This window comes from Micromonospora sp. LOL_015, from assembly GCF_048060275.1.
In the GTDB taxonomy this organism is placed as follows: Bacteria; Actinomycetota; Actinomycetes; order Mycobacteriales; family Micromonosporaceae; genus Micromonospora_E.
The window spans coordinates 1-55,039 of the sequence record NZ_JBHMIO010000028.1 but is presented as its reverse complement, the minus strand read 5'-3'; the positions used below and the strand labels follow the sequence as shown (position 1 = coordinate 55,039).

Sequence of the window (55,039 nt, the reverse complement as noted above, 5' to 3'; positions counted from 1 at the left end):
TGCCCCGCCGACTCGGTGAACATCACCTTCGGCTTACGGCCGGCGGACACCGCCTCCCGAATCACCCCCAGCTCCTCATCCGACAACCCACCCGCAACAGCACCCGCGGCAGCCATGACACCCTTTCCGTACATCTGTTTGAGTGCTGACCTTCCTACCAGCCGCCGCCGACACCGTCGACCGCGACCCCACCACCCACGATCACCCCGACCCGACAGCACCACCCCACACCCCACGCACCCGGCCAGCCACCAACAGACCCTGCCGGTACCCGGCCCGCGCCGCCCCCGGCCGCCGTGCCGGATCCAGCAGCCGCCGCCCGATCGCCCGCCGCGCCCACCGGTCCGGCGACACCACCACCACATCCGCCGACAGCGCCGCCACCTGCCGCGACACCGGCCGCAGATGACCCAGACCCCAACTGATCGGCGCCAGCACCACCACCGACGAGAACCCGGCGGCCAGATCCGCGTTCGTCGCCGACCGCATCCCACCGTCGACGAACCGCCGACCACCGATACGCACCGGCGGCCACACCCCCGGCACCGCACAACTCGCCGACACCGCATCCACCAGATCCGCCCCGCGCCCCGGACCTCCGAACACCACGAAATCCCCCGAGTCCGCGTCCACCGCCGTCACCCACAACCGCCGCCGCGGCCACGACCACGACGGCAACGCCTCCTCGAACACCGGCCGCCGCGACCGCCCCGCCCCGACCGCCGACACCGCGTACCGGCCGATCCTCGCCCGCGCCCGCCGGGCGTCCCGGGCAGCCACCGCCGACCACAGCAGACACGCCACCGCACCCGGCCCCATCCGGTCCGGCGACGACTCACCCGGCACCAGCTGCCCCGCGTACAGTCGCGCCGGATCCGCGCCGGAACACAACTGCGCGCCCACCACCGCACCGGCCGACGTCCCGATCACCAGGTCGGCCCCGCCCAGCTCGACCCCGGCGCGCGCCAGCCCGGACAGCACCCCGAGCTGCCAGGCCACCCCGGTCACCCCGCCGCTGCCCAGCACCAACGCCCGCGAACCCACCACACCATGTCTATTGCCCGCCAGCGCCGCCGGTAACGTCACCGGCGGGCCCAGACCCGACACGGCAGCAGGGGAGAGGAGTACCGGATGGCACCGGTCACCGTGGTCACCGGCGGCAGCAAGGGGATCGGCGCCGCGACCGTACGCAGACTCGCCGCAGCCGGACACGACCTCGTCATCGGCTATCGGACCGACGTCGACGCCGCCGGGGCGGTACGCGACGACGTCGCAGCGCTCGGCCGCCGCGCCGTCACCGTCGCCGTCGACACCACCGACCCTGACTCCGCCTCGGCGCTGTTCGACACGGCCGCCGACTGTGGACCCGTCACCGGGCTGGTCAACAACGCCGGCGTCACCAGCCGGATCGGACCCTTCGTCGAGCTCACCGTCGAGGATCTGCGCCGCGTCGTCGACGTCAACCTCGTCGGCTACGTCCTCTGCGCCCAGCAGGCAGCCCGCCGGATGACCAGCGGCGGTGTCATCGTCAACGTGTCGTCGGCAGCCGCCACCCTCGGCAGCCCCGGCGAGTACGTGCACTACGCCGCCGTCAAGGCCGCCACCGACACGCTCACCGTCGGCCTGGCCAAGGAGCTCGGACCCCGGGGCATCCGGGTCAACGGTGTCGCGCCGGGCACCGTGCTGACCGGCATCCACGCCCTGTCCGGTGAACCGGGCCGTCCGGCCCGGGTGGCACCGACCGTGCCGTTGCGCCGGGCGGGGCGGCCCGAGGAGATCGCCGGCGCCGTCGGCTGGCTGCTCAGCGCCGAGGCGTCGTACACCACCGGGACAGTGCTGCGGGTCGCCGGCGGACTGTGAGTAGGCGTCCGCGCGTGGACACCGGGGTCTGCCCGGACGGCTGTTCCGGGACATTGCCGATATCAGTTCGATAATGAACATTATGTCAACTAGAGGCCTGGGTGAAGGCGACTGGCCGGCTCGGTTCGGCCCGAAGTGACCTCGCCGGGGGTCGGTGAATTCTTTCCCGCACCTCCCGTCACCGGACGTCCGACGACGCGACCGGCGCGCCGTCGGCGACACGTCCGCTTTCAGCCTCGCATCCGAGGTGTCGCCTGACCCGTACGGGGCGCTGGCGGATGCCGGGACGCTCGATCCGCTCCTTGGTCGACCTCCCCTGCCGGCCACAGCCCTCGGACAGCTCTGGCGGCAATCCGAGAAACATGCATAATATCCCTTATGCACCAATTTGTGGATCTGGTGGCGGTACGGCTCGTCGAGGACTTCCTCGCCGACCGCGCCTCCCGCAAACCCTCCCCGCACACCCTGGACGCCTACCGCCGCGACCTCGTCGCCGTCCTACGCCTGATCGGCGACTCCACCGAACCGACTCCCCTGCCCTGGACCGACGTACCGCTGGACGCGCTCGACCAACGACGGCTCCGCGCCGCGTTCGCCCGGTTCGCGGCCCCCCGCTCCCCCGCGTCGGTGCACCGGGCCTGGTCGACGTGGAACTCGTGGTTCAACTTCCTGGTCGCCGATGGCATCGCCGCCGGAAACCCGATGCCCGCCGTGGGCCGCCCCCGGGCCCCGGTGCCACTACCGAAGCCGCTGCGGGGCGAGGAGACGCCGGAGACGCTGCTGGCTGCCGCCGCCCGGACCGACCCCGGCCAGCGCGACCCGTGGCCGGAGCGTGACCTGCTGGTGGTCGCCCTCGCCCTGTGCGCCGGTCTGCGGCTCGGCGAACTGCTAGGGCTGCGGGTCGGCTCGGTCGCGGGACGTCCCGGTGAACGCCGGATCGAGGTAGCCGGCAAGGGCGGTCGGCTGCGGACCGTCCCGGTGGAGGCGGCTGTCGACGTCGTCGTCGACGGCTACCTGGCCAGCCGGCGGCGACGGTTCGGCCCCCGGTCGGTACGCCCCGGAGGTCCGCTGCTGGTCGACCGGCGCGGTGCCGCCCTACGACGCGGCGGCCTTCAGTACCTGGTGCGGTCGTGTTTCCGGCGGGCCGGGATCACCGAGCGGGTGCCGCGGGGGGCGCAGCTGCACGCGCTGCGACACACGTTCGCCACCCGGTTGGCCGAGGACGGGGCGAACGCCGCCGAGATCATGCGGCTGCTGGGCCATGCGAGCCTCACGGCCAGCCAGAACTACATCGAGGTGACGGCCGACCAGCAGCGGGCGGCGGCGCGGGCCAACCGGTCGAACCGGTCGCTGCGCCAAGTCGTCGGGCCGGCCTGAACGGCGGTGACGGCGCTGGCCCCGACCGGTTCGGGGCCAGCGCCGTCACCGGGTGCCGGTCGAGACGGTGACGGTCAGTGGGCGGTGGTCGGAGACGGCGACGTCCGGGTCCGGTGCGGCGACGGCGGTCACGGCGGTCAGCGCGGGCGGCGCGTCACGCGGATCGAGCAGGATGTGGTCGAGTTGGATCCGGGGCCGGGCGGCCGGGTAGGTGGGCAGCCGGCCCAGTGGCCGCCAGCCGGTGGCCGCGGCGGCCACCCCGGCCGGCATGTTGAGGTCGCCGAGGAGGAGCCGCGGTGGCGGCATGGCCCGCAGGGCACGGGTGACGATCCGCAGCTGACGCAGGTTCCAGCCGGGTACGAACGACAGGTGGGTGGCGGCGACGGTGACCGGGCCGTGCGGGGTGTCGAGGACGGCGGCGAGCAGCACCCGTGGTTCGTCGCGTAGGAGCAGCAGCCGGGGGCCGGGGCCGCCGACGGCGACCGGAGCGGGTACGGGGGCCGGGCCGAGCCGGAGGGTCCGCCAGTGCCGGGCCGGGTACCGGCTGATCAGGCTGACCCCGTAGCGGGGTTCGTCGTGTCCGTCGTGGTCGTGACGGGGCACCCGGTAGGTGCTGCCGGGGGTGCCGACGAGGGCGGCGGCGAACCGGTGGGTGCCGGCGGTGAGCGCGGCGGCGGCCAGCGCGGTCAGGTCGAGGTGCCCGCTGCGGGGTTGGGCGTGGTCGACTTCCTGCAGGGCGCAGATGTCGGCGTCGAGGTCGACGATGGTGGCGGTGATCCGGTCGGGGTCGACGTGCCCGTCGTGGGGTGAGCGCCCGTGCAGCAGGTTGTAGGTGGCCATGCGCACACGGGCACCTTACGGGGTGCGGGTGGTGTGGCAGGGTGGCGGGATGGTGGTGAAGGCGTTGTGCTGCAGCGCGCTGGTGTTCCTGGCGGCGGGCTGGTGCGGGGTGTGGCTGCGGCGGCGTCGGGGGCGGTGAGGCGTGCCGGCCGTGCCGGTGGTGTGCCGGTCGGCTGTGGGCGGTGCAGGCCGAGGTCCGTGGGAGGTGCGGTGTCGACGGTGGAGTGTCCGGACGTGGCGGCGACGGTGGCGGCGGTGCGGCGGCGCCGGCCGGAGCTGGTGGATGCGGTGACGGCGGCGGTGCCGGGGGCACGGGCGGCGGTGCTGGCACGGTTGTGGGGTGCGTTGGGGCGTGAACCGGTGCCGGAGGTGACGGACCGTCGGGTGGTTGACGGACGGCTGGTGCTGGGGTTGGTCGACGGGCGGCGGGTGGTGGGACCGGCGGAGGCGGCGGAGTTGTTCGCGGCGGCGGGCCCGGGGCTGGGGGTGTCGGTGGTGGGGCCGGCCGGTGACCGGGCGGTGGCGGATCCGGCGGAGTTGTTGTCGGTGCTGGGGTGGCCCGGTGGTGGGGCGGTCGCCGGCGAGCTGGCGAACAGTGTGGCGAATCTGGCGTTGGCGCGGGGTGCGCGGGCGGTGGCGGGTGGTGGCGGGGGTCTGGTCCGGTCGGCGCACGGCTGGGAGCAGGCGGTCGTGGACGGGCATCCGGTGCATCCGGGGTGCCGGACCCGGGTGGGGATGTCGACGGAGGAGGTGCTGGCGTACGCGCCGGAGCATCGGCCGGTGGTGGAGGTTGAGTTGGTGGCGGTGCCGGGTGACCGGTGGGTGAGTTCGGGTTCGGGGTTGCCGCCGCTGCTGCCGGTGCATCCGTGGCAGCGGGATCATGTGCTGGGCGGGTACGGGTGGTTGCGGCCTACCGGCCGGGTTGTGCGGGTGCGGCCGTTGTTGTCGTTGCGGACGGTGGAGCCGGTGTCATCGGGTGGGGGCTGGCAGTGGAAGACGGCGGTGGATGTGCAGATGACCAGCGCGGTCCGGACGGTGTCGGAGGCGGCGGTGCGTAACGGTCCGGTGGTGACGGCGTTGGTGGCGCGGTTGGCGCGGCATGTGCCGGGGTTGTGGGTGTTACCGGAGGTGGCTGCGGGGGCTGTGGTGGTCGATGGGAGGTTGTGTCGGTCGTTGGCGGTGGTGCGACGGCGGGTGCCGCAGGTGGGCCCGGGGGTGCAGGTGATGCCGTTGGCGGCGTTGGCGGCGCCGGTGGCGGTGCCGGGTGGTCCGTCGGTGGCGGCGGGTCTGGTGCGGGCGGGGTACGGCGGTGATCCGGTGGCGTTCGTGTCGCGGTTGGCGCGGGTGGTGCTGGGGCCGGTGGTGAAGTTGCTGGGTCGAGGGGTGGGGCTGGAGGCGCACGGGCAGAACGTTTTGCTGGTGTGGCGTGGGGGTCGGCTGGTGCGGGTGTGGTATCGGGACGTGGGTGGGGTGCGGTTGGATGTGCGGCGGCTGGCTGCGGCGGGGGTGCCGGTGCCGGCGGTGTACGGCGATGTGGTGGCCGAGGATTCGGCGGAGGTGGCGGTGACGGCGGTGGCGGCGGTGGGAACGGCGTTGGGTGAGCCGGTGGCGGTGCTGGCCCGGGAGTTCGGGGTGGAGCCGCACGTGTTGTGGCGGGCGGTGGCGGTGGTGGCGCGGGACGTGGTGGCGGGGTTGCCGGCGGCGGTGCGGGGGTCGGTGGCATCGGCGGTGCTGGGTGGGCGGTGGCCGGTGAAGGCGATGTTGTCGATGCGGTTGGCGTCGGATCCGTTGACGCCGCGGTGGGCGTGGGTGGCGAGTCCGTTGGCGGGTGCGTGGTGAGCGGGGCTGGGTCGGCGGTGGGGGTGCTGTCCGGCGGCCGGTCGTGTGGTTGCGGGTTGGGTGTGATCGGGGTGGACGCGGCGGTGACGGCGGCGGCGGCCGGGTTGGGGCGGGTGGCGCCGGACCTGGTGACGGGGTTCGGGGAGGCGGTGCCGTGGGCGGCGGGGGTGGTCGGTGGACGGCTGGTGGACGCGTTGTGCCGGGAGGATGTGGGTGGGGTGCGCCAGGCGTGGCGGGGCGCGGGCCGGTGGCACGGGTTCGACCGGTTCGTGGCCGACGCGGGGTCGGTGGCGGATCCGTTGGCGGTGTTGCCGGTGTCGGTGTTGGCGCGGCGGCGGGGGTGGGCGTTGGCGGCGGAGTTGACCGACGCGGTGGTGAATTTGGCGGTGGCGGCGACGCGGCCCGGTCCGGCGCGGGGTCCGGATGATCCGGACGGCTGGGGGGTGTGGGCCGAGCGGCTGGCGGTGACGGGGCACAACCTGCACCCGTGTGGGCGTACCCGGTTGGGGTGGTCGGTGGCGGATGTGGTGGCCCACGATGTGGAGTCGCCGGCGACGGGGGTCGGGTTCGTGGCGGTGCGCCGGGATCTGCATGTGGGTGAGGACGTGGCGGCGGAGTTGGCGCGCTGGTATCCGCAGGTGCCGGTGGCGCAGCCGGGCTGGGTGGTGCAGCCGGTGCATGTGTGGCAGCGGTCGGTGGTGTCGTCGCGGTACGCGGATCTGCTGGACCGGGGGGTGGTGCGGTTGTTGCCGGGGGTGGTGCCGGCGGTGCCGACGGCGGCGGTGCGAACGGTGCTGTTGCCGGCGGGGCGCGACGGTGCGCGCCGGTATCTGAAGTTGTCGGTGGACATTCAGGTGACGTCGACGCGGCGGACGATCTCGATGGCGAGTGTGCGTAACGGTCCGGCGTTGTCGACGGTGTTGGCGTCGTTGGTGGCGGCCGACGAGGTGGCGGCGCGGCGGCTGGTGTTGTTGCCGGAGGTGGCGGGTGCGGCGGTGCGGGTGGGGTCGGGGCGGGACATGTCGGTGATCGTGCGGGGCGGGTTGGCGGGGCGGCTGGTGCCGGGTGAGGTGGCGGTGCCGGGGGTGGCGTTGGTGACGTCGGCGCAGTTGGCGCGGCGGGTGGCGGATTTCGGTGGGGTGCGGGGGCTGGTGGGGGCGGTGGCCGGGTTGGGGTTCCTGGGGGCGTACGCGCGGGTGGTGTTGCCGCCGTTGCTGCGGTTGGCGAGCCGGTTCGGGGTGGCGTTGGAGGCGCATCTGCAGAACTGTCTGCCGACGTTCCGTGACGGGGTGCCGTATCGGTTGGTGGTGCGCGACTTCGCGGGGCTGCGGTTGTTGTTGCCGCGGTTGGCGCAGGCGGGGGTCGAGGTGGGGTTGGCGCCGGGTTCGGTGGTGGGTACCGACGACGCGGCGGTGATGCGGGCGAAGTTGGGGTACACGGCGTTGCAGGCGCATCTGGGTGAGGTGGTGTTGGGGTTGGTCACCGGGTGGGGGGTCGACGAGGCGGCGGCGTGGCGGGTGGTGCGGGAGGTGGTGGACGAGGTGTACGAGGGTCTGCGGTCGGCTGGTGGGGTCGAAGCCGGGTGGGCGGCCGACGATCATCGGGCGTGGACGGCGCCGATGGTGGCGCACAAGGCATTGGTGCGGATGCGGTTGTCCGGTGCCGGGGACGTGTACGTGCCGGTGCGGAACCCGGTCGGTGATGCCGGGTTCGACGGCGGTCCGCCGGTGGGGGCGCGGTGACGGTGCCGGCTGTGGTGGTGCCGCCGCGGGTGGCGGCGGTGGTGGCGGAGTTGGCCGCCGGTGACGAACCGGTGTGTGCCTACGTGTACGACCGGGCGGTGTTGCGGGAGGCGGCGGCGCAGGTGCGGGCGGCGTTGCCGGCGGGTTCGGTGCTGCTGTACGCGATGAAGGCGAACGGGCATCCGGCGGTGGTGGCGGAGTTGGCGGCGGCGGTGGACGGGGTCGAGGTGGCGTCGGGTGGCGAGTTGGCGGCGGCGGTGGCGGCGGGTGCCGGTCAGCTGGTGTTCGGTGGGCCGGCGAAGACGGACGGGCAGTTGGCGGCGGCGGTGGCGGCGGGTGCGGTGGTGAACGTGGAGAGTGTGTTGGAGTTGCGGCGGCTGGATCTGGTGGCGCGGGCGGCGGGAGTACCGGCGGTGGCGGCGCTGCGGGTGAACCGGCCGGGTGGCGGGTTGGCGGGTAGTCACCGGATGGTGGGTGCGGCGACGCAGTTCGGGGTTGACGAGGCCGATCTGGGTGCGGTGGTGCAGGTGGCGGCGGAGCTGCCGGGGGTGCGGCTGGTGGGGTTCAGTCTGCACGCGGTGTCGAACAATGTGGATGCGGTGGCGCATGCGGGGTTCGTGGTGGATGCGGTGGGCTGGGCGGTGGCGGCGGCGCGGCGGTGGCGGGTGGGGTTGGAGTATGTGAATGTGGGCGGCGGGTTCGGGGTGGACTACCGGGGTGGGCGGCGGTTCGATGTGGCGGCGTTGCGGGCCGGGTTGGCGGGGTTGGTGGTGCCGTCGGGGGTACGGCTGGTGTTCGAGCCGGGTCGGCTGCTGGTGGCGGACGCCGGCTGGTATGTGGCGCAGGTGGTGGATCTGAAGCGGACGCAGGGCCGGTGGTTCGCGGTGGTGCGGGGCGGTACGCACCATTTCCGGTTGCCGGCGGCGTGGGGGTACGACCATCCGTTCGGGGTGGTGCCGGTGGACCGGTGGCCGTATCCGTTCGCCCGGCCGCAGGTGGCGGCGGTGGCGGTGGATGTGTCGGGTGAGTTGTGTACGCCGCGCGACGTGCTGTGCCGGGGGCAGGTGGTGGGGCGGCTGCGGGTGGGTGACGTGGTGGTGTTCGGCCGGGCCGGCGCGTACGGGTGGGACATTTCGCATCATGATTTCCTGCGGCATCCGTACCCGCGGATGGTGGTGGTGTGACGGGGCCGGCCGCCCGGCGCCGGGGTCGGGCGGGGGGTCAGCGGCGGGCCCAGTGGGCAGCGCGGATTTCACGTAGCGCCCGGCGTCGGGCGTCGCCGCGCAGGGTGTCGACGTAGAGGCGGCCGTCGAGGTGATCGGTTTCGTGTTGCAGGGCGCGGGCGAGGAATCCGCTGCCGGTGACGGTGACGGGTTGGCCGTGCTGGTCGACGCCGTGGACAGTGGCGTGGCGGGCCCGGGTGGTCGGGAAGTACAGGCCGGGGATGGACAGGCAGCCTTCGTCGTCGGTGTCGTCGGGTGACAGCTCGCCGGCGGGTGGTTCGAGCCGGGGGTTGACGACGTGGCCGCGGTGGCCGTCGGCGTCGTAGACGAACACGCGGGCGCTGACGCCGATCTGCGGGGCGGCGACCCCGGCGCGGCCGGGGGCGCCGAGCAGGGTGTCCATCAGGTCGGTGACCAGTGCGCGCAGGGTGTCGTCGAAGTCGGTGACCGGTTCGGCGGGGGTGCGCAGCGCGGCGTCGCCGATGATCCGGATCGGGCGCATGGTCATGGCGGTCAGGCTACCTGGGCGTGGTGCGGGTTGCCGGATGGCGGGCCGGGTGTGCGGGTGGTGCGAGTCGTTCAGGGCAGGCAGTGGGCGGCGGCCGGGGCCTAGGATGTGTGGGAGCGTTTCCACGCCGACCGGTCGGACATGCCTCGGCCGAAGGGAGGATTCTTGGTTCCGCAGGCCGTCACCTGCTCGGAACGGTGTCGTTCGGCTTGGTAACGTTCATCACTGGTCATGTGAACCATGACACAGCACCCCCCACAGTTCCCGGAGATCCCGATGTGCCAGCACCAACCGATCTGTCCCTCGGCTGACGCCGTCGACCGGGAAGCGGCCCGCGTCGTCGCCTGCTTCCGCGAACAGGGCTGGAGCCTGCTCTGCAACGGTGTCATCGTGTTCGAGGACACCGGCGAGCTGCTTCCCGACGGCAGCAGCATCGCCCCGCACCGCGGCCCCGCCCGGCACGCTCTCGCCGCCTGACCGGCAGCAGCCACCGCAGGCTCACCGTCGAGCCGACCCGACCTGTCCTCAGCCGGCGGCGAACGCCTCCGGCGGAGGACACGCGCACACCAGATTCCGGTCCCCGTAGGCGCTGTCGACCCGCCGTACCGGTGGCCAGTACTTCCCGGTCCGCTGCCCCGGCCCCGCCGGGTACGCGGCCACCGACCGCGGATACGGCAGCGCCCATTCGTCGGCGGTGACCAGCGCCGCCGGGTGCGGTGCCTGCCGCAGCGGGCTGTCCGCCACCGGCCACCGGCCGGCCGCGACGTCGTCGATCTCCGACCGGATCGTGATCATAGCGTCACAGAACCGGTCCAGTTCGGCCAGGTCCTCGCTCTCGGTCGGCTCCACCATCAGCGTGCCGGACACCGGAAACGACATCGTCGGCGCGTGGAACCCGTAGTCGATCAGCCGTTTCGCCACGTCCTCGACGGTCACCCCGGTCGCCCGGGTCAACGCCCGCAGGTCCAGCACACACTCGTGCGCCACCAGGCCCTTGTTACCGGCGTACAGGACCGGAAAATGCGGCCGCAGCCGCGCCGCCACATAGTTGGCCGCCAGCACCGCCGCCCCGGTCGCCCGCACCAACCCGTCGGCACCCATCAGCCGCAGATACGCCCACGGGATCGGCAAAATCCCGGCCGAACCGTACCGGGCACCCGACACCACCGGCCGGTCAGCATCGCCGCCGACCGGATCACCCGGCAGGAACGGCGCCAGATGCGCCCGCACCGCGACCGGACCCACCCCCGGCCCGCCACCGCCGTGCGGAATGCAGAACGTCTTGTGCAGATTCAGGTGCGACACGTCCGCCCCGAACCGACCCGGCCGGGCGAACCCCAGCAACGCGTTCAGGTTCGCCCCGTCGACATACACCTGCCCGCCGGCGTCGTGCACCCGGGCACACAACTCGGCGATACCGTCCTCGTACACGCCGTGCGTCGACGGATACGTCACCATCATCGCCGCCAGGTCGGCACCGTGTACGGCGATCAGCCGCGCCGCGTCGTCGACGTCGACGTTGCCGTCGGCGTCGCAGCCGACCACCACCACCCGCATGCCCGCCATCACCGCGCTCGCCGCGTTCGTGCCGTGCGCCGACGACGGAATCAGACACACGTCCCGCCGCGTCTGCCCCCGGGACCGGTGGAAGCCGCGGATCGCCAACAAACCAGCCAACTCCCCCTGCGACCCGGCGTTGGGCTGCACACTGACCGCGTCGTAGCCGGTCACCTCTGCCAGCCAACGCTCCAACTCGCCGATCAGCTGCCGGTAGCCGGCCGTCTGCCCGGCCGGCGCCAGCGGGTGCACGTCGGCGAACCCAGGCCAACTGACCGGCTCCATCTGCACCGCCGCGTTCAGCTTCATCGTGCACGACCCCAACGGGATCATCCCCCGGTCCAGGGCGTAGTCGACGTCGGCGAGCCGCCGCAGATACCGCAGCATCGCCGTCTCGCTGCGGTACGCGTGGAACACCTCGTGGGTGAGGAACTCCCCGGTGCGCCGCCACCCGGCCGGAATCAGCACCGGCGCCTCCCCCGCGTACGCGGGCACCCCGAACGCCGCCCACACCACCGCCAGGTGCTCCTCGGTGGTGGTCTCGTCGCATGCCACCGCCACTGTGTCGGCGTCCACCAGCCGCAGGTTCACCCCCCGGTCCGCCGCCCGCGCCACCACCGCGGCGGCCCTACCCGGCACCACCGCGGTCACCGTGTCGAACAACGGCCCGTCCGCAACGGCGACCCCGCCGGCGGCCAACCCGGCCCGCAACCGGGCCGCCATCGCATGGGTACGCTGCGCGATCGCCGTCAACCCCTGCGGGCCGTGGTACACCGCGTACATGGCGGCCGTCACCGCCAACAGCACCTGCGCCGTGCAGATGTTGCTGGTTGCCCGCTCCCGGCGGATGTGCTGTTCCCGGGTCTGCAACGCCAGCCGGTACGCCCGGTCACCGGCCACGTCCCGCGACACCCCGACCAGCCGGCCCGGCAGCATCCGTTCCAGACCGGAACGCACCGCCAGGTAACCGGCGTGCGGACCGCCGAACCCCATCGGCACCCCGAACCGTTGCGTGGTGCCGACCGCCACGTCCGCACCGTACGCCCCCGGTGGCCGCAGCAGTGTCAACGCCAACAGGTCCGCCGCCACCGTCACCAGCGCCCCTGCCGCGTGCGCCACCGCCACCAGCGGGGCGTCGTCCCGCAGCCGCCCCGACACGCCCGGGAACTGCAGGTGCAGCCCGAAGAACTCGTCCGGCAGGCCGGCCCGCACGTCACACACCCGCACCTGCACACCCAGCGGCTCCGCCCGGGTCCGCAGCACCGCCACCGTCTGCGGCAACGTGTCGGCGTCCACCACGTACACGTCGCTGCGCGCCTTCGACGCCCGCCGTGCCAACGTCATCGCCTCCGCCGCAGCGGTCGCCTCGTCCAGCATCGACGCGTTCGCCGTGGCCAGCCCGGTCAGATCCGACACCATCGTCTGATACGTCAGCAGCGCCTCCAACCGGCCCTGGCTGATCTCCGGCTGGTACGGGGTGTAAGCGGTGTACCAGGCAGGATTCTCCAGCACGTTGCGGCGGATCACCGCCGGTGTGTGGGTGCCGTGGTAGCCGGTCCCGATCATCGACACCGCCGCCGTGTTCGCGTCGGCCAGCCGCCGCAACGCGGCCGTCATCTCCGGCTCGCTGACCGGCTCCGGCAAGTCCAGCCGGCCCCGCCAGCGGATCACCTCAGGAATCGCGGCATCCATCAGATCAGCGACGCTGGAGTAACCGACGACATCCAGCATCCGCTGCTGGGCGACCGGATCGACGCCGACGTGACGGTCGACAAACAGGGACGAGGCACTCACCAGGCGGCTCCCGGGACGAGGTCGGCAGGCAACCTCCCCCTCTGTCGGCGCCGCCGCCTCCAGAGTCGCCAACCCGTGTGGTCCTTCTGCCTGAGAGGTTCCGGGGAGGATTTGCCCCTTCGGCGCCGCCCACCGGGTAGCGGACGGTCTCTCCCACACGGGATGTACGGCGGTCTACACGCTACCGGCAGCACCCGCCCTGCCGGGCGGTGACGTCGATCACGAAGCCAGCTTCGCCCGTGTCGCCCCGGCCGCCGCAGCTGCGGCGCGCGAATTCAGCCGGCGCGGCGGCGCGCCCGGCGCGCCGCCAACTCGTCGCCTCCGGCCACCGGCACCACCACCTCCGGCTCGGAAGTCACCGCCGGCTCCGCCGGAAGCTGCGACAACGATCCCTGGATCTCCTTGAACGCCCCGCCGATCGCGATCCCGAACACCCCCTGGCCGCCCTGCAACAGGTCGACGACCTCCTCGGGGGACCGGCACTCGTACACCGTCGTCCCGTCCGAGATCAGGGTGATCCCCGCCAGGTCCCCGACCCCGCGGGACCGCAACGTCTCGATCGCCCGACGGATGTTCTGCAGCGACACACCGGCGTCCAGCAGCCGCTTGACCACCTTCAGCACCACCAGGTCGCGGAACGAGTACAGCCGCTGCGAACCCGAACCTGTCGCGTCACGCACGCTCGGCACCACCAGCGACGTCCGCGCCCAGTAGTCCAACTGCCGGTAACTGATCCCCACCGCGTGGCAGGCGGTCACTCCGCGATAGCCGACGGCGTCGGCGTCCGATCCGGCACCGTCCACGTCACCAGACGACCCCGGCTCCGGCTCTCGCTGTGCGGGCATACGGAAACCTCCCCGTCAGGGCGGCCCACACCAGGACGGAACATGAGCCGATCGACAGGACCAGCGTAACGCCGGCAGCGGGCCGTACCAGGCAACCCGGGCCGCGACACGCCGCGTACGGGCTGCCACGCCACGGGATGACACCCGCCGGCAGCGGTCAGCCCGCGAAATCCTCTGGACGCACCTGGTCCAGAAACTCCCGGAACTTCTCGACCTCGTCCTCCTGCTCATCCGGAATCAGGATGCCCGCCTCGGACAGCACCTGCTCAGCACAACGAATCGGAGCACCGACCCGCAACGCCAATGCGATCGAATCACTCGGCCGAGCCGAAACCCGCACACTGTCACCGATGACCAGGTCCGCGTAGAAGACGTTGTCCTTCAACTCGGTGATCTCCACCGCCTGCAGCGGCGCCCGCACAGCGGCCAGCACGTCCCGCAACAGATCATGCGTCAACGGCCGCGCCGGCTTCACGCCCTGCTGCTCGTACGCGATCGCCGTGGCCTCCACCGCACCGATCCAGATCGGCAGGTAACGGTCCCCGTCCACCTCACGCAGCAGCACGATCGGCTGGTTGGTGGGCAACTCCACCCGCACCCCGACCACGCTCAGCTCACGCACCGCCGCCTCCGTGTCGTCGTCACCAAACCCGCTCCGGCCCTCCCTGCACGGTACACGGACCACAGCGCCACCGTCCGGTCCCGCCAGTCACCTCACCGGCCGAGCGCCCCCCGCAGACCTGCCCGCACCAGCGCTGCGTGAAGCTGCTGCGACAACCCGATCAGCTCCCGCGCCGTCTCCGCCGCCCGAGCCCGGGCAGCCGGATCACTCTGCCGCGCCAACGGCGCCACCAACTGGGCGAACAGACCCGACTCGCGGTCCGCCGCCGCCCGTACCGCCCGCAGATGACGCACCTCGAGGCCATGCCGCAGCAGCCCCGCCACCGCCGTGGCGATCACCAGCGCATCGGCGTCGTACCAGCCCGGCGCCACCGCGACCACCAGACCCAGCCGCTCCACCTCGGTCAACGTCACCGACTCGAGACCACTGCGGGACAGCAGCTCCGTGCGGCTCAACCGGGACTGCGCCAGCTGCGCCGGCACCGGCGACCGGCCCGGCACCTCACCGGACGGACCGACCGCCACCAACGTCGGACGCGACCGGCCCGCCGCCGACTCGGCGTCCCGCGCCGCCAGCTGCTCACGAATCACCCGCAGCGGAAGATACTGGTCCCGCTGCGCCGTCAGGACGAAACGCAACCGGTCCAGATCGTCCCAGCTGTACTTGCGGTAACCCGACGGCGACCGCCGCGGCTCCACCAGGCCCTCAGCCTCCAGGAACCGCAACTTCGAAATCGTCGTGTCCGGAAACTCCGGGCGGAGCTGGGCCAGCACCTCGCCGATACTCATCAACGACGAACCGGCCACGTCCTCCCGGGCCGCCGCCTGCTCACTCACCACGACACCCCCGGCTCACCGACCGGCGTCACCCACACACCGCGCACGAAGCCACCTCCGTCCGCGCCCCGGACGTCAACCGCGGCCGGCCTCCTCGTCCGGCCGCGGACCGGCGATGAAGACCAGCCGGAACTTACCGATCTGGACCTCGTCACCGTTGCTCAGGGTCGCCGCCTCCACCCGCTCACGATTGACATAGGTGCCGTTCAGGCTACCCACATCGCGCACCGTGAAGGTACCGCCGTCACGATGGAACTCCGCATGCCGCCGCGACACCGTCACGTCGTCCAGGAAAATGTCACTGTCCGGATGCCGGCCGCTCGTCGTCACATCGTGGTCCAGCAGGAACCGGGCCCCCGCATTCGGGCCCCGCCGCACCACCAGCAACGCCATCCCCGGCGGCAACGAACCCGACATCCGGCTCGGCACCACGTCGGCGTCCGGCCCCTCCAGCACTTCGTCGAGCGAACCGAGGTTCAACGTCGACGTGACGTCGAGCGGGGGGAACTCGTCGTCTGGGCGCGTCATGGACCACCTCACGGATCTGTTCGGTCGGCGTCGGGTGTGTCGGGTCGGCCACCAGACCTTGAACGATCGCAAGGCGCAAGCTCCCCCGTGCCAGGACGGCAATTTCCGCAACGCTCAACTGTTGTTGGCTTCTCGGTCGACTGGGCGAGCCTAGCCAGCGCCGAAAACAAGGGTCAACAAGACTCGCGGGCACACGATACCTCGCCGACGCCGCCGGGTCAGCGCTCGGTGAGCTCCCGGTACGCCGCGGCGTCGAGCAACCCGCTCACCGCCTGCGGATCAACCGGCGACAACTGCACCAGCCAACCGGCGCCGTACGGGTCGGCATTGACCGTCTCCGGTGCGTCCACCAGCGCCTCGTTACGGGCCACCACCGTGCCGGTCAACGGCGCGTAGATCTCCGACACGCTCTTCGTCGACTCGATCTCACCGCACGGCTCGCCCGCCGACACCTCGGCGCCGACCGCGGGCAGCTCGACGAACACGATGTCGCCCAACGCCTCCTGCGCGAAATGGGTCACACCCACCCGCACAGGACCGGCGGCGTCACCCGCCACCCACTCATGCTCCGCGGTATACCGCAGATCCTCTGGAATCACGGCCGGTCCTTCGGTCTGTGCACCACTCACCACCACTGACAACCCGCCCACCGACGACACCCCGTCCGATCAGGAGACCGGGCGGGCGTACCGCAGCTGACTCGGATCACTCAAGGCCGACACCTCGACCACGTCGCGCTCCTCGACGATCACCGTACCGCCGTCACCGGACACCGAAGCCACCACCCCACCCGGAATGTTCAACGCCGTCCGCATCGTCGACGGCTCACCGATCACCAGCACCTCGTACGGACCGGTCAACCGTACGCCGTCCACCTCCACGCCGCCGTCGACGTCCAGCAGGTAGCTGCTCGCCACGATCCGCACCGACTGCCCGTCCCCGCCGCTGACCTGCATCACCTCGGCACCCGCACCCCGCAGCTCCTGCACCGCGTCCAACAGCTCCGACGCCCGGATCGGCTCCCGACCGGCGACGAACCGCACCCGCAGGCCCGGCCCCTGCGCCGGCAGACTGCCGCCCAGTACCCCCAGCTCGTCCGCCCGACGCGACGCTTCCTCCAACGCCGCCGCCCGGCCCTCGGCACCAGAGGTCAACTGCCGCTGACTCGCCTCCAGCTCCGCGATGTCCTGCCGCAGCCGCTCCTCCCGGGCCTCCAGGTCCGACAGAATCCGTACCAGATCCTCCTGGCGGGCCGCCGCCAACGTCGGATCCGTCGACGTGCTGCGAACCTGAACGGCCAGGGTGAACCCGAGCAGCACCAGCAGACCCACGATCATCAGCCCGGCAGTGGACACCCGCCGGGAACCCCGACCCGCGCCGGCACCCGACGACCCGTCCTCACCACCGTCGACCCCAGCGCCTGGACCGTCCGGAGCTGGCACCCCGGCGGTGTCCAGCGGCTCACCGGACCCGGCCGGAACCCGCCCACCCGCACCCGGCGACCGCGCCGCGTCCGGCCAGCCCGTACCGGTACTCCTACGTTGCACCATCAGCCACGCCTCACGCCCGGAACAGGTGCCGTCGGATCGCCGCCACGTTGCCGAAGATCCGCACCCCGAGCACCACCACCACGCCGGTGGACAACTGCCCGCCCACCCCCAACTGATCGCCCAGATACACGATCAGACCCGCCACCAGAACATTCGAGATGAACGAGATCACGAACTGCTTGTCGTCGAAGATCCCGTCCAAACTGGCCCGGACCCCGCCGAACACCGCGTCCAACGCCGCCACCACCGCGATCGGCAGGTACGGCTGCAGCACCGCCGGCACCACCGGGTCGAAGTAGATCCCCAGCAGCATTCCGACGAGTAGCGCCAACACGGCGATCATCGAGGGCCTCCTCCCGAGGCGGTCACGGACGGGTCGGCGCCACCCGTCCCGGATGGGCTGGCCGACGCCGACGGCGCACGGGCGTACCGCAGCTGCGGCCCACTCGCCGCCGGCAACATCAGATCATCAGCCGAACGGACCCCGAACGACAACCCGTGATCAGCCGAGACCGCCCGCAGCACCGCGGCTGCCTGGCTGGTCCTGAACGCGTCGGCCATCGACTCCGGGCCGATCGCCGACACCTCGTATGGGCCGGTCACCGGCCGGAAATCGACCAGGATGGCGCTGCCCGCCGCCCGGATCGTCGAGGTCGCGGTCAGCCGTCTGCCGTTGACCGCGACCGCCTCGGCGCCGACGCTCCACAAGGCGTTGGCCACGTCCTGCAGATCCCGGTCCAATACCCGACCCAACTCACTGACCGAGCCCTCACCGGTCACCGGATCCACCATCTCCGGCGCGTCCGCCAACTCGACGACCACTCCGTCCCCGGTCACCCGGGCCAGCCCGGCGGCGGCTTCCAGGTCACGCAGGTCCGCCGCCCGGGCCCCGTCCAGCACCGTGTCGCGCTCCCGGGCCACCTCGTCCCGCAACGCGTCCACGCGGTTCTGCAACTCGTCGGTCTCCGCCTGGCGCTGGGTCACCTGCTCCACCAGGCCGGCCCGTGCCTGCGACCGGCTCGGTTCGTCCGCCACCGTCTTCTGGTAGGCGAGCACCACCAGGAAGCCGACCGCAGCCATCGACAAGGCCATCGCCGCCCGTGCCGTCACCCGCCGCCAGCCCTGCGGTGGTCCGGTCACCGACCGGCGAGCCGCCGCGTCGGTGTAGCCGGGATCCAGCGGCGCCCGGAACAGTTCGGTCAGAAAGTCCGGCGCGTATCCACGGTGCGGGCCGGACTCGCGGCGGTCCGCCTCGCTCATGCCCGCTCCGTTTCTGCCCCGGCGGCCCGGACCAACGCTGCGGCCTGCCGTACGTACAGCAAGCCCGCGATCCAGTACAGCACCAGACCCCACCAGGCCAGACCCCATCCGACCGCAGCCGCCACCGACGCCGACGCGGTGAATCCCAACACTGCCGACAGCAACAGAATGGGAAACGCCGCCAAGAGTACGAAGGTTGCGGTCTTTCCTAGATAGTGCACCTGCGGCGGTCCGTAGCCAAATCGGCGCAACACGACAAGGCAGCCGGCCAGTAGCACTTCGCGACTGAGCAACGCCACTGTGAACTGCCAGGGCATCACCTCGCGGGCGGTGAACGCCAGCAACGTGGCCAGGATGTACAGCCGGTCGGCGAGTGGATCCAGCAGTTCACCGAGCCGGGACACCTGACGGATCCGGCGCGCGACAAACCCGTCCACCCAGTCGCTGGTCCCGCCGACGGCCAGGACCAGTAGCGCCGCGATATCAGCACGATGCACCAGAAAAAGGTACAGAAACAGAGGTACACCCAATAAACGGACAAAGCTGATCAGATTAGGAATGGTGAAGACCTGGCTCGCCACATCGGTCCGCGTCGACGCGGACTGCGCGGACGGACGCGACACCGACACTTCCTCTCCCCCGCTCCGACCGGCCTGTCCCACCGGACCGGAATCGAGCGGCGGCGAACGAGCCCGACGGTCCCCCAAGGGGCACTGTCACCTGGCGAGCGCCACTATAACGCGCCCCTCATCCATCACCTGCCGACTCACCGTGGCCGCCCCCGCCGACGGCCACCCGGCGACGCATGAACGACTGCCAGTAACCGATCATCCGCTCCACCCCGTCCACCCCGTCCACCAGTTCAGCCAGCCACCGGGCCCGCTCCGGGCTCCACAAGCCGTCGCTGACGATCCAGCCCTGGCCACCCAGTTCGTTGAGCACCTCCAGCCGTCGGCCGGTCAACACCTGACACCGGTGCCCTGCGCCGTCAGCGACCACGGTGACCGTCGGCCCGGCGGCCGGCTGCCTACCCCCTTCGGCAGGTGCCACCGTCTGCACGAAGTACAGGTACCCGTACTCCCAACGATCGTCGAGCGGTGACCCGACGCCCACCGTCGGTGCCACCGCCTGCCGCTGCTCGGCCACCCGGCCCGGCTACCCGCGCGTACCGGGTGGCAAACCCCTGCCCACCCGGTACGACATCCCCGCTACCTGCGACCCCTTGCCATGGGACGGCAGTCGATCATGCTTGGATGATGGGCATGCCGGCCCACCACGAACCAGACGCCCGGCGTGACCGGTCCACGGCCGACGCCTCGCCCGGCGAAATCTCCCGCCGTCGTACGCAGCGGACCCGGTGGTACCCGGTCGACCAGCTCAGCCCGCTCGCCCGAGCGCTGCTCAGCGACGACCTCGGCGGTCGCGACGTGGTGCCGCAGCACGTCGCCGACCGGGTCAACGCGGAGGCTGACCAGTGGGCCAGCCATGGATTCACCGAGCAGACCGTCCGTCCCTGGCGGGACCTGCCCCCGGCCGCCGCCGGGCACCTCGCCGGCCGGCAGGTCGACCCGAGGGTGCTCGATCTGCCCGTCGCCGTCGTCGCCGGAACCCCGCCGGTGCCGTTGCGGATCGCGATCGTCACCGGCCGGCTGCCTGCTGAACGGGCCTACGAGCTGTTGGTGCTCACCGGCGAACACCAGCCGGCAGAGTCCCCGGTGAGCAATCCCCCGCCGACGACCCCCGAGCCTCCCCGGGCCCGACCGGTGACCCCGGTGCTGTTCTCCCATGCCCAGCCTGACGATGCCGCCGGGCGGAGCTGACCAGGTACTGCTGCGGTGTTGGTGACTTCGTTGGTGCTGTCTCATGTGTGCGGGGTCGGCATATTTCCTTGAGCAGGCTAGGACGCTAGGTTGAGTCATGCGACAACATCGCCGCCGGGCTGCGATCAATCGAGAGACTTCTCTAGTATCGGAAATGTCCCGTGCCGGTCGTCGTCTTCGGTGGGCGCCCGGCTGCCAGGAGGTGAAACCATGTCCGAGCTCCGGGCCGCCGAACCCCGCAGCTACCCCTTCTCCGCGCCCGACCGTCTCCACCTCGACGACACCTACCGGCAGCTACAGCAGGACCGGACGCTGGTCCGGGTCCAGCTGCCGTTCGGGGAACCGGCCTGGCTGGCCACCCGGCACGCCGACGTCCGGTTCGTCCTCGGCGACGCCCGGTTCTCCCGCGCCGCCAGCGTCGGCCGCGACGAACCACGGATCACCCCCCGACAGATCGAGGGCGGAATTCTGTCGATGGACCCGCCGGAACACACTCGGTTACGGCGCCTGGTCGCCAAGGCGTTCACCGCCCGGCGGGTCGAACAGCTCCGACCGCAAACCCGGCAATTCGCCGACGAACTGCTGACCGACATGATCGCCGACGGGCCGCCAGCGGACCTCGTCGAACACTTCGCCACACCGCTGCCGGTCCGGGTCATCTGCGAGCTCCTCGGTGTGCCCTACGCCGACCGGGAACACTTCCATACCTGGAGCGAAGCCGTCGTCTCCACCACGTCGCTCTCCCCCGACCAGGTACGGGGGTATCTCGAGAACCTGCACGGCTACATCGCCGGACTGGTCGAACAGCGCCGCCGGCACCCGACCGACGACCTACTCGGCGCCATGGTCCAGGCCCGGGACACCGACGCAAGCCGGCTCACCGAGGCCGAACTCGTGCAGCTCGCCGCCGGGCTGCTGGCCGCAGGCCATGAGACCACCGTGACCCAGATCCCCAACTTCGTCTACGTCCTGCTCACCCAGCCGGACCAGTTCGCCGCCCTGCGCGCCGACCCGGCCCTGGTACCGGGCGCCGTCGAGGAGCTGACCCGGTACGTCCCGCTCGGCGCCGCATCCTCATTCGCTCGGTATGCCGCCGTGGACGTCGAGGTCGGCGGAGTGCTCGTTCGGGCCGGTGAACCCGTCATCGGATCGTTGTCGGCGGCCAACCGCGACCCCGAGGTCTTCACCGACCCGGACCGGCTGGACCTGACCCGGACCAGCAACCCGCACGTCGGCTTCGGTCACGGCGTACACCACTGTCTCGGCGCCCAACTGGCCAGGATGGAGCTGCAGGTGGCAGTGGAGGCGGTGGTGCGGCGGCTGCCGCAGCTACGGCTGGCCGTACCCGAGGATCAGCTGGTGTGGAAGACCGGCCTGCTGGTGCGCGGGCTGAGCGCGATGCCGGTGACCTGGGGATGATCCTCCTTCCCGGGCCCGACGCGGGCCGTGCCGTCCCGGCCGTGCCGTCCATCGAAGATGAGTCGTCCCAGTCCCCTGCGGCCGATGCCATGGCTGTTCTCCGGAGGTGACGATGAACAAGCGGTCCTGGCAGGTCAGCGTCGACGGGCAACGGTGCGTCGGGACCGGCATCTGCGCCGGTACCGCCCCGGGACATTTCAGCCTGGTCGACGGGGTGTCCCGGCCGGCCGCGTCCGACATCGACCCGGCTGACACCGTCGTCGACGCTGCTGAGTCATGCCCGGTCGAGGCGATTCTGGTCCGCGACTCCGACGGCACCCCGCTGGCACCGCTGCCCTGACCCCGGCGGGTCGGGCCCGATCGACGACCATCCGGATCTGACCGGAGGGCGGACCGGACGACCACCGGCGGTCGGCTTGCACACATCCGGCCCGGTCGACAACGATTCATCCCGGCACGCACGCGTCCGTTCCTGGCGCTCGGCCCACGAAACGACCGACGGCACCGGCGGTCGGTACGCCCACGACCCGCCCGGAGTCAATCGCGATGAACCGTTGCCCCGGTCGCACCGAACTACCAGGAGTGAGACAACGACGAGCCGCCCGGCGGGCCCGGCACGCCGCAGCCGGCGTCGCGGCACTGCTACTCGGCGGCATACTGGTGATGGTCGCCCCCGCCGGCCCGGCGGCCGCACACGCGGTGCTGGTCACGGCGGAGCCAGCCCCCGGATCGGTGCTGGGCAACTCGCCCCGGGAAGTGGTGCTGACGTTCAGCGAACCGGTCCGCCCGGTCACCGGGCGCCTGCAGGTGCTGGCGCCGGACGGTAAACGGATCGACGACGGAACGCCACAAACCAACGGGACCACCGTCACCGTCCCGGTCCGGGTCGCCGACCGCCCGCTCGGCACCTACCTGGTCAGCTACCGGGTGATCTCGGCGGACAGCCACCCGGTGGGCAGCGGTTACACGTACTCGGTGGGAGCGCCGTCCGCGACCGTGCCCGAGCCCCGCGACGGCGGACAGCGGCTGCCGGTCGCGATCGCCGTGACCACCGCGAAGTACGTCGGCTACGCCGGGGTGCTGCTCGCCGTCGGGCCCGCGCTGCTGCTGGCGCTGCTGTGGCCGCCCCGGCTGAGCCGCCGGCCCGGCAAGCTCATGGTCGGCACCGGGCTGGGGCTTGTCGGTCTGGCCACAGTGGCCGGACTGTACCTGCAGGCACCGTACTCGACCGGCAGTGGACTGCTGGAGGTCTCCGCCGGGGACCTGGCCGCCGTCGTGGACAGCGGGTACGGGCTGGCGCTGCTCGGCCGGCTGGTGGTCCTGGCCGCGGTGGCGGCACTGGTGTCACCGGCCCTCGCCGGGGTCGGTGGCACCCGTCGCGGGCTGGCCCTCGTCGGGCTGGGCGTGGCCGGCCTGGTCACCTGGCCGCTGACCGGTCACGCGGTGGCGGCGCCGCTACCGCCGGTCAGTATCGCCGCCGACACCGTGCACATCGCGGCGGTCGGGGTGTGGATCGGCGGGCTGGTGACCCTCGGCGCGGTCCTGCTGCGCCGCACCCACCCCCGTGTGCTGGGCCGGATCCTGCCGGTCTGGTCCCGGTGGGCGACGGTGGCGGTCAGCTGGCTGCTGCTGGCCGGTGCCGTCCAGGCGCTGATGGAGACCCGCGACCCGACCGCACTGGTCACCACCGCGTACGGACGGTTGGTACTGGTGAAGATCGCGCTGGTGGCGGTTCTGCTGCTGACCGCCGGGTACGCGCGACGGCTGGTCGGGCGTTGGCGGGCGTCGCAGGTGCGGCGACTCACCGGCCTGGTCGGTGTCGAGGTCGCGGTGGCCGTGGTGGCGCTCGGGGCCAGCGCGGTACTGGTGCAGACGACACCGGCCCGTACCGCCGTCGTCGAGGCCCAGGCCCTCGGGCAGGACACCTTCGCCCAGACGCTGACCAGCTCGCTGTACACCCTCCAGTTCGACATCTACCCGGTACAACTCGGCGAGCACAACACGGTGCACGCCTACGTGTACACGCCGGAGGGCGCGCCGGTACGGGTCGAGGAGTGGACGATGACCACCTCGCTGCCGGCACAGGACGTCGAACCGGTGACCACCCTGCTGCTGGGGGTGGACGACAATCACGCGGTCGGCGCGGTCGCGTTCCCGGTGCCGGGCGAGTGGGAGCTGCGCTTCACCATCCGGCTGTCCGACATCGACCAGGCGACCGTGCGTACCACCGTGCCGGTGCGCTGAGCGGCGGCGGGCCGGCGTGCGGTAGGGAGACCGGGACGGCAGCGGTCACTGTTCGGTGAGCCGCCAGGGGGTCGTGCCGCCGGTGACGACCAGTTCGCCCTCGTCGTCGGCGGTGCCGGTCGGGTCCGCCGGGACGCTGCGGTGGTGGCGGCGGCTGCGCCACCAGACGACGGCCGCGCCGATCGCCGCTCCGCCGGCCAGGCCGGCCAGCAGCAGTCCCATCCCAGTGCCGGCGGCGGCGTCCGAGCCCCCGGCGGCGGCCGGTGCCGGGGGGTCCTGGGCGGCGGCCGGTGCCGGGCCGCCGTGCTGGGCTCCGTGACCGGCCGCCGCCGGGTCGGCCGGCCCGAGGGTCAGCACCGGGCCGGGCCGCTGCGCGGCCGGGCCGCCCCAGCGGACCGCGGTGCCGTCGGAGTAGGTCTGGGTCACCGCGAAGTCGATCCGGTCCGCGTCCGGCAGCGGGCCGACCGACACGGTCAGCAGCACCGGCGCCGGTTCGTCGGCGGGTGGGGCGACCAACTGCCAGATGATGCTCTCGGCGGCCTCGGTCATCAGGCCACCGTGCAGGCCGGGCAGCGGCTCCGGCAGGGTCCGGTTGATGATCCGGGGTGCCCAGTCGTCGACCGACATCGGGTAGACCTCGGCGATCGGCAGGTCCGCCGGCAGGTCGAGGCGCACCTCGGTGGTGTGTGTGTCCGGCCGTTCCTGCGGCAGTTCGAAGGTGAGTTGGATGCCGGCTCCACGAGGTGCCTGAGTCGGTTCCAGGCCGATGCCGGCCGCAGCCACTGCCGGACCGGACAGCGCGACCGCCAGCACCGGACCGGACAGCACCGCGCCAATCCGGACGGCGTTCGCGCGCAGACAGTTGACCATGAGCCTCGCCTCCCGTACGTCGGCGGCCGCTGCCGCCGGATCCTGATCCACCGGTAAGGGGTTCGGCGGACGAGGCCGAACGGTTCAATCCGACCACGGACCCTTTTCGCCGGACGGGGCGGGGGCGATCGGCGGCGGTACCGCCGGTGGGCACGGCCACACGTACGGTACGGGGGCAAGGTCGCCGAACCGGGGACGGTAGTGGTCGGGGTCCTTGTGTACCAGCGCGGCGCGGTGCGACAGGTGCAGGTCGGCTCGGCCGAGCCAGGCCGGCAGTGCGGTGGCGGCGCCGAGTTCGGCCTGGTCGCGGACCAGGGTGCGGCCGGTCGCGGCGGTGAATTCGCGGCGCAGGGTGTCGGCGACGGTGTCGGCCCGGCCAGCCCGGGTCCATTCGACGCAGACCGTCAGCCCGTACCGGACCAGTGCCTCCAGGTGGCCGTGCCACATCCGGACCGCCGGATGGTGACGCCAGCCGTACCCGGGCACGGTCAGGCCGCGCAGCACCTGCAACGCTTCGACGCGCTGTTTGCCTAGTCGTCGGGCGTCGAGCACGGCGGCGCTGGCCGCGAAGTCCGGGTACGGCAGGAACGTCTGCATGGTGCCGGGGTCGACCGGAGTGGTCAGTCCGGTTGGTCGTCGGATTCGCTGTCGTCGGCGGCGGCCGGCGGGTGAGGACCGTACGGCGAGACCTGACCGGCCGGGACGGGCCGGTTGCCGCCGCCACGGCGCCCGGGCCGGCGGTCGGCTCCGTCGGGACCCTTGCTCTCCTGGACCAGCGGGTTGTCCCCACTGCGACGCATCTCCGGTTGCTGGACGTTGGTCACGATGCCTCCCGGTGATCTGGTCGGTCATCGTCCGGTTACCCGGTACGGGCGGCGGTATTCCGTCGGCGGGTCGGGCTAGCCCGGCCGAGGGTGGTGGATCATCCGCCGTCGGCCGGCGGCGCTCATCCCGGCCGGCGGGCATGGCGTCCGGGGTGCCGGGTATCTCGCTGCCCCGACGAGCGCTGAGCGAGGAGGTACCACGATGAGAAGGACCGTAGTGACCCGGCTGGGGCTGTTGGCGGGGCTGACCGCCGTCGCGTTGATCCCGGCGGCCGCGCACGCGACGGCACCGTCCGAGCAGGACAGCGAGTACCTGCGTACGATCCACCAGGTCAATCTGGCCGCTGTGCAGATCGGCCAGTTGGCGCAGGACAAGCAGGATGCCGACCAGGCGGTGAAGGACCTGGGCGGTGCCATGGTGGCCGACCACACCCGGCTGGATGAGGAGGTCACCCGGGTGGCCGGTGAGGTCGACGTCACCCTGCCCGACTCGCCCACCCGGGAGCAGCAGGACGTGGTCACCCGACTGGACGGGTTGTCCGGTGCCGAGTTCGACACGGCGTTCGTGGAGAGCCAGCTGACGGGATACGCCCAGGCGATCGAGGTGAACAACGCCGAGATCGCGCAGGGCTCCGACGAACGGGTGGTGAACCTGGCGCAGGAGGCCGGACCGGTGCTCGACGACCTGTACGCGGCGTTGCAGCGCCTCGCGGCGCAGCTCGGGCTGCCGACCTCGCCGAGTCCCGGGGTGAGCCCCACGGTTGACCCGACCGTGCCGGGCACCGCCACGCCCGAGCCGACGGTGAACCCGACCCTACCGTCGCCGACGGTCAGCCCGCAGACGCCCCTGCCGGCGCAGAGCTGACCCGGACCGTGGCCCTACGCCGGTGCGGTCGGACCGGGACGACCGCACCGGCGGGCACGGACGAGATGATCGCTCACAGTGGTCGACCGGGTTGGTGCACAGTCCGAAACGGGGCTGGCACATCAGCCGCACATACCGTAACGTGACGGCTCACACACCGCGCGCATCAGCGGATATCGGCAAATACCAATGCCTCAACACACTCCCTCCCCGGCACCCGTCGCCACCCGACCGGAGGTACGACGTGGATTTCGTCATCACCAGGAGCTACCAGGGCACCACGGTACGACTCGCCTTGCACGGTGAACTCGACCTCGCCACAGCCGGCGAGGTCCGCGACGCGGTCACCGCGCTGCTCGCCCGGTCCGCACCCGAGCGGATCGTGCTGGACCTCACGTACGTCAGCTTCATCGACTCGACCGGGATCGGCAGCCTGGTCGCCTGCCACCAGGCTGCCGGGGTCAGCGGCAGCCGGCTCGAGCTGGAGAACATCAGCAGCTTCACCCGACGGCAGCTGTGGGCGACCGGGCTTCTCGGGCTGTTCGGCTTCCCCACCGACCACGCGACGCCGTCCGACCTGCCGGTGGGGCGCTGACCGTACGGTCACAGCACCCGGCCCAGTTGGGTGTGCCGGCTGCGTCGCGACTGCCGGCTGGCCCACCGGGCCTCCACGACTCGCAGGTAGCAGGCGGTCAACGGACCTGGGTGGTACATGGTGGCGGCGAACCCCCACTGGGCGGCCAGGCTCTCCCCTCGACGGAGGAGGTTGTCAACGTCATGCAGGGTGAGCCGCAGCCGCCAGACCGCCGTACCGATCACCGCCCGCCGCACCGCAATGGAACGACGGGATTCGATGTCAGCGATTTCGACGTGCTCCCCGAACTGGTAGCCGACGATGCGGATCACCTCGTCGGCGGAGACCGGTTCCCGGCCGGCGGCGGTCAGCCGTACCGCGGTGTCGGCGAAGCAGCGCAGCTCGGTCAGTGGGAACCCACTACGACCCAACTGGTCGACGACCGTCACGAAGGCCCCCTCGGCCACCCCGAACAGGGCGATCGGATCCAGGCCAGCGCCCCGGCGCTCCAACTGACGGATGAGCCAGGACTGGCCGAGGACGCAGGCCCGCAGGTGGTGTCCCTCAAGCGTGGTCAGCAACTAGCCCTCCCCGGTCGGCATCCGTCCCGAACCGGGACGGATGCACCCACGCCAGCCGGATGATGGAGCTATCCACCGTCCAGCCATCAAACCCGACCAAACGTTACCGCGAACCGTACGTCGGGACGAATCCTGGGGCCACGGCGGCACCCACCAACCATTTGATTGATTAGTCACGCAACTGCCCTGCTGCCGGGTCAGCGTAGCGAGACCCGGCACAGGGCACCGAACGGGATCGTCCGCGCTCCGGGGCACTGGTCGGGACACCGGATCCGGCCGTCAACTGGGCGATGCCGCAACGGTCTGGCAGGATGGGTACGCATGTGCGGACTTGCGGGTGAGCTGCGCCGCGACGGTTCCCGCGCCGACATTGGCGCGGTGGAGCGGATGGCGGCGACAATGAGTGACCGGGGCCCCGACGACGGGGGTTCCTGGTCACACGGAAGTGTGGCCTTCGGACACCGGCGCCTGAAGATCATCGACCTGTCTGCGGCCAGCAACCAACCGATCGTCGACTCCGCCGCCGGCCTGACCGGCGTCTTCAACGGCTGCATCTACAACTACCGCCAGCTGCGCGAACAGCTGCAGACACGGGGGCACACGTTCTTCTCCTCGGGCGACAGCGAGGTCGTCGTCAAGGCGTACGCCGAGTGGGGTGTCGACTTCGTCGACCATCTGATCGGCATGTTCGCCATCGCGATCACCGAGCGCGACAGTGGCCGGCTGGTCCTGGCCCGCGACCGGCTGGGCATCAAGCCGCTGTACGTCGACGAGCGCCCCGGCGTGGTCCGGTTCGCCAGCACCCTGCCGGCGCTACTGGCCGGCGGCGGGGTGGACACCGGCATCGATCCGGTGTCACTCGCCCACTACCTCAGCTTCCACAGTGTGGTCCCCGCGCCGCGGACGATCCTCAACGGCATCCGTAAGCTGCCCCCGGCCACCGTACGGGTCTACCAGCCCGACGGCCGGGTGGACGAGCGCTGCTACTGGGATCCGCCGTTCGGCCGGGACCCGCGCCGCGCCGACTGGTCGGAGCAGGACTGGCAGGACGCTCTGCTCGAATCGTTGACCACCGCGGTGCAGCGCCGGATGGTCGCCGACGTGCCGGTCGGCGTCCTGCTCTCCGGTGGGCTCGACTCCTCGCTGGTCGTGGCGCTGCTGGCCGAGCAGGGCCAACGTGGTCTGGCCACCTTCTCGATCGGCTTCGACGCGGTCGGTGGACGGGAGGGCGACGAGTTCGTCTACTCCGACCTGGTGGCGCAGCGGTTCGACACCGACCACCATCAGATCCGGGTGGCCGCCCGTGACCTGGTGCCGCCGCTGGAGGCCGCCGTCGCGACGATGAGCGAACCTATGATCAGTCACGACTGCGTCGCGTTCTACCTGCTCAGTCAGGAAGTCGCCAAGCACCTCAAGGTGGTGCAGTCCGGCCAGGGCGCCGACGAGATCCTCGGCGGGTACCACTGGTACCCGCCGCTCGCCCGGGTCGGCCGTGACCAGGCACTGGACACCTACGCCACGGCCTTTTTCGACCGCGACGCCGCCGGTCTCACCCAGGTACTCAACCCGGAGTACCTCGCCGCCGGTGATCCCGCCCGCGAGTTCGCCGCCGCCCACCTGGGCCGCGCCGGCGCGCAGGACGCGGTCGACGCGGGGCTGCGGATCGACACCACCGTGATGCTCGTGGACGACCCGGTGAAACGGGTCGACAACATGACGATGGCGCACGGGCTGGAGGCCCGCGTGCCCTTCCTCGACCACGAGTTCGTCGAGCTCGCCGCCACCTGCCCGCCCGAGCTCAAGTTGGCCCAGGGCGGCAAGGGGGTACTCAAGGAGATCGGCCGCCGGGTGCTGCCCTGGGAGGTGATCGACCGGCCGAAGGGGTACTTCCCCGTACCCGGGCTGACCCACCTGGAGGGCAAGCTGCTCGACCGGGTGCGCGACGCCCTGCACGCGCCGCCGGCCCGTCGGCGCGGGCTGTTCCGCGACGGGTACGTCGACGGACTGCTGCGCGACCCGAACGCCGAACTCACCCCGCTGCGGGGTAACAAGTTGTGGCAACTCGGACTGCTGGAGATGTGGCTGCAGAACCATGGCATTGACTGACGACACGAGCGCCCCCCGCCCCGACTCCCCCGCCCTCCGGCGGGAACGGATCGGCCCTGGTGGCGACCCGGTCGTCCCGGGCGATCCGCCGGCCAAACCCACCGACAGCGCCGACGTCATCCTGGAGTGCGGCTGGGGCCGGCTGGTCTTCGGTCAGACGTTCGCCGACCCCTCCGACGTCGCCGACGTGCTGCGTTCGGAGGCCGCCGGCTCCCGCGACATCTGCATCTACCTGCCCGACCCGCACGTGCTGGTGTCGCGGCTGCCGGACGAGTTGTTCATCGACCCGTCGCTGACCTTCCGGCTGGATCTCACCCAGGTACGCGAGCCGCAGCCGCCGGAACCGGGGCTGCGGATCCGGCTGCTGCGCGACGATTCCGACGCCGACGCGGTCAACCGGATATACGCCCACAACGGGATGGTCACCGCCCCGGTCGACATCCTGGTCGACAACGCCGCGACCGAACGTTTCGTGCACCTGGTCGCCGAGTCGGTCACCGGGCAGGTCGTCGGTACCATCACCGGCATCGACCACGTGGCGGTCTTCGACGACCCGGAGAACGGCTCCAGCCTGTGGTGCCTGACCGTCGACCCGCTGCACGCACCGCCCGGCACCGGTCAGGCGCTGCTGCTGGAGCTCGCCGGCCGGCTCGCCGACCGCGGCCGGGTCTACGTCGACCTGTCCGTGCTGGCAGAGAACGACGGTGCGATCCGTCTCTACGAACGGCTCGGTTTCGAACGCACGCCGACGCTGTGCGTCAAACGCAAGAACCCGATCAACGAACGGCTCTTCCTGGCCAGCATGCCGGACGGCTACGACGAGCTGAACCCGTACGCCCGGATCGTCGCCGACGAGGCGATGCGCCGCGGCATCCGGGTCGAGGTGATCGACGCGTCCTGGGGCGAGCTGCGGCTGACCAACGGTGCCCGCAGCATCGTCACCCGCGAATCGCTGTCCGAGCTGACCTCGGCGGTGGCGATGAGCCGATGCGACGACAAGCGGGTGACCCGGCGGGTGCTGCTCGACGCCGGGCTGGCCGTGCCGCACGGCCGTACCGCCACCGGCGACGCCGACGACGAGGCGTTCCTCGCCAAGGTCGGTGAGGTGGTGGTCAAGCCGGCCCGCGGCGAACAGGGCACCGGAATCACCGTCGGTGTCACCGACGCGACCGCCCTAAAGGCCGCCGTCGACCTGGCCCGCAGGCACTGCCCGCAGGTGCTGATCGAACAGCGGCACCAAGGGGAGGACCTGCGGGTCCTGGTAATCGACCACGAGGTGGTGGCTGCGGCGGTCCGCCGCCCAGCGGCGGTCACCGGCGACGGCGTACACACGGTGGCCGAGCTGGTCCGGCGACACAGCCGGCGGCGGGCCGCCGCCACCGGGGGCGAGTCGAAGATCCCGATGGACGGCCTGACCCGGGAAGTGGTCACCGAGGCCGGGCACACGATGGACGACGTGCTGCCGGCCGGCGAGGTGCTGACCGTACGGCGGACCGCGAACCTGCACACCGGCGGGACGATCCACGACGTCACCGACCGGTTACACGCCGACCTGGCCGCGGCGTGCGTGGCCGCCACTCGGGCGCTGGCCATTCCGGTGGCCGGGATGGACCTGCTGGTGACCGCTCCTGATCAGCCCAACCACGTCTTCATCGAAGCCAACGAACGGCCCGGGCTGGCCAACCATGAGCCGCAGCCGACCGCGGAACGCTTCATCGACCTGCTGTTCCCGGGCACCAGCGCGCAGCAGCGGCGGTGGAGCCCGCCCGGCCCCGGCGGGGCGCCGGCAACGCCGTGATCGGCGACGGTACGGTCTTGGCATGCCGGCCGACCCGAACTTCCCCGCCCCCCTGAAACTGGACCTCGATTACCTTCAGCAGGTGGTGCTGGAGCTGCTGGACATCCCCAGCCCGTCCGGCCGCACCGACCACGTGCAGCAGTACGTCGGAGAACGGCTGTCCGCTCTCGGCATCCCGTTCACGGTCACCCGGCGGGGCGCGCTCAGCGCCTCGCTGTGCGGGCCACGGACCACCGGCGCGGATCGGGCGATCGTGGTGCACACCGACACGATCGGCGGGATGGTCAAACGGTTGAAGGAGAACGGCCGGCTGGAGCTCAAGCAGATCGGCACCCACAGCGCCCGGTTCGCCGAAGGTGCCCACGTGCGGGTCTACACCGACAGCCTGGACCGGGTGATCACCGGCCAGGTGCTGCCCTTGAAGGCCAGCGGCCACCGCTACAACGAGGATGTCGACCTGCAGGGTGTCGGCTGGGAGCAGGTTGAGGTGCGGGTCGACGAGCCGGTCACCGACATCGCCGGACTCCGCGCGCTCGGCATCGACGTCGGCGACTTCGTAGCGATGCTGCCGGCGCCGACGATCACGTCCAGCGGGTACGTCAAGTCCCGGCATCTGGACGACAAAGCAGGGGTGGCGGCGGTGCTGACCGCGGTGAAGGCCATGGTCGACGCCGGCCAGCAGCCGCCGGTCACCGCCCATCTGCTGATCACCTGCACCGAGGAGGTCGGGCACGGTGCCAGTCACGGCCTCGACCCGGACGTGGCCGAGATCGTCTCGGTCGACGCCGCGGTGGTGGCGCCCGGACAGCAGTCCCGGGAGAACGCCGCGACCCTGGCCATGGGTGACGGCGTCGGTCCGTTCGACTACCACCTGACCCGTAAGTTGGCCGGCCTGGCCGCCGATCACGGCGTCGATCTGGTCCGTGACGTGTTCGACTACTACCGGTCAGACGTGGCGGCGGCGGTCGAGGCCGGCGCGCACGCCCGGGTGGCGCTGCTCGGCTTCGGAGTGGACGCCACCCACGGTCACGAACGCACCCACCTGGACGGGCTGCGTCATCTCACCCAGTTGCTCTGCCTCTACCTGCAGAGCGAGCTGGTGTTCCCGGAGTGGGACGCCGAGCCGGACGGCGACCTGGCCGACTTCCCGTCGCTGGCGGTGCAGCCGGCGCAGGAAGCCGGGCCCCGGGAAGGGCCGATCGGCGTGGCCTGACGCCCGGTCGTCGGTCGGCCTCAGCGCCGGTCGCCGAGCAGGGTGGCCAGCACCGCCGGATCGCTGGCCGACGCGGCCTGGGCCCACGCCTCGTACTGCACCGAGGCATCCAGGCCGGACGAGGCGGCGATCCGGACGCTCTGCTTGACGTGGCGGACCAGATGCGGGTCCAGGTCGGCGTAGCGGCGCGCGGCGGCCAACGCGGCGGCCAGCGGATCGTCGACCACGTCGAGCACCAGACCGAGGTCGTGGGCCCGCGCGGCGTCGAGCATCGCGCCGTCCAACAGGATCTGCATGGCCCGCTGCGGGCCGAGCGCGTCGACCAGGAAGTAGGTGCAGCCGCCGCCGGGGTGCAGGCCGATCCGGGTGAACGTCGCCCCGAACCGGGCCTGGCGACCGGCGATCCGCTGGTCGCAGCACATCGCCAGGTTGAGACCGGCACCCACGGCGGGTCCCTGTACTGCGGCGATGGTCACCAGGTCCAGGTCGCGCACCGCGAGGAAGCTGCGGTAGATCTCCTCCAGGTCGCGGCGGGTCTGGCTGACCGGCCGGATGGGGCCGCCGAAGATCTCGTCGAGGTGCGCGCCCGAGCAGAAGGCGCTGCCGGCGCCGGTGACGACCAGAACCCGGGCGTCGCGGTCGGCGGCGACGATCGACACGGCCTCGGTCAGTTCCCGCTTCATCAGGGCGCCGATCGCGTTACGCCGGTCGGGATCGTCGAGGGTCAGCACCCGCACACCCGGATGGTCGGCGGTACGCAGCGAAACGGTCTGCACGTCAGCTCCTGATCCGGTCGGTGAGGACCCACTGCCATAGGTCGCCACCCTCGGCGACCACCATGTCCAGGGTATGGGACGCCGTGCGGGTGGTGACCGGCTCGTCGCGCCGGGCGAGCAAAGGGCGCCGCGCAGCGCCGACCGGCTCTGCTCCCGCTCCCCCGCCATGGTCGCCACCGCGTACCGCTCGTCGCGGTCCGGGTCGAGCCAGCCGGCCTCGCCGAGCAGCCAGCTCGCCTGCATCGCCTCGTCAGTCGCTTCGTCGGCGCCTGCCTGGCCACCGCCTCGACGACTACATGACCGGCAACCACCGCTCGCACGGGCACCCGATCGCCAAGGGCGCCCGGCTGGACCGGCTGATGGCCGAACCGCTGGGCCGCGCCGACGGCCGGACCCGACTGGACGTCGGTCAGGTCGCCGTGCTGACCGCCTCGTTCGACCACCGGGTCTTCGACGGCGCGTACTGCGCCGCCTTCCTCGGCCGGTCCGGCACCTGGTCGAGTCGGCCGCCGACCAGCGGTAGTCGTCACCACCAGGGGATACGCCGGGCGGGACGGTTCCGTGCCGGTCCGCCCGGCGGTAGGTTCAGACCGAACCTGCGTGACGACGACGTTTCAGGAGAGTTCCGATGAGCCAACACGTCCGGGGTGTGATCTCCCGGAGCACCGGTACGCCGGTCGAGGTCACCATGATCGTCGTACCGGACCCCGGCCCGGGCGAGGCGGTGGTGCGGGTGCAGGCCTGCGGTGTCTGCCACACCGACCTGCACTACCGCGACGGCGGCATCAGCGACGACTACCCGTTCCTACTCGGCCACGAGGCGGCCGGCATCGTCGAACAGGTCGGTGACGGGGTGACCGACGTCGCCCCCGGCGACTTCGTGGTGCTGAACTGGCGGGCCGTCTGCGGCACCTGCCGGGCCTGCGTCCGGGGCCGACCCTGGTACTGCTTCGCCACCCATAACGCCACCCGGAAGATGACACTGACCGACGGCACCGTACTCTCCCCCGCGCTGGGCATCGGCGCCTTCGCCGAGAAGACCCTCGTGCACGCCGGCCAGTGTACCAAGGTGGACGCGGCGGCCCGGCCGGCCGCCGTCGGCCTGCTCGGCTGCGGAGTGATGGCCGGGCTGGGCGCCGCGATCAACACCGGCGGCGTCGGCCGCGGCGACTCCGTCGCGGTCATCGGTTGCGGCGGCGTCGGCGACGGCGCGATCGCCGGGGCCGCCCTGGCCGGTGCGACGACCATCATCGCCGTCGACACCGACCCCCGGAAACTCGACTGGGCGCGCGGCTTCGGCGCCACCCACACCGTGGACGCCCGGCAGACCGACGCGGTCGAACGGATCCAAGAACTCACCGGCGGGTTCGGCGCCGATGTCGTCATCGACGCCGTCGGCCGCCCAGAAACCTGGAAACAGGCGTTCTACGCCCGGGACCTGGCCGGCACCGTCGTCCTGGTCGGCGTACCGACCCCGCAGATGCGCGTCGAACTGCCGCTGCTGGACGTGTTCGGTCGCGGCGGCGCGCTCAAATCCAGCTGGTACGGCGACTGTCTGCCGTCGCGCGACTTTCCGATGCTGACCGAACTGTACCGGCAGGGCCGGCTCGACCTCGACGCCTTCGTCACCGAGGAGATCCCGCTCGACCAGGTCGAGCAAGCCTTCGGCAAGATGCACCACGGCGACGTGCTCCGCTCGGTGGTGGTGTTCTGATGACCGCCCGGATCGACCACACCGTCACGTCCGGGACGTTCTCCCTGGACGGGGAGACCTTCGATGTCGACAACAACGTCTGGGTTGTCGGCGACGACACCGAATGCGTGGTGATCGACGCCCCGCACGACGTCGAGGCGATCCGCGCCGTCATCGGCGCGCGTACCGTCCGGGCGATCGTCGCGACCCACGCCCACGACGACCACGTACGGGTCGCGGCGCGCCTGGCCGACGAGACCGGCGCGCCGGTGCTGCTGCACCCGGCCGACCGGGTGCTCTGGGACCAGGTCCACCCGCAGCGGCCCCCGGACGCCGCACTGGCCGACGGGCAGCAGCTCACCGTCGGTGGCACCACGCTGCGGGTCCTGCACACCCCCGGGCACAGCCCCGGTGCCTGCTGCCTGTCCGCGCCCGAGCTGGGCGTGGCGTTCACCGGCGACACGCTGTTCGCCGGCGGCCCGGGAGCCACCGGCCGCTCCTACAGCGACTTCGGCACGATCCTTGCGTCCATCCGCGACCGGCTGTTCACCCTGCCGGACGACACGATCGTGCACACCGGACACGGCGACAGCACCACGATCGGCGCCGAACGGCCGCACCTCGACGAGTGGATCGCCCGCGGCCACTGATTGGCCACTCCGCGACCGGGCCGGCGGGGCACCGGGAATCCCGGTCAGTTCGCCGTCGACGGCGGCGTCCGGCGCCCGCTGCAGCATCCCGCCGGAGAACTCGTGCGGGTACGCCCAGGCCCGGGACCGGGCGTTCGGCACGCCGACCAGGTCGAGCAGTTCGACCGCCCGGTCGGCGGCCGTCCGGCGGGACAGCCCCCGGTGCCGGCGCACCGACTCGACGATCTGCTCGCCGATGGTGAACGCCGGGTGCAGGTGGTGCTCTTGCCGCAGCCCGACTCCCCGACCAGCCCTACGGTCTCACCTGCGGCCACCTCGATCGACACCTTGTGAACGAGGTCGGTCCAGCCGCCGGCGGCGCTACCCACCGCGACGGTGAGGTCGGTGACCGGCGAGCACGTTCGTGGCCAGCACGGTCAAGGTGATCACCGCGCCGGGGGCGACCGCCAGCCACCAGGCGGTGTCGATGTACGGCAGCGCCCGGCCGAGCAGCGCGCCCCAGCTCGCGTCCGGCGGCTGGACACCGAGCCCGAGGAAACTCAGACCGGCCTCAGCGAGCATGGCGAACCCACTGGCCACCGCCACCTGCACGACGACCGGGCCGATCACGCCGATCGCCGGCAGCAGCACCGCGAGTAGCCCGGTCGGCACTCCGAAGCCGACCCCGACCGCAGTCGCACGCGCCGGGTTCAGCTCGGCGGATGCCGCGAGACCATCAGGACTGGCGGACGAACGCCGCCGCCGACTCTGTCCGGGACAGGGCACGAGGGATCAGCTGATCGCTCGTAGCTGCCGGCCGGACTGCCGCCCCGAGTCCGTCATTGCGGCGACCAGGTCCTCGCGGGCCCGAGCGACCCGGGACCGGATCGTCCCGACCGGGCAGCCGCAGACCTCGGCGGCCTCGGCGTAGCTCAACCCGAGCATCTGGGTCGCCACGAACGCCTCCCGGCGGTCGGCGGCCAGGCCGACCAGCAGCTGACGCAGCGCCACGGCTTCTTCGAAGCGTGGGCCGGCGACCGCGGCCTCGGCCACCGCCTGCCAGTCGGCCAGGTCGGCGACCCGGGGCCGTACCACGACGGCGCGGATATGGTCGACGGCGACCCGCCGGGCGATGGACAGCAACCAGGTACGCGCGCTGGAGCGCCCAGCGAAGCGCGGCAACGACCGCATCGCCCGGAGGAACGTCTCCTGGGCGAGGTCCTCCGCCTCGGTGTTGTCCACCAGATGGGTGAGGAACCTCTGCACCTGACCTTGGGTGGCCCGGACGAACGACGTGGCGGCCGCCCGGTCACCGTCGCGGGCTGCGAGGGCCCAACGGGTGATCTGGGCGTCGTCCGGTGCGGCGTGCGGCATGCCTGAAGAGTATCCGGGAAGCCTCCCCCCGCCATAGTCCACCCACCGGGGTGGTGCCTGCCCTGCCGGCGCTACCCCGGTGGGAACCGTCCCGGCCGACGGGCCGACTATTGACATGTGGGGTGCGTGGACTTTCGTGAGCTGCTGTCGGCCGAACTCGACGGGGAAACTGACGCCGCCGAGTCGGCTGCGGCGCGGGACCATCTGACCGGCTGCGCCGGGTGCCGATCCTGGTACGCCGACGCCGACATGGTCACCGACCTCGCCCGGCGTACCGGCCCGGAACCGGTCGGCACCGTCGACGAGTCGGTGCTCGACGCGCTCGCGCCACCCCGACGGCTGACCGCGGCCCGGGTCGCCCTGCTGCTGCGGTACGCCCTCGGCGTGCTCGGAATCGCGCAGTTCCTGCTCGGTGCCGCCCAGATCGGCGGCGTCGCCGACGGCCATCTGCATGTGCCCGATCCGGTCGGTGGAACTGCCCCCAACCACCTGTGGCACGAGTCTGCGGCCTGGAACGTCGCACTCGGCGCCGGCTTCGTGTGGATCGCCGTCCGGCGCACCCGGCCGGCCGGGATGCTGCCGACCCTGACCGCGTTCGTCGCGGTACTGGCACTGCTGTCGGTCAACGACGTGATCACCGGGCGGGTCGACTATCCGCGGCTGCTCAGCCACGGCCTGGTCGTCGCCGGATATCTGCTCATCCTGACGCTGCGCCGACGCGGCGGCGACCCGGACACGTCACCGGGGGACGCTGGCCGCACCCGATCACGCTGGCGCGTCGAACTTGACGACGAGCCACCAGCGACCAGCCCGACACCATTGCGGGTGGTCCGGGGTGGCGCGGCCAGCATCCGCCGGGACCGGGCGGCCTGATCCGTCGGCCCGGTGCCGTTGATCTGACAACCCGGCCGGTCAACCTCCGCTCCCGCTGGCGGGACATGGTGACGACGAAACAGCCTCCGGCTTCGTCCGGGAGCATCCGCAACGACACCACCGTCCAGTACCGGCCAGGGAGCAGTCATGCCGGCCACCCCGCCCGCCGAGCGCCCGACGAACGCCCAGATCGTCAGCCGGTACCTCGCCGGAGCGCCGATCAGGCGCATCGCCGCTGAGCTCGGCGTGTCGTACAGCTACGTGCACCGGCGACTGCACTTCTCGGGCGTACCCATCCGCGGTCGCGGCGGACGCCGCCCGGATCCGACCGTCCATGCTGACCGTACGCCTGAGTCTCAGGACAGCGTCACAGGCGCTGATCAGGACACACTGGACTAGGTCACGACGCATACGGTTAATCGTCTTGCCTGGGTCCTAGACTGACGGATGCACCTCCTCCGCCTCCAAGATGACCACAAGGTCACCGATCACATTGGCCAGAGAGCCACCATGGTTGACTGCCGAATCCGGCTGGGTCCGCCAGGCCGGTTCGTCGCGGAAGGTGCCAGCAAGTGTCCGCTTCACCGCTACACGACCAGGGAGACATTGGTGACTTCCCGCAGCCGACGAGAGCACATACTCCACCGGGCTGGCGCACTGTTCGCCAGCCGAGGCGTCGCCGGCACGACCGTCCGCGAGATCGCCGACGACGTGGGCATCCTGTCCGGTAGCCTCTACCACCACTTCGAATCCAAAGAGGCGATGGTCGACGAGATCATCTCCAGCTACCTCGCCGACCTACGCGCCCGCTACCAGCAGATCCTCGACGGGCCGGACGGGCCGGACGACCAGCTGCGGCAACTCATCCGGGCCTCGCTCGAGTGCGCCGCCAGCCACCCGCACGCCACTGAGATCTACCAGAACGACGCGAACTACCTGCGTGGCCTGCCCCGGTTCGGCTATCTCAAGGGCGTGGCCAAGGAGGTGGAGAGCGTCTGGCTCACCGTCATCGACGCCGGACGCCGGGACGGCACCCTGCGCTCCGACATCGACCCGAAAACCTTCTACCGGCTCACCCGCGATGCGGTTTGGCTCACCGTGCGATGGTTCAGGCCGGGCGGCAAGTACTCGCTGAACCGGCTCATCACCGACTGCACCACCCTCTTCTTGGACGGCATCGCCGCACGCCGCTGATCAGCGGCGCTACGGCCGGCCCGGCGATGCGCCGCAGTTTACTGGGTGGTTGAGCAACGCTCCCGCCCAACCGCTGCGCCTCAGCCGCCGGTCGGCCGGTCCAGCTCTGACGCTCCACTGCAGACATTCTCGTTGGTAAGTAGCTGATGGACGTTCACGTCCGCTGGGCGGGGGCGTGCACACAGTCCCTATGGCATCCTAGGAGGCTGGGTTAGCTTCCGTGCCCGCCGCTGCCGTACGCGCCCGCCCCCTCGGTACCGCGCGGCCAACCACCTCCCGCCCGGCCGGCGTCAGCCACCCACGAAACGTCACGGAGAGTCGCCCGACCACTTCGTCGTGGGCGGCGTTGGTCGCACGATCGACCATCGGCCGAGTACATCGGTGCACGCCACCGGCGAGATCACAGCGGTTCGGGGAAACGCGACAGTGCATGAGCCTCGAATGCGTGTTCACACCGAGTCATGTCGATCCGGTCCTCGGCAACACGGCGGGAGCTTACGATATCCGGCGGGAGCGCCCGACATCTTCCCTGATCGTCAGAAGACGACGCGACTCGGCATCCCCCACCTCCTGGTCCGCAATATCCGAATAGGCACCAGGCATCGACCCCTGCCGCGCCCGGTCATCGGGGAAGTATCGTCGGCCGAGCAACGTTACGACCTGTCCCGGCGATCAGAGGCAGTTTCCAATAATGCGGTACGAGCTCCGGTGAGCGGCACGGGCCGCAGCTCGCGCCTGCCACCAACCGGCACGGCGGGCACCGTGACGGCGTACCGACGAGGTGATCCGATCTGGATCCACCGTACCGGGGCCTGGCGGCCCGGAGTGGTGCTCAACTTGTCCGACACCGCGGTCACCGTCCGGTACCGGGTCACCGGCGCGGAGGGCACCGGCGTGGACACCGTGGTGCTCGGCCGCCCCGAACTCGCGCCCCGCGCCGACCGGCGGCCACCGCCCGAACCAGTGCGTGCCGCCCGAGCGGCGAGGCCCGCGACCGGGCCGGGCCCACCGAACGGCCGCACCATGACACCGACCTGCCGACCGGAACGCGATCCGCCCCGGCGTCCCCAGCGCCAACCGGCGGCACGCGTCCGGCCTCAGCCGGCCGGTCGACCCGCCCCTCCAGCCAGCGGGCCCATGGTCGATCGACGGGTCTCCGACGGCGTGGTCGAGCTGCGGGTCCTGGTCCGATCGCCGGGTGGCCGGCCTGCCGAACTACCGCTGCGCTGTGCCGTGGACCGGCGTACCGGCACGGTCGCGCTGCGGCTACCCGACGGCCGCACCGGACAGTTCGACCTCACCTTGGCGCGGGCGGCCAGCATGATCCTGCATGAAGCGGTACTGGCCTGTCTCGACCCGCAGGAGCTGCGTCTCTGGATTCAACGGTGACCACGAGCGGTATCCGCGCCGCTGTGCTGATCCGCGGCGATGACCAGCTGCGCCCGACCCGGTTCTGCCGAGGTCACCGTCACGGTCAGCGAACCGACCCCCGCCGTCTGCCCGACCGGGATGTAATAGGGCTGTCCGGCGTAGACCACGGTCACCGATCCGGCGGCAAGATCCCGGAATTCCATCTGGTGATCGAGAATCTCCACGCTTGCAGTTTCGGTTGTCTTGACGGCGACCGTACAACTGTTATTTCGGCATTTCGCGCTGGTCGCGCTGCAGGCAGACAGACACAGCAGCAGAACAAGGAGGACCCCGGCATGTCGGGCCGTTCGTGACGGGCGCATGCCATCGACGATCACATCTGTCCGCAGCGAACGGACCCGGCCGCCCCGTAGATGGCACTTTACCGGGAGACGGCCGGGCGATCAGCCGACGACGAGCAGCAGGACGACGCTCAGCACGGACCCGACCACGCCGACCAAGCCGATCACGATCGCTGCCAGCGCCCTGCCCCGCTGGTCTGGAACCCGTCGACCCGGACCCGCCAGCGCGATCGCTGCGACAGCCGGTACCGCGCCAGCGCCGTAGCAGGCGGCGAACGGCAGCGACGCGACGGCCATAACCAACGCAGCAGAGGTACGCCGGGCTCGGGACCGGTCGGCGACGGACGAACCGACGACCGGCGTACCAGGGTCCCAGTCGAACCGCCGTGGCAGATCGGCCAGTTGCGCAACGAGCTCCCCCGACGTTGTCGCCGCAGTCGCCTCAACCAGCCGCCGCTCGTACTCGGTGAGGTCCAGATAGCCCTCACCGAGCGCCTGGGCGAGCAGCTCGATGACGTGGTTGCGCTGCGCGTCACCGACCCGCTCGTCACCGACCCGCTTGCTGACCCCGTCGCCGCCTTCCACCGTGTTTCCGAGGCTACCCCATCTGACGGTCTCCGCAGGTCACGCTGGACCAGCGGGCCGAAATCCCCCATCATGACTACGTTCGGTACGCGATGCAGTCGTGGCGCCCCTCCGGGTATGGCGCAGACCGGATTCCTCTTCCTTCAGGAAGAGGACGTCAAGGGGGTCCGTCGGCATGACGCCCAGGGGTGGCAGGACCTGGCCGCTGCTGTTGGTCGCGGTCGCACTCGCCGCGCTCGGCGCGGCCACCGGCGGGATGCTGGCCCTGGCGTACCGTCCCATCGGGCTGGCGTATCTGGACGTGCTGACCCGTTGCCCGCCCTCGGCCAGCGACCAGACGATGTGCCTGACCGAGGTGACCTGGGCCGTCGGCGCCCTGATGACCTCCGGGGCGGCGATCGCGCTCGGCAGTGGTCTGGCCGGGACGCTGGTCACGACGGTACGCGCCCAACACTGGATCGCCCGGTTACCCCCGGCCCATCCGATGGCCGAGGCGCGTTTCGAGGAACTCTGCCGGCAGCACAGCTTGGTCGGTTCCCACCGGCCTCGGTTGCGGATCGGCGGCCATCGGACGGACAGCATCGCCGGTCCCGGCCAGCGGACGGCGGTCGTGCTGCCGGCGGCGGCGGTCCGACAGCCGTTGGTTCCGGTGGTGTTCGACCCGCTCGTCCGCGCCGAACTGGACCGGATCACCTCCGGCCGGAGCACTCGCCGCGCCATGCTGCGCGGCTGGCCGTGGCTACTGGCCTCGGTGAGCGCCGCACTGGCCGCAGCGGCCGCGTTCACCGGGTTAGGGCCCGGCACGCTTGCCGGGTCGACGGCCCGCGTGCTGCTGCTGGCCGCCGCCGTCGCCGTCCTGACTGTCGGATTGCGCCGCGGCCCGGGCGGGACGCGCGGCGCCCGGGCTGCGGTCTGGTGCGCCGTGCCAGCCGCCGGGGTGATCGCCGGTGCGGGGGGCCAGGCCGGGGCGTCCGTCCTGTGGCACCTGGCACCCGCCGCGGGAGATTGGCTGGTCGCCGGCGCCGCACTGGCACCCGCTCTGCTGGTCCTGGCCGGCCTGCTGCCGGCGCTGACCGCTGGACGGCCCAGCGCGGCCGGATCCTGGGGCACAGCTGCCGTCCCGGCGATGTTGGCGGGAGTAGTCGCCGGTCTGCTCGCCTTCCCGGTGGACACCGCGGCCGCGCCGAATCTCGCCGCACCGCTGCTGGTCCAGCCGTCGCCCGCCGTCCCGGACAGCGGATCCGACCCGGACCACGCCCGCCGTGCCCGTCCGGATGGCCCGAGGACCGCCGGTCCCGTCCCGATCGACACGACCGCGGCGGACCGGGTCGCCCGAGCCGTCGAGCTCGTGCTCGGCCCGGCGTGGCGGGCGGATCCGCTCCCGGCACCACCACCGGCTGGGAGTCGACCGGCCGGCTGTCAGCCGTCGATCGTCAACGACTATCTGCGCCGGGCGGCCGCCGGACGTACCGGGCGGGGCGTGGCGCGCTACGCGACGCTTGCACCGGGCGGCGGTGGGCTCGGCAGGACCACCCTGCAGATCGACGTCGTGTCGTACCGGCCGGACGCGATGTCCTCGACGCGGCCGGTGGAGATGGTCTTCGCCGCAGTCGAACGGGCCGGCGCGGCCTGTCGTGAGTTCACCGACCGACGATCCGGGCTACGGGTCCAGTCGCTGCCCCGCGCGGCACCGGCCGTCGGCGATCGCGCCTGGCGGATGGACCTGGTACGGACGCTTGGCCGCGGTGCCGGACGGGTCACCGCGACGACCGCACTGGCTGTCATACAGGTCGACACCACGCTGGTCGTGGTGTCGATGACCGCGTCGCTGGCCGTCGTCGACGGGGAGCTGTTCGAGCAGGCCATGCGGCGGACGGTGGCCGCGCTGGTGGCCGAGCGGTGAGCCGGGTCCAGCCTGTCGACGGCTCCAGCCTGTCGAGTCGGGTACGTCACCCGGTCAGGGCGTCACCGGGACGGTCAGTCGCCAGGCGTCGATGATCTGCACCGGCCGCATGCCCTCGGAAAGGTACAGGCACAGCGCCAGCCGCCGGGGGTCGGTATCGACGTGCAGGAAGGTGCCCCGCCGCTGGTCGGCGACGTCGGCGGCGAACGCCCGGCGCAGCAGCAGGCGACCCAGGCCACGCCCCTGCCATCAAGGGTCGGACCGCGAGCAGCCGCATGTAGCCGCTCTGCTCGTCGGCTACGAAGGCATGCGACCGCAACACAATCGCGGCCGGGACGCCGTCAAGGTATGCGACCTCACCCAGCGACCAGTCGTGGTCACTGTGCGACTCGAGATGCCGGACCCAGTCAGGGTAGGCCTTGGCCGCGAAACCGAAGTGGTCGGCGAAGGCGGCCTGGTGCACCGTCGATGCCTGGTGACGGACCTCGAAATCGTCGCCGGTGCTGCGGATCCGCACAGCGTCGGGTTCCCCGGGGTCAGCCATCGGGCTCGCCGCGTCGTGCGGGACGAATAATCGGTTCAACACGGTCGCCACCGAGAAGCCGAGCTCAGTGCGCCGTCCGGCCGTGGCGGCGTCCTCCCGGTAGCAGCCGACGTCCAGCACGGCCCGGGAATGGCCCAGTTCGGCGGCGATCGCGACGTCGGGCCTGGTACCAGAGCCAGTCGCCGACCGCCGGCTCGGTGTCGAGATGGTACGCATCGATGTCGACGGTGTCGCTGCTCCCCTTGCGGCACGCCCAACCCCAGCCAACCGTCACGCTACCCGGGTCCTGCACCAGCCAACCGTCCCGCGTCGGGTCGGCCGATGACCGCGGTGTTGCAGGTGGAGGGGCGCTGACCCGGTCTCAGCTCGTCGGGGCGCGTTCCCGCGCCCGGGCCGCCAGTGCCACCGGCATCGGACGACCTGCCATCCGGACGGCACGGTAGAACATCGCCCGCCGAGGTGCCACGAGCTCGGTGCGGTAGCCGCCGGACCGGACCAGACCGGCCGCCGCCACCTCGACCATCCGCTGCGGCTGGTTCAGCAGCCGCCGGACCACCTCGGCCAATGTCGCCGAGTCCCCGGTGCCGACCAGACAGTCCGCCTCGAACAGATCCGGCGGGCCCACCGCCGCGACGGCGACCACCGGCAGGCCCCGGGCCATCGCCTCGACCACTACTGGGGAGTGCGCGCCGGCGGGAGTCGGCGACACGAACACGTCGGCGGCGTCCAGCCAGGACCGGATCTCGGTAGCGGGACGCTCACCCGCGATGACGACCCGGTCGGTCAGTCCCAGCCGGGCCGCACGGCGTTCCAGCTGCGGCCGGGACCGGCCGTCGCCCAGGTGGACCAGGTCGGCCCGGATGCCGTCGTCTGCCAGCCGACGCATCGCCGTCAGGACGACGTCGACGCCGTGCCGGGAGCGGTCGAGCGTCCCGGCCGAGATCAGCGTCACCGGGCCGCCGGACGCCACCGGTTCGCGTGGCTCGCAGACGAACGCGTCGGCCCGCAGGTCGACGTCCGGATAGTCGGCGGCGATGGTGTGCGGACCCGGCGGGCATCGCAGCTGCAGCGATGTTCCGGTGGTGTAGGCCACGGCGATGGCGTCCCGGCACTGCTCCAGCAGCTGGCGCGCCGCCCGGTGAGCGCGCCAGCGACGCACCGGGTACGTCGCCACCGGGCCGTCGAACATGTCCTGCGGGTCTGCCACGACCTCGACCGCGTAGCCACGGTGCGAGCGCCGCAGGATCGGTGCGAGCAGGTTGGCGGCTGGTGACGGACTCCGCAGGATGACGGCGTCGACGTCGTCTACCCCGTACCGCAACGACCTGCGCAGCGCCGCACGACCCGGCAGCAGGCTGCGGGGCCCACGACCGCACGGCAGCGGCCAGACTTCCACTCCCGCGCCGTCCACCCGGCAGGCCCCGGTCGGCGGTAGCGGTACGTCGGTGACCTCAGCGAGCAGTCGGACCCGGTCGAAGGCAGACAGGTACCGGGCCCAGAAGCCGTGCGCCGGCCCGATCACGGTCCACACGGCACCGTCCGGTGTGCGTTGGAACCGGCTCTGGGTACTGACCGCGACGGTGCCCATCGCGGAACCTGGCAAGTTCTCCACTGTGCTCCCTACAGGGCGGTCGTCAGAGTCAGCCGCCGGCGCGGCACCGGCTGGCCCCCGCCGGCCGTCTCGACCAGGTCGGCCACCGCCCGGGCGCAGTCACCGCTGTCGAACCGCCGCTGGATGTGTTCCCGTGCCGCCGGTGAACGCCGGGCGAGTTGACCGGACCGGAGCTCCGCGTGTGCGCCGCGCAGCGCGGCGGCGAGCGCCTCGACGTCACCGGTCGGGACCACCCAACCGCTGTCCCGGTTGACTGTCTCCGGCAGTCCGCCGGCGTCGGACACGACACAGGGCACCCCGCACGCTCCGGCTTCCAGCGCCGCTCCGTGGTTCTCCGACCGCGACGGGCTGACGCTGACATCAGCCGCAGCGTAATACTGCCGTACGTCGATGACGCCGGCGAACCAGTCGACGGTCGGATCGGCCGTCACGTCGAAACGTCGTAGCAGGTCCTGCCGGTGCTCCTCACCGGACGTGTCCCAACCCCCACCGACCAGGATCAGCCGGGAGCGGGGACAGTCCTGGGCGAACGACCGCCACGCCGCGAGTAGCACGTCGTGACCCTTGATACCGGTTCCCCGGTGCACCATCGACTTGGGTGCGTACACGTACGCCACCATGACCGCCACGAAGACGTCTGCCGGTAGACCCAGCCGGCGACGCGCGGCGGCCCGGGTGGCGGCGTCCGGCGGGCGGAACAGCCGGGTGTCCACCCCGTACGGCACCGCCGCCAGCGCGTCACCACGACTGCCGATCGACCGGTAGAGGTCGGCGGTGTGCGTGCTGCCGGCGATCACGAGGTCGTCCAGCCGGGCCAGGAGGCGCTCCGCAGTGCGGATCGGCGCCGACTCCAGAAAGAGCGGACCGGGCACCATGAAGACCCTGACGACGTCGAGCCCGAGCAGGCTCAACCGGACCGCCAGCGCCGCGTGGTAGTGGTGGTAGTGCACCACGTCCGGCCGCAGGCGACGCAGCAGCCGACGTAGCGACAACAGCTGCATGGCCGTCGCCAACGTCGGGCGGAACCGAAACCGGAACGGCGAGTCGATCATCGGCACCCCGGCCCGGTGCAACTGTTCGCGCAACCGGCCCGGACCGGCAGGCAGCACGACCGTCACCTCGTTGCCGCGCCGACGCAGCTCCTCGACCTGGGGCACGATCCACCGGCCGCCCTCGGCTGTCTTGAGTATCACGACCACCCGCATGTCTGACGCCTCCCTCGATACCGGCGGCACCCGTCGCGACCGCCAACGGACCTTCATCGCGCGGGCACCCCCCTGACCACCGCGCCGGGCAGCACGTCACGCACGACACACGCGCCGGCGCCGACCGTGGCTGCGGCACCGACCCGGCGGCCCTGAAGAATCGCCGCAGTCGTCCCCACCAGGACGGCTTCGTGCAACGTGCAGGATCCGGAGACAGCCGCCAGCGGTCCGACCAAGCCGTAGTCCGCGACGGTCGTATCGTGGCCGACCACGCCGTTCTGGTTGATGTGCACGTGCCGGCCGAGTGTCACGTTGGTGGTCACTCGGGCACCGGCGAACAGCACCGAACCCGCGCCGATCCGGCTATCCAGACCGACCGTGGCGCTGGGATGGATCAAGGTGGCGGCAACCAGCGGTTCCGCCGCCGGCCGGGCAGCGTCGATCCGCCGGCCTACCGCCCGGCGGTACGCCGGCAGGCCGATCCCGATCACGTACGCCGGCGGGTCGCCCTGCCCGGTCAGCCAGTCCACGGCGCCGAGCAGCACGGCACCGAGCCGGTCGAGGCGGTCCTTGTTGGCCGGGCTGGGATCGTCGTCGACGAATCCGATCACCCGCCACGCCGGTGCCGGACCGGCCCGGTTGACGGCTTCGACGATGCCGAACACCTCACGGCCGTGCCCACCGCAGCCGACGATCACCAGGTCCCGAACGCTCATCGGCCGATCCGGTGTCCGTCGAGGAACGCCTCGATCGCCGCGAGCACCCGGCCGATCTGCTCGTCGGTCAACGACGAGCCGCTCGGCAGGGCCAATCCGGTCGCGAAGAGCCGGTCCGCCGCCCCGGTGAGGATCCGCGGCGCGGCAGCGAAGACCGGCTGCCGGTGCATCGGTTTCCAGACCGGCCGGGTCTCGATCCTCCGATCAGCGAGGTAGCGGCCCAAATCGGCGGCGTCCCAGCCAGCCTCGGCCGGTTCCACGATGATCACCGTGAGCCAGGCGTTGCTGCCGAGGTCCGCCTCGTCATCGAGATCGCCGAGCAGGCGTACCCCCGGAACGCCGGCGAAGGTCTTCGCGTACCGCTGACGGGTCTCCCTGCGGTGCGCGACCATCGAGTCGAGACGGTGCAGTTGTGCCCGGCCCAGCGCGGCGAGCAGGTTACTCAGCCGGTAGTTGTAGCCGATGTCGGTGTGTTCGTAGTGGGCCACCGGCTGGCGTGCCTGGCTGGCCAGGTATCGGCACCGGTGGGCGATCGCCTCGTCGTCGGTGACCACCATCCCACCCCCCGAGGTCGTCATGATCTTGTTTCCGTTGAAGGAAAAGACCCCGGCCTGGCCGAAGCCGCCGGCGGGACGACCGCGCAGGCCGGCACCGAGCGCCTCCGCCGCGTCTTCCACGACCGGCAGGCCGTACGCCGCGCACAACGGGATGATCTCGTCGTAGTCGGCGCAGCGGCCGAACATGTCGACCGGCACCACCGCGCGTACCGGCGGCTGACCGGGCTCCCGCCGGGTCAGCGCTTCGGCCAGCAGATCGACGTCGACGTTGCCGGTCCGTGGATCGCAGTCGACGAAGACCGGCTGGGCACCGGTGTAGACGATGGCGTTCGCGGTGGCGACGAAGGTCAGGGTGGGTACCGCCACCGCCTGGCCCTGCCCCACTCCGAGGGCCAGCAGGGCCAGATGCAGACCGGCGGTCGCCGAGTTGACCGCGACTGCGTGAGCGGCCCCGACGCGCCGGGCCAGCTCCTGCTCGAAGGCGTCCACCTCCGGGCCGGACGGGGCTACCCAGCCGGAGCGCAACGCCCGGACCAGGAACTCCTCCTCGATCGGGCCGACGTCCGGCGGAGACAGGTAGATCTGCCGGGTCATCGCGCGGCTCCGGCGAAATGTTCAGGTCGCGGGCTACCCTGACCTGGTCGTGGCCGGGTCGGTGGCCGGGTCGGTGGCCGCGACCGATTGGCCGACGCGGTCCGGCGGCCGGTCGCGGAGACATCGGATTGGCTGGCGTTGATGACCACTGATCGGTTCACCATCCTGTTCGTGTGCCGGGCGAACATTTGCCGCTCGCCGCTTGCTGAACGGCTGACCCGGTACGCCGTGCAGACCCGGTTGGGCGCGGACCGGGCCGATGTCGCCGCGTACAGCGCCGGCATCGAAGCGCTGACCGGCCGGCCGATGCATCCGTATACCGAGCAGGTCCTGCGAGAACGCCAGGCGGATCCGGACGGGTTCGCCAGCCGGCAGGTGAATGCCGCCATGCTGGCCCGCGCGGATCTGGTGCTGACCGCCAGCCGCCGGCACCGGGCGTACTGCGTCGCGCTGGCCCCGGCCGCGCTGACCCACACCTTCACCGTCCGCCAGTTCGGACGGCTGGCCCAAGCCGCAGCCCTGCCGTCGACGATCCCGCCGTCGGATGTCGCGGGCCGGGCCAGATCGCTGGTAGCCGCAGCAGCGGCTGCCCGCAGCCGGGTCCAGCCGGTCTCCGCCGAGCAGGACGACCTCGCCGACCCGGTGCTGCTGCCGGTGAAAGACTTCCGGTTCTGCGGCGGCCAGATCGACCAGACCGTCGACATCCTGCTGGACATCATCACGAAGTCTTGACCGCAACGCCGACGTCGGCCGACGTCTGCTCCTCGGCTACCTCGGCACCGCTTGGTCCCGGGACCGCCTGACGTTGGCGGGCCGGGCCCACCGCGCTCGCGGACCGATGCCGACGACCGTGCTCGTGGTAGTAGTTGTAGGCACCACTGCGGTGCGGCACCATGTTCAACACGCAGCCGAGCAGCCGAGCGTCCACCGCGCGCAGCGCGGCGACCGCCGCGCGCAGGTGCGTCTCGGTGGTCTTGGCGCATTGCGCCACCACGATCACGCCGTCCACCTGAGCGGCGAGCGGCGCGGCGTCGGTGACCGGCACCAGCGGCGCGGTGTCCAAGATGACCATGTCGAAACGCGCCTGCAACGTCGTGAGCAGATCCGCCATCTGCTGTGAGCCGAGCAACTCGCTCGGATTCGGCGGGATGGAGCCACTGGGCAGCAGCGTCATCCCGCTGTCCCCCCATGGTTGCAGTACGTCGTCGAGCTCGGCCTGCCCGGCGAGCACGTTCGTCAGCCCGACCGCACCCTCCATATTCAGGTAGGAGGCCGCCTGGGGGCGGCGCAAATCCGCCTCCATCAACAGCACCGAGGTGCCTGCCTCGGCGAAGGTCAATGCCAGGTTCGCCGCGGTGGTGGTCTTGCCCTCCTCGGACATCGCACTGGTCACCACCAGGCTGCGCACCGGCATGTCGACGTCGGCGAACTGCAGGTTGGTCCGCAGTTGGCGGAACGCCTCGGCCCGCGCCGAGTGCGCCTGCCGGCCGATGATCAGCGGGTCGCGCCGGGCCGCGTTGTCGAACGGGATCGTGCCGAGCACCCCGGCCGCGGTGACGTCGCGCATCTGATCGACCGTGCGCACGGTATTGTCGAGCATCCCGCGCAGCAGTGCCAGGCCGACCCCGCTGAGCAGCCCGAGGAACAGGCCCAGGCTGATGTTGCGCACCGGTTGCGGCGAGACCGGCACCGGGTTGAGCAGCGGGCCGGCGATCACCTCGACCTTGATCGCCGGCCGGTCGGCGCCCGGGGAGGTCTCCAGTTGCTGGACCAGGCGGACGAACTCAGCGACGATCGCCTCGGCGACCTGCTCCGAACGGTTCGGCGAGCTGTCGGTCACCGTCGCCTGTAGCAGGACCGTATCCGGCACCGGGCGGGCGCTGACCCGCGACTGCACCTCCCCGGCGGTCAGGCCGAGACTGTGCCGGTTGACCACGGTCTCGGCGAGCCGGCTGCTGGTGAGCAGGCCGCTGTAGGACTTGACCCGCTGCTGGGAGAAGAGTCCGCCCTGGTATGCGTCGGTCACCCCCTGGCTGCTGGAGGTGGAGACAAAGAAGGTGACCGAGGTGGCGTACTGCGGGGTGGTCCGGACATTGATCAGCACGGCGGCGCCGACCGCGACGGTCACGGCGGCGAGTACCCAGAACCATCGCTTCCGCACCGCGTCGAAGTAGTCACGCAGTTCCATCGGTACGGCCTCCCAAAGATACTGCTCCGTCATGGTCAGCACCATCTTGTACCAATCTGCACTGGCAACAGGGGTTTTCTGGTCAAATAGTGTCATTGCCACGCTACCCATCCGGAGTGAACAAGACCGCAGGCACCGCCGGCCGTACCCGGCGGAGGCCCGTACGCCGACTGAACGGGGCTGGAATGCAGACATCGACCCGAGCCGCTGACACCACCACCCGCCGCAACCGGGAACGCGCCGTCGCACCGATGTGGCTGGTGGACCTCGGCGCCTGGTGCGCCGGCCTGATCGTCGCCGTCTGGACCCGCTACGAGTTCGCCCTCGCCGGAACACACCTCAACGGTCTGCTCCTGGTCGCGCTGGCCGCGATCGTGCTGCACACGGTGGCCGGTCACCTCAACTACCTGTACCGGGACCGGTACCGGCTGGGCAGCTTCGACGAGGTGTGGGCGGTATCCCGCTGCGTGCTGGCCACCATGGTCCTGCTGCTGCTGCTCGACCTCGTCGCACCACAACGGCCGGTGCCGGCCAGCGCACCGCTGGTCGGTGGCTGCCTGGCCCTCGTCCAGATGCTCGGCGTCCGGTACCTGCGCCGGCTGCACCGGCAACGGCGCCGTCGACCCGCCGGCCGAAACATCCAGCGGGTGCTGCTGTTCGGTGCCGGCGCCGCCGGCCAGTCGCTGCTCCGGGCGATGCTGGACGAGCCGAGCGGGCGGTACCTGCCGGTGGGGCTGCTCGACGACGACCCGGCGAAACGGCAGCTACGGCTCAGCGGGGTACCGGTACTGGGCAGCCGACAAGACATCCCGGCCGTCGCCGCCCGTACCGGTGCCACCACCGTCGTCGCCGCGGTCGCCAACGCCGACGCCGCGCTGATCCGGGAAGTACGCCACCTCGCGAACCAGGCCGGTGCCCGGTTCAAAGTGGTCCCGTCGGTCGGCGAACTGCTGGAGAACGAGCCGGCCGTCACCGACCTGCGCGACCCCGACTTCAGTGACCTGCTCGGTCGGCACCAGATCGAGACCGACCTCGACTCGATCGCCGGCTATCTGACCGGCAAACGGGTGCTGGTCACCGGGGCCGGCGGCTCGATCGGCTCCGAGCTGTGCCGACAGATCCAGCGGTTCCAGCCCGGTGAGCTGATGATGCTCGACCGCGACGAGTCCGCGCTGCACGCCGTACAACTGTCGTTGCGCGGCCGGGCACTGCTGGACAGCCCGGACCTGATCCTCGCCGATCTGCGCGACAGCGACACGATCCGGCAGATCATGCGCGCCCGTCGCCCCGAGGTGGTCTTCCACGCCGCCGCGCTCAAACATCTCACGCTGCTGGAACGTCACCCGGGTGAGGCTGTGAAGACCAACGTGTGGAGCACCCAGACCCTGTTGGAGGCCGCATCCGGTGTGGAGCGTTTTGTGAACATCTCCACCGACAAGGCCGCCGACCCGACCAGTGTGCTCGGCTTCTCCAAGCGGATCACCGAGCGGCTCACCGCCTTCGCGGCCAACGCCAACCAGGGTACGTTCCTCAGTGTCCGGTTTGGCAACGTGCTCGGCAGCCGCGGCTCGGTGCTGCACGCGTTCCTCGCCCAGGCGGCGGCAGGCAAGCCGATCACCGTCACCGACCCGGATGTGACCCGGTACTTCATGACCATCCAGGAAGCGGTGCAACTGGTCATCCAGGCAGCCGCGATCGGCCGCGGCGGCGAGTCACTGGTGCTCGACATGGGTGATCCGGTACGGATCGCCGACGTCGCCCGCAGCATCGCCGAGCAGTACGACAACCCGGTCAGGATCATCTACACCGGGCTGCGCCCTGGCGAGAAGCTGCACGAGGACCTGATCGGTACCGGCGAGCCGGACAACCGGCCACTGCACCCGCTGATCTCCCAGGTCCCGGTGCCGGCGCTGGACCCGGTGCACGTGCACCTGCTCGACCCGTACGGCCGGCCGGACGATCTCGTCGACGAGCTGGCCGCGCTCTGCTCGCCGCACCGGCCGGTACTCAATGCACGGCGGCAGCGGGGCACCGAGCGGGCCGCGGTGGGCTGCCCGGACAGCGCCGCCGGCCAACCGGCGTTGGACGAGCCGACCGGCGCACCGATGGCCAGCAACAACGGGTCCTCCCCAACGGTCTGACCATCGGCCGGTCAGGCCGCCGCCGGTGGATTGGATGGCGGGTCGGCCATCGTGGCTGACAGATGCAGGGACAGCTCCTGCACCAGGTCGTCCATGCTCTGTCCGATCTGCCCCGGACCAACGTGAGCGCCGACTCGGCGAACGCGAGGCGGTCGCCGCCACCTCATGACAAGACGATTGGGCTGTCTGCCGAGCTGGTGGCGGCGAATCGGGCCGCGACGCCGCTCCAGTCGATCAGATCCCACAGGCGGTCGAGGTAGTCCGGACGAACATCGCGGTACTACAGGTAGTAGGCGTGCTTCCAGGCGCTACCGCAGTAGCAACTACACCTCAACTGCGTCAATGCCGGGTCACCTCGACGCGCCCGGCCCGATCGTCGTCCAGACCGCCTCCACCTCGCCACCGCGTACCGCCGTCACCTCGCCAAGGCCGGCGAACACCATGCAGACGTGGTTCGGAACCACCTGCACCCGCTGCCCGACCGTGAGCGGACTCGGCTGCCCAGGCCCGGCCCACCGCAGCCAACCGTGCTCCTCGGAAAGCCGGTCGATCCGCCACCCGGGCAACCCCACCAGCAGCCCGTGGCCGCCATAGGCATCGAGATGCGCCGATGCTGGCAGCCCGTCCTGGCCGAACGTCTTCGACCCCGCGTCGATGCAGGCACGGTGCGGCTCCGGATGACTGACCACGGTGGCGAGGACCCGCACCGCGCAGGTCGCAACGGTGGCATTGCCGAGCGCGATCTGCCCCAGGTCGTTGAAGGCGTAGATGCCGGGCCGGATCTCAGTCACCCCGGGCTCGGCCACCACGGTCCGGGCGGAAGCGGAAGCACCTAGCGACACCGTCGACAGGGTCAGCCCGGCCGACCGGATCGCGGCCGCGGTATCCACCATGACATCGGCCGCCTCCTGTGACCGCCGGGTCAGATCCGCACGGTCAGTCGCCGCGTACACCGATCCCTCGTACGTCATCACCCCGGTCAACCGAACGCCGGGCAGCTCGGCGATGTCCCAGGCGATCCGCGCGGCATCCGCCGGCGCCACCCCACACCGACCCAGACCACTGTCGACAATCAGCAGTACGTCCAACAGCCGTCCGGCAGCGGCAAACGCCTCCCCCAGCGTCCGGGCACCGGCGACGCTGTCCGCGCCGACGGTCAGCTCACAGCGCTGCGCCAACCGTACGGCGCGTTCGGCCTTGTCCCGGCCGACCAGCGGATAGGCCACTGTCATCCGGGTCACCCCGGCCGCGGCGAACGCCTCGGCCTCACCAAGCTTCGCCACACAGATGCCGTCCGCCCCACGATCCAGCTGCATCGACGCAAGCCGAGGCACCCGGTGGGTCTTGGCATGCGGCCGCAACCCCACCTGATGCAGTTGGCACAGTCCAGCCATCTCGTCGAGGTTGCGCTCCAAGACGTCGAGGTCGAGCAGCAGATTGGGAGTCTCCAGGCCGGCCGGCACGGCGAACAGGTCCGGCGTAGCGGTCTGCGGTCGGGTATGGGTGGTCACGGCGTCTCCGGCAGTCGTCGTCGCGGTACGAGCGTATCCGTCGCCCATCCTGCCGTACCGCGATGGTCATGCGACGACCCCGCAACGTGGTGTCGCGCTCACCCGCGCGTACCGGCCAGCGGCCAGTACGGTCGGTAGTCGTCGAGCTGGGTGTCGTGCCCAACCGGAGCGTTGCTGCCGACGTGCTCGTGCCGGCCGATCCGCACCCCGGTCTCGGAATCGAGCCGGGCCAGGCCACAGCACCGTGGGGGTCCGAGATCGGCATCCTGGCAGACCGCCACCGTGCCACGACCCGTGCAGCCGAGCACCTTGTGCGCACCCGCTGCCTCGGCGGTGGCCAGGGTTTCGCCGACTTGACCCCGCATCCGTCGAGAGCCGGCATACCCCAGATCCTTCGGACCCGAAACGGACCAGCGGCGCTTGTCCTCCGACGCGAGTCGCCACAAGTCGGACATCACTCGGGTCCATCCGGTGCTACGGCGACGGCCTGGATCTCGATGAGCAGGTGCGGGTGCGGCAGTTGGTGCACGGCGACGG

Annotated in this window: 58 protein-coding genes, 1 pseudogene and 1 riboswitch (1 of these 60 cut by a window edge); of the genes and pseudogenes, 26 read left to right on the top strand and 33 right to left on the bottom strand. The window is 71.4% G+C overall.

All coding sequences use genetic code 11. From position 1 onward, the window contains the following. Positions 1-116: the 5' portion of a hypothetical protein gene (locus ACFHWU_RS20870; RefSeq protein ID WP_416591352.1), read on the bottom strand. The gene continues 589 nt to the left of window position 1, outside the view; the window shows 116 of its 705 coding nt (coding positions 1-116); the start codon lies at positions 114-116; the stop codon falls past the left edge of the window. Positions 117-201: 85 nt separating this feature from the next. After that, entirely contained in the window at positions 202-1,107 is a 906-nt protein-coding gene (locus ACFHWU_RS20865; protein WP_416591351.1) for a patatin-like phospholipase family protein, read from the bottom strand. A 24-nt stretch (positions 1,108-1,131) separates the two neighbouring features. Between ACFHWU_RS20865 and ACFHWU_RS20860 the strand changes: the two genes are divergently transcribed. Then, positions 1,132-1,860, top strand: a complete 729-nt coding sequence (locus ACFHWU_RS20860; RefSeq protein WP_416591350.1) for an SDR family NAD(P)-dependent oxidoreductase — start codon at positions 1,132-1,134, stop codon at positions 1,858-1,860. 378 nt (positions 1,861-2,238) lie between these two features. After that, positions 2,239-3,237, top strand: a complete 999-nt coding sequence (locus ACFHWU_RS20855; protein ID WP_416555927.1) for a tyrosine-type recombinase/integrase — start codon at positions 2,239-2,241, stop codon at positions 3,235-3,237. A 45-nt stretch (positions 3,238-3,282) separates the two neighbouring features. On the opposite strand, the gene ACFHWU_RS20850 is transcribed toward ACFHWU_RS20855, so the two are convergent. Next, positions 3,283-4,083: an endonuclease/exonuclease/phosphatase family protein gene (locus ACFHWU_RS20850; RefSeq protein ID WP_416591349.1), complete on the bottom strand. Its 801-nt coding sequence runs from the start codon at positions 4,081-4,083 to the stop codon at positions 3,283-3,285. Between ACFHWU_RS20850 and ACFHWU_RS20845 the strand changes: the two genes are divergently transcribed. From ACFHWU_RS20845 to ACFHWU_RS20830, 4 genes are all read left to right on the top strand, one after another. Continuing rightward, positions 4,076-4,216, top strand: a complete 141-nt coding sequence (locus ACFHWU_RS20845) for a hypothetical protein (protein WP_416591348.1) — start codon at positions 4,076-4,078, stop codon at positions 4,214-4,216. The two genes, ACFHWU_RS20850 and ACFHWU_RS20845, sit on opposite strands and share 8 nt — an antisense overlap. A 71-nt stretch (positions 4,217-4,287) precedes the next feature. Then, the gene (locus ACFHWU_RS20840; protein ID WP_416591347.1) at positions 4,288-5,916 is read left to right on the top strand and encodes an IucA/IucC family protein; all 1,629 of its coding nucleotides are present in this window, start codon (positions 4,288-4,290) and stop codon (positions 5,914-5,916) included. Further along, entirely contained in the window at positions 5,913-7,658 is a 1,746-nt protein-coding gene (locus tag ACFHWU_RS20835; RefSeq protein WP_416591346.1) for an IucA/IucC family protein, read from the top strand. The genes ACFHWU_RS20840 and ACFHWU_RS20835 overlap by 4 nt, the downstream gene beginning before the upstream one ends. After that, the gene (locus ACFHWU_RS20830; protein ID WP_416555922.1) at positions 7,655-8,842 is read left to right on the top strand and encodes an alanine racemase; all 1,188 of its coding nucleotides are present in this window, start codon (positions 7,655-7,657) and stop codon (positions 8,840-8,842) included. Before ACFHWU_RS20835 ends, ACFHWU_RS20830 begins: the two co-directional genes overlap by 4 nt. 37 nt (positions 8,843-8,879) lie before the next feature. Here ACFHWU_RS20830 and def read toward each other — a convergent pair whose 3' ends face one another. Further along, complete coding sequence (def, locus tag ACFHWU_RS20825; RefSeq protein ID WP_416555921.1) at positions 8,880-9,389, bottom strand: peptide deformylase; 510 nt, start codon at positions 9,387-9,389, stop codon at positions 8,880-8,882. Positions 9,390-9,665: 276 nt separating this feature from the next. Between def and ACFHWU_RS20820 the strand changes: the two genes are divergently transcribed. After that, the gene (locus tag ACFHWU_RS20820; RefSeq protein ID WP_278174506.1) at positions 9,666-9,866 is read left to right on the top strand and encodes a DUF5999 family protein; all 201 of its coding nucleotides are present in this window, start codon (positions 9,666-9,668) and stop codon (positions 9,864-9,866) included. 48 nt (positions 9,867-9,914) lie between these two features. On the opposite strand, the gene gcvP is transcribed toward ACFHWU_RS20820, so the two are convergent. From gcvP to ACFHWU_RS20765, 11 genes are all read right to left on the bottom strand, one after another. Beyond that, a complete protein-coding gene (gene gcvP, locus ACFHWU_RS20815) occupies positions 9,915-12,740 on the bottom strand; it encodes an aminomethyl-transferring glycine dehydrogenase (RefSeq protein ID WP_416591345.1) in 2,826 nt (941 codons plus the stop codon). A gap of 68 nt (positions 12,741-12,808) precedes the next feature. After that, positions 12,809-12,906, bottom strand: a riboswitch (glycine riboswitch). Positions 12,907-13,015: 109 nt separating this feature from the next. After that, the gene (locus ACFHWU_RS20810; RefSeq protein ID WP_416555919.1) at positions 13,016-13,585 is read right to left on the bottom strand and encodes a MerR family transcriptional regulator; all 570 of its coding nucleotides are present in this window, start codon (positions 13,583-13,585) and stop codon (positions 13,016-13,018) included. Between the two features lie 157 nt (positions 13,586-13,742). After that, the gene (locus ACFHWU_RS20805; RefSeq protein ID WP_123604662.1) at positions 13,743-14,207 is read right to left on the bottom strand and encodes a bifunctional nuclease family protein; all 465 of its coding nucleotides are present in this window, start codon (positions 14,205-14,207) and stop codon (positions 13,743-13,745) included. A gap of 92 nt (positions 14,208-14,299) precedes the next feature. Continuing rightward, positions 14,300-14,995, bottom strand: a complete 696-nt coding sequence (locus tag ACFHWU_RS20800) for a MerR family transcriptional regulator (protein WP_416591367.1) — start codon at positions 14,993-14,995, stop codon at positions 14,300-14,302. Between the two features lie 123 nt (positions 14,996-15,118). Then, the gene (locus ACFHWU_RS20795; RefSeq protein ID WP_123601610.1) at positions 15,119-15,571 is read right to left on the bottom strand and encodes an FHA domain-containing protein; all 453 of its coding nucleotides are present in this window, start codon (positions 15,569-15,571) and stop codon (positions 15,119-15,121) included. A 218-nt stretch (positions 15,572-15,789) separates the two neighbouring features. Beyond that, the gene (gene gcvH, locus ACFHWU_RS20790) at positions 15,790-16,170 is read right to left on the bottom strand and encodes a glycine cleavage system protein GcvH (protein WP_416555918.1); all 381 of its coding nucleotides are present in this window, start codon (positions 16,168-16,170) and stop codon (positions 15,790-15,792) included. Between the two features lie 69 nt (positions 16,171-16,239). After that, on the bottom strand, positions 16,240-17,121 hold the full coding sequence (locus ACFHWU_RS20785; RefSeq protein WP_416555917.1) for a DUF881 domain-containing protein: 882 nt from the start codon (positions 17,119-17,121) through the stop codon (positions 16,240-16,242). 10 nt (positions 17,122-17,131) lie between these two features. After that, complete coding sequence (locus ACFHWU_RS20780) at positions 17,132-17,464, bottom strand: small basic family protein (protein WP_416555916.1); 333 nt, start codon at positions 17,462-17,464, stop codon at positions 17,132-17,134. Continuing rightward, on the bottom strand, positions 17,461-18,381 hold the full coding sequence (locus tag ACFHWU_RS20775) for a DUF881 domain-containing protein (protein ID WP_416591344.1): 921 nt from the start codon (positions 18,379-18,381) through the stop codon (positions 17,461-17,463). The genes ACFHWU_RS20780 and ACFHWU_RS20775 overlap by 4 nt, the downstream gene beginning before the upstream one ends. Further along, positions 18,378-19,010, bottom strand: coding sequence for a CDP-alcohol phosphatidyltransferase family protein (locus ACFHWU_RS20770; protein WP_416591366.1), 633 nt, complete (start codon positions 19,008-19,010; stop codon positions 18,378-18,380). Before ACFHWU_RS20770 ends, ACFHWU_RS20775 begins: the two co-directional genes overlap by 4 nt. Positions 19,011-19,128: 118 nt before the next feature. Continuing rightward, positions 19,129-19,527, bottom strand: coding sequence for a hypothetical protein (locus tag ACFHWU_RS20765; protein ID WP_416555914.1), 399 nt, complete (start codon positions 19,525-19,527; stop codon positions 19,129-19,131). Positions 19,528-19,634: 107 nt separating this feature from the next. Between ACFHWU_RS20765 and ACFHWU_RS20760 the strand changes: the two genes are divergently transcribed. The 4 genes from ACFHWU_RS20760 (at position 19,635) to ACFHWU_RS20745 (ending at position 23,864) form a co-directional block, all read left to right on the top strand. Continuing rightward, on the top strand, positions 19,635-20,201 hold the full coding sequence (locus tag ACFHWU_RS20760; RefSeq protein WP_416555913.1) for a hypothetical protein: 567 nt from the start codon (positions 19,635-19,637) through the stop codon (positions 20,199-20,201). A 210-nt stretch (positions 20,202-20,411) separates the two neighbouring features. Beyond that, complete coding sequence (locus ACFHWU_RS20755) at positions 20,412-21,620, top strand: cytochrome P450 (protein WP_416568653.1); 1,209 nt, start codon at positions 20,412-20,414, stop codon at positions 21,618-21,620. A gap of 112 nt (positions 21,621-21,732) precedes the next feature. After that, positions 21,733-21,960 carry a ferredoxin gene (locus ACFHWU_RS20750; RefSeq protein WP_416591343.1) on the top strand — a complete coding sequence of 76 codons (228 nt, stop codon included), beginning with the start codon at positions 21,733-21,735 and terminating at the stop codon, positions 21,958-21,960. 323 nt (positions 21,961-22,283) lie between these two features. Continuing rightward, positions 22,284-23,864, top strand: coding sequence for a copper resistance CopC/CopD family protein (locus ACFHWU_RS20745; RefSeq protein WP_416555987.1), 1,581 nt, complete (start codon positions 22,284-22,286; stop codon positions 23,862-23,864). Between the two features lie 45 nt (positions 23,865-23,909). Here the strand turns inward: ACFHWU_RS20745 and ACFHWU_RS20740 are convergent, their stop codons facing one another. The 3 genes from ACFHWU_RS20740 to ACFHWU_RS20730 are packed head-to-tail and all read right to left on the bottom strand — an operon-like array spanning position 23,910 to position 25,558. Then, positions 23,910-24,785, bottom strand: a complete 876-nt coding sequence (locus ACFHWU_RS20740; protein WP_416555910.1) for a DUF1775 domain-containing protein — start codon at positions 24,783-24,785, stop codon at positions 23,910-23,912. A gap of 33 nt (positions 24,786-24,818) precedes the next feature. After that, a complete protein-coding gene (locus ACFHWU_RS20735; RefSeq protein ID WP_416555909.1) occupies positions 24,819-25,331 on the bottom strand; it encodes an MSMEG_6728 family protein in 513 nt (170 codons plus the stop codon). 23 nt (positions 25,332-25,354) lie between these two features. Continuing rightward, on the bottom strand, positions 25,355-25,558 hold the full coding sequence (locus tag ACFHWU_RS20730; protein WP_416568651.1) for a hypothetical protein: 204 nt from the start codon (positions 25,556-25,558) through the stop codon (positions 25,355-25,357). A 202-nt stretch (positions 25,559-25,760) separates the two neighbouring features. On the opposite strand from ACFHWU_RS20730, the gene ACFHWU_RS20725 reads away from it, so the two are divergent. Next, positions 25,761-26,423, top strand: a complete 663-nt coding sequence (locus ACFHWU_RS20725) for a DUF4142 domain-containing protein (RefSeq protein ID WP_416568650.1) — start codon at positions 25,761-25,763, stop codon at positions 26,421-26,423. 244 nt (positions 26,424-26,667) lie between these two features. Further along, the gene (locus ACFHWU_RS20720) at positions 26,668-27,018 is read left to right on the top strand and encodes an STAS domain-containing protein (RefSeq protein WP_416555906.1); all 351 of its coding nucleotides are present in this window, start codon (positions 26,668-26,670) and stop codon (positions 27,016-27,018) included. 8 nt (positions 27,019-27,026) lie between these two features. On the opposite strand, the gene ACFHWU_RS20715 is transcribed toward ACFHWU_RS20720, so the two are convergent. Continuing rightward, positions 27,027-27,578: a hypothetical protein gene (locus ACFHWU_RS20715; protein WP_416555905.1), complete on the bottom strand. Its 552-nt coding sequence runs from the start codon at positions 27,576-27,578 to the stop codon at positions 27,027-27,029. 321 nt (positions 27,579-27,899) lie between these two features. Here ACFHWU_RS20715 and ACFHWU_RS20710 point away from each other — a divergent pair, with 321 nt between their 5' ends. From ACFHWU_RS20710 to ACFHWU_RS20700, 3 genes are read left to right on the top strand one after another with little or no spacing between them, the layout of a single operon-like run. Next, entirely contained in the window at positions 27,900-29,684 is a 1,785-nt protein-coding gene (locus ACFHWU_RS20710; protein WP_416591342.1) for an N-acetylglutaminylglutamine amidotransferase, read from the top strand. Continuing rightward, positions 29,671-31,482, top strand: coding sequence for an N-acetylglutaminylglutamine synthetase (ngg, locus tag ACFHWU_RS20705; protein ID WP_416555903.1), 1,812 nt, complete (start codon positions 29,671-29,673; stop codon positions 31,480-31,482). Before ACFHWU_RS20710 ends, ngg begins: the two co-directional genes overlap by 14 nt. A gap of 22 nt (positions 31,483-31,504) precedes the next feature. After that, complete coding sequence (locus tag ACFHWU_RS20700) at positions 31,505-32,695, top strand: osmoprotectant NAGGN system M42 family peptidase (RefSeq protein ID WP_416555902.1); 1,191 nt, start codon at positions 31,505-31,507, stop codon at positions 32,693-32,695. Between the two features lie 20 nt (positions 32,696-32,715). Here the strand turns inward: ACFHWU_RS20700 and ACFHWU_RS20695 are convergent, their stop codons facing one another. After that, positions 32,716-33,714 (bottom strand): enoyl-CoA hydratase, encoded by a 999-nt coding sequence (locus ACFHWU_RS20695; RefSeq protein WP_416591341.1) that lies wholly within the window; start codon positions 33,712-33,714, stop codon positions 32,716-32,718. Between the two features lie 53 nt (positions 33,715-33,767). Here ACFHWU_RS20695 and ACFHWU_RS20690 point away from each other — a divergent pair, with 53 nt between their 5' ends. Genes ACFHWU_RS20690 through ACFHWU_RS20680 form a run of 3 tightly spaced genes read left to right on the top strand, consistent with a single transcriptional unit; the run spans position 33,768 to position 35,814 of the window. Continuing rightward, the gene (locus ACFHWU_RS20690; protein ID WP_416591340.1) at positions 33,768-34,103 is read left to right on the top strand and encodes a hypothetical protein; all 336 of its coding nucleotides are present in this window, start codon (positions 33,768-33,770) and stop codon (positions 34,101-34,103) included. Continuing rightward, entirely contained in the window at positions 34,100-35,185 is a 1,086-nt protein-coding gene (locus ACFHWU_RS20685; RefSeq protein WP_416591339.1) for an S-(hydroxymethyl)mycothiol dehydrogenase, read from the top strand. The genes ACFHWU_RS20690 and ACFHWU_RS20685 overlap by 4 nt, the downstream gene beginning before the upstream one ends. Then, complete coding sequence (locus tag ACFHWU_RS20680; RefSeq protein ID WP_416555898.1) at positions 35,185-35,814, top strand: MBL fold metallo-hydrolase; 630 nt, start codon at positions 35,185-35,187, stop codon at positions 35,812-35,814. The genes ACFHWU_RS20685 and ACFHWU_RS20680 overlap by 1 nt, the downstream gene beginning before the upstream one ends. A 44-nt stretch (positions 35,815-35,858) precedes the next feature. On the opposite strand, the gene ACFHWU_RS20675 is transcribed toward ACFHWU_RS20680, so the two are convergent. From ACFHWU_RS20675 to ACFHWU_RS20665, 3 genes are all read right to left on the bottom strand, one after another. Next, positions 35,859-36,128, bottom strand: coding sequence for a hypothetical protein (locus tag ACFHWU_RS20675; protein WP_416568687.1), 270 nt, complete (start codon positions 36,126-36,128; stop codon positions 35,859-35,861). 46 nt (positions 36,129-36,174) lie between these two features. After that, complete coding sequence (locus ACFHWU_RS20670; protein ID WP_416555897.1) at positions 36,175-36,465, bottom strand: hypothetical protein; 291 nt, start codon at positions 36,463-36,465, stop codon at positions 36,175-36,177. Between the two features lie 120 nt (positions 36,466-36,585). After that, positions 36,586-37,167 (bottom strand): sigma-70 family RNA polymerase sigma factor, encoded by a 582-nt coding sequence (locus ACFHWU_RS20665; RefSeq protein ID WP_416591338.1) that lies wholly within the window; start codon positions 37,165-37,167, stop codon positions 36,586-36,588. Between the two features lie 126 nt (positions 37,168-37,293). Here ACFHWU_RS20665 and ACFHWU_RS20660 point away from each other — a divergent pair, with 126 nt between their 5' ends. The 4 genes from ACFHWU_RS20660 (at position 37,294) to ACFHWU_RS20645 (ending at position 40,623) form a co-directional block, all read left to right on the top strand. Continuing rightward, the gene (locus tag ACFHWU_RS20660) at positions 37,294-38,040 is read left to right on the top strand and encodes a zf-HC2 domain-containing protein (protein WP_416555895.1); all 747 of its coding nucleotides are present in this window, start codon (positions 37,294-37,296) and stop codon (positions 38,038-38,040) included. Positions 38,041-38,187: 147 nt separating this feature from the next. Next, positions 38,188-38,439, top strand: coding sequence for a helix-turn-helix domain-containing protein (locus ACFHWU_RS20655; protein WP_416555894.1), 252 nt, complete (start codon positions 38,188-38,190; stop codon positions 38,437-38,439). Between the two features lie 210 nt (positions 38,440-38,649). Beyond that, the gene (locus tag ACFHWU_RS20650) at positions 38,650-39,234 is read left to right on the top strand and encodes a TetR/AcrR family transcriptional regulator (protein ID WP_158632114.1); all 585 of its coding nucleotides are present in this window, start codon (positions 38,650-38,652) and stop codon (positions 39,232-39,234) included. Positions 39,235-40,371: 1,137 nt separating this feature from the next. Then, entirely contained in the window at positions 40,372-40,623 is a 252-nt protein-coding gene (locus ACFHWU_RS20645) for a hypothetical protein (protein ID WP_416568644.1), read from the top strand. On the opposite strand, the gene ACFHWU_RS20640 is transcribed toward ACFHWU_RS20645, so the two are convergent. Together ACFHWU_RS20640 and ACFHWU_RS20635 are read right to left on the bottom strand one after the other, a co-directional pair. Beyond that, positions 40,614-40,967: a hypothetical protein gene (locus ACFHWU_RS20640; RefSeq protein ID WP_416591337.1), complete on the bottom strand. Its 354-nt coding sequence runs from the start codon at positions 40,965-40,967 to the stop codon at positions 40,614-40,616. The two genes, ACFHWU_RS20645 and ACFHWU_RS20640, sit on opposite strands and share 10 nt — an antisense overlap. A gap of 81 nt (positions 40,968-41,048) precedes the next feature. After that, positions 41,049-41,531, bottom strand: a complete 483-nt coding sequence (locus ACFHWU_RS20635) for a DUF1707 SHOCT-like domain-containing protein (protein ID WP_416555891.1) — start codon at positions 41,529-41,531, stop codon at positions 41,049-41,051. A gap of 175 nt (positions 41,532-41,706) precedes the next feature. Here ACFHWU_RS20635 and ACFHWU_RS20630 point away from each other — a divergent pair, with 175 nt between their 5' ends. Further along, positions 41,707-43,434 (top strand): hypothetical protein, encoded by a 1,728-nt coding sequence (locus ACFHWU_RS20630; protein ID WP_416591336.1) that lies wholly within the window; start codon positions 41,707-41,709, stop codon positions 43,432-43,434. A 905-nt stretch (positions 43,435-44,339) separates the two neighbouring features. Here the strand turns inward: ACFHWU_RS20630 and ACFHWU_RS20625 are convergent. Genes ACFHWU_RS20625 through ACFHWU_RS20610 form a run of 4 tightly spaced genes read right to left on the bottom strand, consistent with a single transcriptional unit; the run spans position 44,340 to position 48,662 of the window. Further along, positions 44,340-45,590, bottom strand: coding sequence for a glycosyltransferase family 4 protein (locus ACFHWU_RS20625; protein ID WP_416591335.1), 1,251 nt, complete (start codon positions 45,588-45,590; stop codon positions 44,340-44,342). Positions 45,591-45,598: 8 nt separating this feature from the next. After that, a complete protein-coding gene (locus tag ACFHWU_RS20620) occupies positions 45,599-46,795 on the bottom strand; it encodes a glycosyltransferase (RefSeq protein ID WP_416591334.1) in 1,197 nt (398 codons plus the stop codon). Between the two features lie 53 nt (positions 46,796-46,848). Continuing rightward, positions 46,849-47,511: a NeuD/PglB/VioB family sugar acetyltransferase gene (locus ACFHWU_RS20615; protein WP_416591333.1), complete on the bottom strand. Its 663-nt coding sequence runs from the start codon at positions 47,509-47,511 to the stop codon at positions 46,849-46,851. Continuing rightward, positions 47,508-48,662 carry a DegT/DnrJ/EryC1/StrS family aminotransferase gene (locus ACFHWU_RS20610; RefSeq protein ID WP_416591332.1) on the bottom strand — a complete coding sequence of 385 codons (1,155 nt, stop codon included), beginning with the start codon at positions 48,660-48,662 and terminating at the stop codon, positions 47,508-47,510. The genes ACFHWU_RS20615 and ACFHWU_RS20610 overlap by 4 nt, the downstream gene beginning before the upstream one ends. 141 nt (positions 48,663-48,803) lie before the next feature. Here ACFHWU_RS20610 and ACFHWU_RS20605 point away from each other — a divergent pair, with 141 nt between their 5' ends. Continuing rightward, positions 48,804-49,394, top strand: a complete 591-nt coding sequence (locus ACFHWU_RS20605; RefSeq protein ID WP_416591331.1) for a low molecular weight phosphatase family protein — start codon at positions 48,804-48,806, stop codon at positions 49,392-49,394. On the opposite strand, the gene ACFHWU_RS20600 is transcribed toward ACFHWU_RS20605, so the two are convergent. Then, positions 49,381-50,883, bottom strand: coding sequence for a polysaccharide biosynthesis tyrosine autokinase (locus tag ACFHWU_RS20600; protein WP_416591330.1), 1,503 nt, complete (start codon positions 50,881-50,883; stop codon positions 49,381-49,383). The genes ACFHWU_RS20605 and ACFHWU_RS20600 overlap by 14 nt on opposite strands. A 152-nt stretch (positions 50,884-51,035) precedes the next feature. Here ACFHWU_RS20600 and ACFHWU_RS20595 point away from each other — a divergent pair, with 152 nt between their 5' ends. After that, positions 51,036-52,991, top strand: a complete 1,956-nt coding sequence (locus tag ACFHWU_RS20595) for a polysaccharide biosynthesis protein (RefSeq protein ID WP_416591329.1) — start codon at positions 51,036-51,038, stop codon at positions 52,989-52,991. Positions 52,992-53,341: 350 nt separating this feature from the next. Here the strand turns inward: ACFHWU_RS20595 and ACFHWU_RS20590 are convergent, their stop codons facing one another. From ACFHWU_RS20590 to ACFHWU_RS20580, 3 genes and pseudogenes are all read right to left on the bottom strand, one after another. Then, positions 53,342-54,502 (bottom strand): alanine racemase, encoded by a 1,161-nt coding sequence (locus tag ACFHWU_RS20590; RefSeq protein WP_416555879.1) that lies wholly within the window; start codon positions 54,500-54,502, stop codon positions 53,342-53,344. Between the two features lie 98 nt (positions 54,503-54,600). After that, a complete protein-coding gene (locus ACFHWU_RS20585) occupies positions 54,601-54,867 on the bottom strand; it encodes a hypothetical protein (RefSeq protein WP_416591328.1) in 267 nt (88 codons plus the stop codon). 89 nt (positions 54,868-54,956) lie between these two features. Then, a pseudogene (locus ACFHWU_RS20580) lies at positions 54,957-55,039 on the bottom strand (RidA family protein); the annotation flags it as partial.

What these genes read in the sequence shown, in the direction of transcription:
- ACFHWU_RS20860 (WP_416591350.1), top strand. Translation starts at nt 1,132, where the DNA reads ATGGCACCGGTCACCGTGGTCACCGGCGGCAGCAAGGGGATCGGCGCC.
- ACFHWU_RS20855 (WP_416555927.1), top strand. Translation starts at nt 2,239, where the DNA reads ATGCACCAATTTGTGGATCTGGTGGCGGTACGGCTCGTCGAGGACTTC.
- ACFHWU_RS20845 (WP_416591348.1), top strand. Translation starts at nt 4,076, where the DNA reads ATGCGCACACGGGCACCTTACGGGGTGCGGGTGGTGTGGCAGGGTGGC.
- def (WP_416555921.1), bottom strand. Translation starts at nt 9,389, where the DNA reads ATGACCATGCGCCCGATCCGGATCATCGGCGACGCCGCGCTGCGCACC.
- ACFHWU_RS20820 (WP_278174506.1), top strand. Translation starts at nt 9,666, where the DNA reads ATGTGCCAGCACCAACCGATCTGTCCCTCGGCTGACGCCGTCGACCGG.
- ACFHWU_RS20810 (WP_416555919.1), bottom strand. Translation starts at nt 13,585, where the DNA reads ATGCCCGCACAGCGAGAGCCGGAGCCGGGGTCGTCTGGTGACGTGGAC.
- ACFHWU_RS20800 (WP_416591367.1), bottom strand. Translation starts at nt 14,995, where the DNA reads ATGAGTATCGGCGAGGTGCTGGCCCAGCTCCGCCCGGAGTTTCCGGAC.
- ACFHWU_RS20795 (WP_123601610.1), bottom strand. Translation starts at nt 15,571, where the DNA reads ATGACGCGCCCAGACGACGAGTTCCCCCCGCTCGACGTCACGTCGACG.
- ACFHWU_RS20785 (WP_416555917.1), bottom strand. Translation starts at nt 17,121, where the DNA reads ATGGTGCAACGTAGGAGTACCGGTACGGGCTGGCCGGACGCGGCGCGG.
- ACFHWU_RS20780 (WP_416555916.1), bottom strand. Translation starts at nt 17,464, where the DNA reads ATGATCGCCGTGTTGGCGCTACTCGTCGGAATGCTGCTGGGGATCTAC.
- ACFHWU_RS20775 (WP_416591344.1), bottom strand. Translation starts at nt 18,381, where the DNA reads ATGAGCGAGGCGGACCGCCGCGAGTCCGGCCCGCACCGTGGATACGCG.
- ACFHWU_RS20760 (WP_416555913.1), top strand. Translation starts at nt 19,635, where the DNA reads ATGATGGGCATGCCGGCCCACCACGAACCAGACGCCCGGCGTGACCGG.
- ACFHWU_RS20755 (WP_416568653.1), top strand. Translation starts at nt 20,412, where the DNA reads ATGTCCGAGCTCCGGGCCGCCGAACCCCGCAGCTACCCCTTCTCCGCG.
- ACFHWU_RS20750 (WP_416591343.1), top strand. Translation starts at nt 21,733, where the DNA reads ATGAACAAGCGGTCCTGGCAGGTCAGCGTCGACGGGCAACGGTGCGTC.
- ACFHWU_RS20745 (WP_416555987.1), top strand. Translation starts at nt 22,284, where the DNA reads ATGGTCGCCCCCGCCGGCCCGGCGGCCGCACACGCGGTGCTGGTCACG.
- ACFHWU_RS20735 (WP_416555909.1), bottom strand. Translation starts at nt 25,331, where the DNA reads ATGCAGACGTTCCTGCCGTACCCGGACTTCGCGGCCAGCGCCGCCGTG.
- ACFHWU_RS20725 (WP_416568650.1), top strand. Translation starts at nt 25,761, where the DNA reads ATGAGAAGGACCGTAGTGACCCGGCTGGGGCTGTTGGCGGGGCTGACC.
- ACFHWU_RS20710 (WP_416591342.1), top strand. Translation starts at nt 27,900, where the DNA reads ATGTGCGGACTTGCGGGTGAGCTGCGCCGCGACGGTTCCCGCGCCGAC.
- ngg (WP_416555903.1), top strand. Translation starts at nt 29,671, where the DNA reads ATGGCATTGACTGACGACACGAGCGCCCCCCGCCCCGACTCCCCCGCC.
- ACFHWU_RS20700 (WP_416555902.1), top strand. Translation starts at nt 31,505, where the DNA reads ATGCCGGCCGACCCGAACTTCCCCGCCCCCCTGAAACTGGACCTCGAT.
- ACFHWU_RS20695 (WP_416591341.1), bottom strand. Translation starts at nt 33,714, where the DNA reads ATGCAGGCGAGCTGGCTGCTCGGCGAGGCCGGCTGGCTCGACCCGGAC.
- ACFHWU_RS20690 (WP_416591340.1), top strand. Translation starts at nt 33,768, where the DNA reads ATGACCGGCAACCACCGCTCGCACGGGCACCCGATCGCCAAGGGCGCC.
- ACFHWU_RS20685 (WP_416591339.1), top strand. Translation starts at nt 34,100, where the DNA reads ATGAGCCAACACGTCCGGGGTGTGATCTCCCGGAGCACCGGTACGCCG.
- ACFHWU_RS20680 (WP_416555898.1), top strand. Translation starts at nt 35,185, where the DNA reads ATGACCGCCCGGATCGACCACACCGTCACGTCCGGGACGTTCTCCCTG.
- ACFHWU_RS20665 (WP_416591338.1), bottom strand. Translation starts at nt 37,167, where the DNA reads ATGCCGCACGCCGCACCGGACGACGCCCAGATCACCCGTTGGGCCCTC.
- ACFHWU_RS20655 (WP_416555894.1), top strand. Translation starts at nt 38,188, where the DNA reads ATGCCGGCCACCCCGCCCGCCGAGCGCCCGACGAACGCCCAGATCGTC.
- ACFHWU_RS20645 (WP_416568644.1), top strand. Translation starts at nt 40,372, where the DNA reads ATGGTCGATCGACGGGTCTCCGACGGCGTGGTCGAGCTGCGGGTCCTG.
- ACFHWU_RS20640 (WP_416591337.1), bottom strand. Translation starts at nt 40,967, where the DNA reads ATGCGCCCGTCACGAACGGCCCGACATGCCGGGGTCCTCCTTGTTCTG.
- ACFHWU_RS20630 (WP_416591336.1), top strand. Translation starts at nt 41,707, where the DNA reads ATGACGCCCAGGGGTGGCAGGACCTGGCCGCTGCTGTTGGTCGCGGTC.
- ACFHWU_RS20620 (WP_416591334.1), bottom strand. Translation starts at nt 46,795, where the DNA reads ATGCGGGTGGTCGTGATACTCAAGACAGCCGAGGGCGGCCGGTGGATC.
- ACFHWU_RS20615 (WP_416591333.1), bottom strand. Translation starts at nt 47,511, where the DNA reads ATGAGCGTTCGGGACCTGGTGATCGTCGGCTGCGGTGGGCACGGCCGT.
- ACFHWU_RS20610 (WP_416591332.1), bottom strand. Translation starts at nt 48,662, where the DNA reads ATGACCCGGCAGATCTACCTGTCTCCGCCGGACGTCGGCCCGATCGAG.
- ACFHWU_RS20605 (WP_416591331.1), top strand. Translation starts at nt 48,804, where the DNA reads ATGACCACTGATCGGTTCACCATCCTGTTCGTGTGCCGGGCGAACATT.
- ACFHWU_RS20600 (WP_416591330.1), bottom strand. Translation starts at nt 50,883, where the DNA reads ATGACGGAGCAGTATCTTTGGGAGGCCGTACCGATGGAACTGCGTGAC.
- ACFHWU_RS20595 (WP_416591329.1), top strand. Translation starts at nt 51,036, where the DNA reads ATGCAGACATCGACCCGAGCCGCTGACACCACCACCCGCCGCAACCGG.
- ACFHWU_RS20585 (WP_416591328.1), bottom strand. Translation starts at nt 54,867, where the DNA reads ATGCGGGGTCAAGTCGGCGAAACCCTGGCCACCGCCGAGGCAGCGGGT.